This is a genomic window from Lutibacter sp., assembly GCF_030692605.1.
In the GTDB taxonomy this organism is placed as follows: domain Bacteria; phylum Bacteroidota; class Bacteroidia; order Flavobacteriales; family Flavobacteriaceae; genus Lutibacter.
Genome location: NZ_JAUYUD010000072.1, coordinates 1 through 42,904, shown reverse-complemented (window position 1 = coordinate 42,904; position 42,904 = coordinate 1). Strand labels below are relative to the sequence as shown.

Annotated in this window: 30 protein-coding genes; 11 read left to right on the top strand and 19 right to left on the bottom strand. The window is 31.0% G+C overall.

The window, feature by feature from the left end:
* Window positions 1–145: 145 nt before the first annotated feature.
* The 7 genes from Q8S45_RS06715 to Q8S45_RS06685 form a co-directional block, all read right to left on the bottom strand.
* Window positions 146–1,366 carry a carboxypeptidase-like regulatory domain-containing protein gene (locus tag Q8S45_RS06715; protein ID WP_305602680.1) on the bottom strand — a complete coding sequence of 407 codons (1,221 nt, stop codon included), beginning with the start codon at window positions 1,364–1,366 and terminating at the stop codon, window positions 146–148.
* Window positions 1,367–1,626: 260 nt separating this feature from the next.
* Window positions 1,627–3,723: a M3 family metallopeptidase gene (locus Q8S45_RS06710; protein ID WP_371132990.1), complete on the bottom strand. Its 2,097-nt coding sequence runs from the start codon at window positions 3,721–3,723 to the stop codon at window positions 1,627–1,629.
* Between the two features lie 283 nt (window positions 3,724–4,006).
* Window positions 4,007–4,774, bottom strand: coding sequence for a hypothetical protein (locus Q8S45_RS06705; RefSeq protein ID WP_305602678.1), 768 nt, complete (start codon window positions 4,772–4,774; stop codon window positions 4,007–4,009).
* A 340-nt stretch (window positions 4,775–5,114) separates the two neighbouring features.
* Window positions 5,115–7,295, bottom strand: coding sequence for an acylase (locus tag Q8S45_RS06700; RefSeq protein ID WP_305602676.1), 2,181 nt, complete (start codon window positions 7,293–7,295; stop codon window positions 5,115–5,117).
* A 151-nt stretch (window positions 7,296–7,446) separates the two neighbouring features.
* Window positions 7,447–7,842 (bottom strand): hypothetical protein, encoded by a 396-nt coding sequence (locus Q8S45_RS06695; protein WP_305602673.1) that lies wholly within the window; start codon window positions 7,840–7,842, stop codon window positions 7,447–7,449.
* A gap of 268 nt (window positions 7,843–8,110) precedes the next feature.
* A complete protein-coding gene (lysS, locus tag Q8S45_RS06690) occupies window positions 8,111–9,811 on the bottom strand; it encodes a lysine--tRNA ligase (protein ID WP_305602671.1) in 1,701 nt (566 codons plus the stop codon).
* Window positions 9,812–10,094: 283 nt separating this feature from the next.
* Window positions 10,095–10,601, bottom strand: a complete 507-nt coding sequence (locus tag Q8S45_RS06685; RefSeq protein ID WP_305602668.1) for a DUF456 domain-containing protein — start codon at window positions 10,599–10,601, stop codon at window positions 10,095–10,097.
* Window positions 10,602–10,789: 188 nt separating this feature from the next.
* Between Q8S45_RS06685 and Q8S45_RS06680 the strand changes: the two genes are divergently transcribed.
* On the top strand, window positions 10,790–11,224 hold the full coding sequence (locus Q8S45_RS06680; RefSeq protein ID WP_305602666.1) for a hypothetical protein: 435 nt from the start codon (window positions 10,790–10,792) through the stop codon (window positions 11,222–11,224).
* A gap of 50 nt (window positions 11,225–11,274) precedes the next feature.
* Here the strand turns inward: Q8S45_RS06680 and obgE are convergent, their stop codons facing one another.
* The 3 genes from obgE to secDF form a co-directional block, all read right to left on the bottom strand.
* Window positions 11,275–12,267 (bottom strand): GTPase ObgE, encoded by a 993-nt coding sequence (obgE, locus tag Q8S45_RS06675; RefSeq protein ID WP_305602664.1) that lies wholly within the window; start codon window positions 12,265–12,267, stop codon window positions 11,275–11,277.
* Between the two features lie 2 nt (window positions 12,268–12,269).
* Complete coding sequence (locus tag Q8S45_RS06670; RefSeq protein ID WP_305602662.1) at window positions 12,270–13,385, bottom strand: adenylate kinase; 1,116 nt, start codon at window positions 13,383–13,385, stop codon at window positions 12,270–12,272.
* A 132-nt stretch (window positions 13,386–13,517) separates the two neighbouring features.
* Window positions 13,518–16,508: a protein translocase subunit SecDF gene (secDF, locus tag Q8S45_RS06665; protein WP_305602659.1), complete on the bottom strand. Its 2,991-nt coding sequence runs from the start codon at window positions 16,506–16,508 to the stop codon at window positions 13,518–13,520.
* 167 nt (window positions 16,509–16,675) lie between these two features.
* On the opposite strand from secDF, the gene Q8S45_RS06660 reads away from it, so the two are divergent.
* Window positions 16,676–18,352, top strand: coding sequence for a formate--tetrahydrofolate ligase (locus tag Q8S45_RS06660; protein WP_305602658.1), 1,677 nt, complete (start codon window positions 16,676–16,678; stop codon window positions 18,350–18,352).
* Between the two features lie 66 nt (window positions 18,353–18,418).
* On the opposite strand, the gene Q8S45_RS06655 is transcribed toward Q8S45_RS06660, so the two are convergent.
* The 7 genes from Q8S45_RS06655 to gyrB form a co-directional block, all read right to left on the bottom strand.
* On the bottom strand, window positions 18,419–18,892 hold the full coding sequence (locus Q8S45_RS06655; protein ID WP_305602656.1) for a GNAT family N-acetyltransferase: 474 nt from the start codon (window positions 18,890–18,892) through the stop codon (window positions 18,419–18,421).
* Window positions 18,893–18,968: 76 nt separating this feature from the next.
* Window positions 18,969–21,692 (bottom strand): DNA methyltransferase, encoded by a 2,724-nt coding sequence (locus Q8S45_RS06650; RefSeq protein ID WP_305602653.1) that lies wholly within the window; start codon window positions 21,690–21,692, stop codon window positions 18,969–18,971.
* A gap of 59 nt (window positions 21,693–21,751) precedes the next feature.
* Complete coding sequence (locus Q8S45_RS06645) at window positions 21,752–22,087, bottom strand: DUF3024 domain-containing protein (RefSeq protein ID WP_305602650.1); 336 nt, start codon at window positions 22,085–22,087, stop codon at window positions 21,752–21,754.
* 91 nt (window positions 22,088–22,178) lie between these two features.
* Entirely contained in the window at window positions 22,179–23,225 is a 1,047-nt protein-coding gene (locus Q8S45_RS06640; protein WP_305602648.1) for an alkane 1-monooxygenase, read from the bottom strand.
* A gap of 204 nt (window positions 23,226–23,429) precedes the next feature.
* Entirely contained in the window at window positions 23,430–24,350 is a 921-nt protein-coding gene (locus Q8S45_RS06635) for a malate dehydrogenase (RefSeq protein ID WP_305602645.1), read from the bottom strand.
* Between the two features lie 152 nt (window positions 24,351–24,502).
* A complete protein-coding gene (locus Q8S45_RS06630; RefSeq protein ID WP_305602643.1) occupies window positions 24,503–25,531 on the bottom strand; it encodes a DUF6588 family protein in 1,029 nt (342 codons plus the stop codon).
* 99 nt (window positions 25,532–25,630) lie between these two features.
* Window positions 25,631–27,571, bottom strand: a complete 1,941-nt coding sequence (gyrB, locus tag Q8S45_RS06625) for a DNA topoisomerase (ATP-hydrolyzing) subunit B (protein ID WP_305602641.1) — start codon at window positions 27,569–27,571, stop codon at window positions 25,631–25,633.
* Between the two features lie 327 nt (window positions 27,572–27,898).
* On the opposite strand from gyrB, the gene guaA reads away from it, so the two are divergent.
* Both guaA and Q8S45_RS06615 read left to right on the top strand, forming a co-directional pair.
* On the top strand, window positions 27,899–29,431 hold the full coding sequence (gene guaA, locus Q8S45_RS06620; RefSeq protein WP_305602638.1) for a glutamine-hydrolyzing GMP synthase: 1,533 nt from the start codon (window positions 27,899–27,901) through the stop codon (window positions 29,429–29,431).
* A 24-nt stretch (window positions 29,432–29,455) separates the two neighbouring features.
* A complete protein-coding gene (locus Q8S45_RS06615; RefSeq protein WP_305602635.1) occupies window positions 29,456–31,249 on the top strand; it encodes a LysM peptidoglycan-binding domain-containing protein in 1,794 nt (597 codons plus the stop codon).
* Window positions 31,250–31,297: 48 nt separating this feature from the next.
* Here the strand turns inward: Q8S45_RS06615 and Q8S45_RS06610 are convergent, their stop codons facing one another.
* A complete protein-coding gene (locus Q8S45_RS06610; protein ID WP_305602632.1) occupies window positions 31,298–31,813 on the bottom strand; it encodes a DUF2892 domain-containing protein in 516 nt (171 codons plus the stop codon).
* A 48-nt stretch (window positions 31,814–31,861) separates the two neighbouring features.
* Window positions 31,862–34,999, bottom strand: coding sequence for a cytochrome c biogenesis protein CcsA (gene ccsA, locus Q8S45_RS06605; protein ID WP_305602629.1), 3,138 nt, complete (start codon window positions 34,997–34,999; stop codon window positions 31,862–31,864).
* A gap of 358 nt (window positions 35,000–35,357) precedes the next feature.
* Here ccsA and Q8S45_RS06600 point away from each other — a divergent pair, with 358 nt between their 5' ends.
* The 7 genes from Q8S45_RS06600 to Q8S45_RS06570 all read left to right on the top strand — a co-directional run bounded on the left by Q8S45_RS06600 (window position 35,358) and on the right by Q8S45_RS06570 (window position 42,778).
* Window positions 35,358–36,734, top strand: a complete 1,377-nt coding sequence (locus Q8S45_RS06600) for a tryptophanase (RefSeq protein ID WP_305602627.1) — start codon at window positions 35,358–35,360, stop codon at window positions 36,732–36,734.
* A gap of 57 nt (window positions 36,735–36,791) precedes the next feature.
* On the top strand, window positions 36,792–37,238 hold the full coding sequence (locus tag Q8S45_RS06595) for an Rrf2 family transcriptional regulator (RefSeq protein WP_305602625.1): 447 nt from the start codon (window positions 36,792–36,794) through the stop codon (window positions 37,236–37,238).
* 215 nt (window positions 37,239–37,453) lie between these two features.
* Window positions 37,454–37,837: a cytochrome c gene (locus Q8S45_RS06590; RefSeq protein WP_305602622.1), complete on the top strand. Its 384-nt coding sequence runs from the start codon at window positions 37,454–37,456 to the stop codon at window positions 37,835–37,837.
* Between the two features lie 100 nt (window positions 37,838–37,937).
* Window positions 37,938–39,275, top strand: coding sequence for a cbb3-type cytochrome c oxidase subunit I (locus tag Q8S45_RS06585; protein ID WP_305602619.1), 1,338 nt, complete (start codon window positions 37,938–37,940; stop codon window positions 39,273–39,275).
* Between the two features lie 140 nt (window positions 39,276–39,415).
* Window positions 39,416–40,195 (top strand): CbbQ/NirQ/NorQ/GpvN family protein, encoded by a 780-nt coding sequence (locus Q8S45_RS06580; protein WP_305602617.1) that lies wholly within the window; start codon window positions 39,416–39,418, stop codon window positions 40,193–40,195.
* 88 nt (window positions 40,196–40,283) lie between these two features.
* On the top strand, window positions 40,284–42,053 hold the full coding sequence (locus tag Q8S45_RS06575; RefSeq protein WP_305602614.1) for a nitric oxide reductase activation protein NorD: 1,770 nt from the start codon (window positions 40,284–40,286) through the stop codon (window positions 42,051–42,053).
* An 11-nt stretch (window positions 42,054–42,064) separates the two neighbouring features.
* A complete protein-coding gene (locus Q8S45_RS06570) occupies window positions 42,065–42,778 on the top strand; it encodes a DUF542 domain-containing protein (protein ID WP_305602612.1) in 714 nt (237 codons plus the stop codon).
* Window positions 42,779–42,904 lie beyond the last annotated feature (126 nt).

Below are 42,904 nucleotides of genomic sequence, written 5' to 3'. Positions count from 1 at the left end.
ATTTTGTCTCTTTCTTCTTTAAAATGAAGCCTACAAGATTCCTCGCTCCCAAAATTTGCTGTAAAACTGAATAAATTCATCGTTTTTTTTATCAAATATAACGCTTTTTTATTAATTATGGGTAATTACGGACAATCAATTTTAATTAATTCTTTTTTAGTTGTTTTTGAATTTTTTTAATGGCTGTTTCAATAGGTTTCTCAGGTTCAATAATGTTATATGTACCCCAAAAATCAGGGTCGCTAAATCCAGAGGCTTCGTCACTCATAATAATAGAAGATCGCATTCGATCTTTTGGTTTTATTAATTCAGAATTATCTATTATTTCCCAATCTGTAATTGCCATTTCGCTTGTGGTGTAATACACTGTATTGAATAATTTTTTACTCCAATTTATTTTAAAGCCTAATTGAATTCTACTATAACTATAATGCCATTTTCCATTTTTTACTACATAATCTACTTGATAACTGGCCTCAATTGCAGAAACATCGGCATCGTTAGGCTTTTTTACAATAAATAATTTACTTGCTTTTACAACATCGTCTAGGTTAAGATGAAATTTAGCATTTATAAGTGTAAGTGCTTGAGCATCAATATACAGTTCTCCGTAATATTGTGGATCTTCTATTTCTTTTTTTTGTTTAAAATTTACAACATATATTGGTCGGTTATCTATTTTGGTAGGTGATGCAAAACTAAAGTCAAAAACTTCCAACATTTCTTCCGTAAAAAAAGTGTTAGGATTTTTAATTATATCTAAATTTAAGGTGCTAATTGGACCTCCTTTTAATTTAAATGCAATAGTGTCCAATTTATCATAATCGGTGCTTTTACGAGACTTGTACAGCATTAAAGCATCATTTTTAACTGAAGTGTATGGTTGTTTATTAATTTCCAAAACCGCCTCGGAAAGTGATATGTAAGCTCTTCTTTTTTTAATAGTTTCTCTATAGAATGCTGTCATCGAGGTTAATTCATTCAAGTAATTACTACCTTTTCGTTTTAAAACTTCAAGAATTAAAGATTTTGCATCTTTAACCGTAATCTTTATTTCTTCAAGTTCTTCTATGTAGGTTTCTAATTTAATGATAGATTCATTTTTTAAATCTTTAAAAATTAGCACCTTACTGGTATACCCTAAAAAAGAAAATGTGATTAATTCATTTTGATATTTTTTAGGAACTTTTAATGTAAATTCTCCATTAGAATTTGTTACGGTACTAATATTGGTGCCGTTTACAGAAATTGAAGCGAAAACCAGTGGAGTTTTAGTTTTACTATCTACTACCAATCCTTTAACTCTTTGCACTCCAATAGTATCATTTAAAATTACATTTTTAGCATAGCTGTAATTTTGAAACATTATAATTAGAAAAAATAAGAGAACTGTACGATATAATGATTTTTTCGTTGAAAATGACACTTGATTTATCATGGCTTAAAAGTTTAAATTAAACTGCTAATTTTGACTACCGAAGTTAATGATTTTCAGGCAATTTATTTTAATTTTAATAAAATAAATCGAAGTTGTGTTTATTAGAATTAATTAGTTTATTTGGATTGTTTTAATTAAAAAAAGGCTGTATGAACAATAAGTATCCAGACAGCCTATTTTATTTTTTTTTATTTTTTTGGTATTGGAAAACCACGATCTCTCATTAATGCTTCAATATTTGCATCACGTCCTCTAAAATTTCTATATGCTTCTGCAGGGTCTGTAGAATTCCGTGGAGCAAATAAATATTTAATCATTTTAGCAGCCAATTCTTTATCATAAAAACCACCAGGAGCTTCTTCAAATGCTTCTGCAGTATCAGCAGTTAACACATCAGCCCACATATATCCATAATAAGCGGTTGCATATCCTTCACCCGAAAACACATGGCCAAAATGAGGCGTTCTATGTCTCATAACAACTTCTTTAGGCATATTCATTGATGTTAAAGTTTCTCTTTCAAAAGAATCTGCATCTATGTTTGATGGATCTGCCATATGAAATTTCATATCCATTATTGCTGAAGCCAAATATTCTGTAGTAGAAAACCCTTGATTAAAGGTAGCGGCTTGTTTAATTTTTGCAATTAGTTCTTTAGGCATTGGTTTTCCAGTTTTATGATGTACTAAAAACTGATTAATAACCTTGTCTGTAGATAACCAACGTTCTAATACTTGAGATTGAAACTCTGTATAATCTCTAACACCACCATTTAAAGTGGGATATTTTACTTCTGCTGAAAAGAAATGAAGGGCATGTCCAAATTCATGCAAAAAAGTGGTTGCATCGTCCCAAGAAACTAAAACAGGCTCACCTGGAGCAGGTTTAACAAAGTTTGAATTATTAGAAGCCAGTACATTTTTTTTGCCATCAAAAGTTGAATAGCTTCTGTAAGTATTTGCCCAAGCCCCAGATCTCTTACCTTGACGAGAATAAGGGTCTAAATACCATAATCCAATATTCTCTCCTGTGGTTTTGTTGGTAACTTCCCAAACTTTAACATCTTCTTGAAATACAGGGACCGAACCTTCAGGAACTGGTTTAAAATTATAGTTGAATAACTCACCAGCAACAAAAAATAGCGCTTGTGTTAATTTATCTAGTTGAAGGTATTGTTTTACTTCATCAGAATCTAAATCATATTTTTGTTTTCTAACTTTTTCTGCATAATACCTATAGTCCCAAGGTTCAATAGTTATGTTGTGGTTGTTAGCATTGGCAATAGCTTGCATGTCGGTAACTTCTTCTTTAACTCTGGCAATGGCTGCCGGCCAAACTGCATTCATTAATTGCATGGCGTTTTCAGGATTTTTTGCCATTCTATTTTGTAAACGCCAATCGGCATAATTATCGAAACCTAATAGGCCTACCCGTTCTTTTCTTAATTTTAAAATGTTAACAATGTTTTGGTTATTATCAAATTGATCTCCATTATCTCCTCGAGAGTAATAGGTTTTCCAAACTTTTTCTCTTAAAGCTCTTTCGGTTGAATAGGTTAAAAAAGGATCCATTGATGATCGTGTATTTGTAATGGCATACTTTCCTTCTTGCCCCTTGTCAGAAGCTGTTTTTGCAGCAGATTTTATCATAGATTCAGATAAACCACCTAATTGGTCTTTAGTAAGGTATATTACATAGTTTTCTTCATCTGCCAAAATGTTGTTTGAAAAATTAGTATATAAAGTTGAAAGTTCTTTATTTATTTCAGCATAACGTGCTTTTTTTACTTCATCTAATTCGGCGCCGTTCATAGCGAAACCTTCATAAGTTAGTTGAACAACGCGCTGTTGATCAGCTTCTAATGGTGTTTTTAAAGAATTGTCGAAAACTGTTTTTATACGTTGAAATAGTTCTTTGTTTTGAGATATTTTTGAACTAAATTCTGATAATATTGGAGCCATTTCTCCTTGAATTTTTCTAAATTCTGGAGATGACAAATTGCCTCCTAAAATACCATAATAAGTAAAAACTAGAGTAAGCTCTTTTCCAGCTTTTTCCATCGGAACAATTGTGTTTTCAAATGTAGGAGCGCTTAGATTTTTTGTAATTGCTTCAATGTCCAAAAGATTTAGTCTCATTCCTTCTTCTAAGGCAGATTTAACATCTGCAATGTTCATTTTATCAAATGCGGGAACACCACCGTATGGTCCGGTCCATTCTTTCAATAAAATATTGTTGTTTTCCATTGTTTCATTTGTTTGTCCGTAGTTGCTTATCGATATCATAACCATACAAAAAGCAAATATTACTTTTGCTGTAGTTGTTTTTAAATAGTTGTTCATGTTGTTGAAAATTAAATTTGAGCATTAAAGTATGAGTCAAATTTAACTATTTTAACGCAATTATTTTTTAATAAATTCTAGTTTAGAATCATTATAAAATACCAATTTAAAATAGAAGTAAAAAACATAAAAAGAAGGAACTACAAAGATGTAATTCCTTCTTTAAAATGTATTATTTCGAATTTAATTCAGCCAAAAATAATTTACCTACTATTAAAATTAAAAATTATTTATGGCCGCTTAGGGTTGGGTTAAATGTCCAAATTTCATCCCACGAATTTGAAAATGAATCATTCATATTTTCTAAAAATGGTTCCCAAGAATCCTTTCCATTAACTTTTATAAAAACATCTTTAAAATTATTATCTTTGTCTAATTCAGCCCAATTTTTATAAGGACTAACTGTTGCAATATGCCTTCCTAAATCACCTTGACGAAATTCATTGTAATAAACACTCCAAGGATTATCACCATCCATAGCCTTTAAGGTTTTACTCACCTGAGTGAATAGACTATTGACATTGTGTCCTTCATCTTTAACAACCTCAAAATATCTAATATATAGCAATGGATGTGATACTGAGTTGGGGTCTAACATATCTGTATTTGATAACTCTTTGTCTTTTTTCCAATATTCACCATTAGACATTTTTTTAACATATGGCATAATATTATCCCTCCAGTCATCGTCATGGGCTTTACTCGAAGGTCTCCCATCTAGATGTGAATAGGTTAATGGACCCATTTCCCATGCTATTTGTCCAACATTTGGACCTGTTGAAATATTATATACATATGCTTTATAAGGCCCTGCATTATGATAAGTTTGATTGTGCTTTCGCATATTTTCTCCTAGAATTTTAAGTTTGGTATTATCAGGAGTAATTGTTATGCTTTCCCACATAACATAATCTTTGTCTTGTGCTTCTACGCTTAGGAAAGTACCAAATACCATAGCAAGCAATGTCATAATTGAAATCGATTTTTTAATCATAATAAAAAATTTATTTAGTTAATAGTCAGCTATACAATAATTAATTGTACAGCATATTTAAAAGTTAAAAATTTTATGGAGTTAAAAAATATAATAAATAGAAAAGGCCAAAACCTTATTATTTAAGATTTAGTTCAGTTAGTAGGTAATCAAATATAGTAAAATTTATTTTAATATAAATTTTACATAAAAATCTAAGAGTCTCAATATGAATTAAATAATATATCGTACTTCAAATTGAAAAATTTTTAATCTAAAATAAAAAAGGAACTACAAATAAGTAATTCCCTTTTTTCAATGTTATAATTTGATTTTAAAATTTTAAATCACATTCAATATTTTATTTTTTTTTACCTGGATGATAGGTAGATTTAGCCCTTTTTTCTACATCTTTTCTATAATATGCTACTTCTTTGAATTGAACATCGGCATATCGTTGAGATTGATCTGCAAAATGAGGAGAGGTTGGATTGCCACTTTGACCGCCAGCAAGCATTGTTTTTGCCTTCACTGTTTTACCAAATTCAACAACTGCTACAAAACTATTTCCTGAAGTTCCGTAAATTCGTTTTGTATTGTATGATTTTGCGCCAAACGAAGCCAACGCACCCCATTTACTTGAAGCCATATCAATTGGAATACTTGGCAAACTATCATTAAAAGGTTGTTGAATAGCGCCATTAATGCGTTGATAACGGTTAATTTCTCCCCAAGGCGTGTCCCAAGTTCCAAAATCTGCAGTCAATTTATCAATAGTTTGTTTAAATATTTCTAATCGTTCTGTTAAAGGAGATGATGTTCCAAAATATTGTACAAGCTCTAAATTATTTAAACCATTTGGCTTTACACCATTTTGTAAATATTCCATAATGTAAAAATGTGCCATAGACATTGCTACAGATTCTTTTGCTGTAGCAAAATCCCATTTTCTGAGTACATCAATTGGTATTTTTAATGATTTGTCAGCTTTTGAAGTTTTATCATATGCTTCAATTAAACCAGGTATTAATACTTCAAAAGCTGGTAAATATGGATCATAAGCAAGTTCTATTAATTTATCTATAGTTAACTCTTTAGATTTTTCTAATAAACGAACTGTATGAATACCTCGAAAGTTCTCTTCATTTCTTGACATGTATTTTGGATAATCTTCAACCTTTGGGCTAAATTTTCCTGCACTTGTAAAAGGTGTAGAGTTACAATTTTGAATCCATCCATTAGCTGGATTGGTTAATGTAATTAATTCATTTACGGTATGAAGTCCCTTCCAATCGGTAGCTGGATTACTACCATCAAGTGGTTTGGTGAAATCGAAAATTCCATCTCGTTTTGGTATAAAATTGCCATGATAATAAGCAATTGTTCCGTCGGCATCGGCATAAACTGTATTGTTAGAGGAATTGGTTCTAATATTCATCATTGTATTAAACTCGTTATGATTGTTAAGTTTAGTTCGCGTAAATGATTGAATAAGTGCATTTACAGGATCCCACATCATTGCGGTTGCTACCCATTTGCCATCAACTGATTGAGTAATTGGGCCGTGATGAGTTCTATATGCAGTAAATTTCTTGTCTTTTAATTCTCCATTATTTGAATATTTTAGTAAAACTTCAAAGGTTTTTACAGGTCTTTGTTCCATTCCATAAGTATAGGTTAATCCAGTTTTAGATTCGGAAATGGTTTCAATATATTCATCCATAAAATCGATATCTGTTGAGGTGTGCATCCATCCAGTTTTTTCATTAAATCCTTGATAAACAAAAAATTGTCCCCAAGTTACAGCGCCGTACGCATTAAGGCCTTCTTCACTAACTACATGAACTTCACCTCTAAAAAAGAAGGAGGTATGCGGATTAATAAGTAGCATAGCGTTACCAGATTTTGTTAATTTTCCTGAAATGGCAAATCCGTTTGAACCTAGAGGTTCATTATCACTTAAACGAATTAAACCATTATGAATCGCACTAAATTTTTGAGATGAGCTATCTTGGTAAAACTCTTTAATTTTTTGGGTTGAAATGTTTTCAATATCCCCTCCAATAGAACCTTCACTAAAATACATAGGCATCCAAGGTTCGAAATGAGTTATTAGTTTTGGCTTTACTTCGGGATGGGTAAATAGGTAATAGTTAATTCCATCGGCAAAAGCATTACAAAGTTTTTTAAGCCATTCAGGACTTTTTTCATAATTAGCGATTGCTTCTTCCTTGGTCATAAATAATCGAGCTCTAAGATCGCTGTACAAGGCTTCCTCTCCTTCAACTTCTGCTAATCTTCCAATAGCCCAAATATAATTTTGTTCAACCCGGTTGAAATCATCTTCACACTGCGCATAGAGTAATCCAAATACGGCATCGGCATCAGTTTTACCATAAATATGAGGAACACCAAAATCATCACGAATAATTTCAACATTAGTAGCAATTGATTCCCAACGATCTTGATCTTTTTGTTCTTGGGTTTGAGGATTGGAACATGTGGTTATAAATAGGAGTAATGTAACATAGATGAGTTTCATAGATAGCTATGGTTTTATATTTTATTGTAATAAGTTGAGTATTTTAACTGGTTAAATTTAATAAATTAAATTAAATGGTTAGTATACATCTGTAATAACAAAAAAAGGAACTACAATTAAGTAATTCCTTAGTAAAGTCTTTTTACAGAACTTAGTTTTTAAGTTGTTCCTTACTTATTTTCTTAATAATCCACCAATGTGTTCCAAATAGAATGATACAGAAGAATGTTATTAAACTACTTACAACAATGGTGCGATGTGTTTGGTGTTTTGTTAAATTAATTTTGTCGGCTTTTGCATCTTCATACATTTTGTGCAATGTTTGGTCGTTAGGAATATACGCTTGATCTTTTTGTGTTGACTTAAGAATTTCCATTTTGAAATTTTCGAAAGAAGTTAAATTCAATTCATAATTGTTAGCGTATAATGGGTCGCCTCGATCAATTAGCGCTGATACTAAACTTGACAAAGAAATAAGAATGGTAATAACTGAAATTATGCAAATGATGATTGCATAAACTTGAATAGCTTTTTGTTTTTTTTCCATGATTTAAATTTATTAATTAAGTTAATATTAATTAGAAAATCTCTTAAAAATGGAGTTGGTGGGTATAATAAATGAAGTTAAATAAGTAGGTTTAACTCCACTTAAGATGGAAAAACATTTAACTTAATAAAGTTATGTAAAAATAGTTAAAGTCATCTATTGATTATAATATTTTTAAATTAAAATGTATAAAAAAAGGAACTGCATTGCTGCAACTCCCTTAATGATATGATGAGATGCTGAAACAAGTTCAGCATGATGTTTTTATTTAAACTACCTCAACAAACAAACCTGCATCAGTAGCGTTAACTTTCGCCAGATTATGCTTTGTAATACCTTTCAAGGTTTTGTCCCATTTTTTATTACTGAAACCACTTTTTATTTTTAAGTTGTTTAGTAAAATTGGAGTGGTGGCTTTTAACAATTCCAATAAAACTTTTTCGTCATCATTTAATTCAACTGATGGTGCTTTTTTCTCAGGTTTCATTTGAGGAAAAAATAATACTTCTTGAATAGAACTATTATTGGTCATGAACATAACCAAACGATCAATTCCAATCCCAATTCCTGAAGTTGGAGGCATTCCATATTCCAAGGCTCTAATAAAATCTTGATCAATAAACATGGCTTCATCATCACCTTTTTCAGATAGTTTTAATTGATCTTCAAAGCGTTCGCGTTGTTCAATAGGGTCGTTTAATTCAGAATACGCATTGGCTAATTCTTTCCCGTTTACCATTAATTCAAAACGCTCTGTTAAATCAGGATTCGTTCGGTGTTTTTTGGTTAGCGGACTCATTTCTTTTGGATAATCGATAATAAAGGTTGGTTGAATGTAGTGGTGTTCACATTTTGAACCAAATAATTCATCAATTAATTTACCAACACCCATTGTTTCATCAACTTCAACTCCAACTTTTTTACAAACTTCTTTTAATTGGATGTCGTTCATTCCAGCAACATCAAAACCAGTGTGAATTCTAATTGCCTCTAATATTGGCACTCTTGGATATGGTGCTTTAAAACTAACATCATTTTTTCCAATTTTCATTTCGGTGGTTCCATTAGAGTCTAATGCTACTTTTTCTAATAATTCTTCGGTCATATTCATCATCCAATTATAATCTTTGTATGCAACATATAATTCCATCACCGTAAATTCTGGATTATGCGTTCTGTCCATTCCTTCATTTCTAAAGTCTTTGGCAAATTCATAAACAGCATCAAAACCACCAACAATTAATCGTTTTAGATATAATTCATTTGCGATACGCAAGTACAAAGGCATGTCTAACGCATTGTGATGTGTTTTAAAAGGGCGAGCTGCCGCACCACCTGGAATTGGTTGTAAAATTGGTGTTTCAACTTCTAAATAGCCACGTTCATTAAAAAACTCACGGATTGATGTTGTAATTTTGGTTCTTTTTATAAAAGTTTCTTTTACAGTATCGTTTACAATTAAATCTACATAACGTTGACGGTAGCGTAATTCGGCGTCCGAAAAAGCGTCATGAATTTTTCCATCCGCATCTGTTTTAACAACTGGTAATGGACGTAAACTTTTAGATAAAACAGTTAATTCTTTAACTTTAACAGATTCTTCTCCAACATTTGTTTTAAAAACAGTTCCTCTAATTCCAATAATATCGCCCATATCCAATAATTTTTTGAATACAGTATTGTACATTACAGCCTCTTCATCACTACAAATTTCATCTCTGTTAATGTAAATTTGCATTCTGCCACTTGCATCTTTTAATTCAGCAAAAGAAGCTTTTCCCATAATTCTACGGCTCATCATTCTTCCAGCTAAAATAACCTCTTTACCTTCAAATTCTTCAAAATTTGATATAATTTGCTTAATGGAAGTAGTAGTTTTAAATTCTTCTGGAGGATAAGGATTGATACCTAGCTCGCGTAGTTTTTGTAAAGATTCCCTTCTAATAATTTCAAGAGGAGTTAATTGCATGCTGTTGTAATTTAAATTAATGGATTGCAAAGATACAATCAATTCAGAAAAATATATAATAATGAATGAAAAAGTGAAACTTAATTTGTTTATAGAAAAATTATTATATTTGTATGTTGTGTTGAACGATGTTTTTATACATCGCGGTTTTTTAAACCAATGGAAAGCATCCCGAATACCGGGAGGCTTTTTTTATTCCCCCTATTTTTTAAACTGGAAATTCTTTTAAAAGAATTATATTTTCACTCTTTTTTTGTGATGAACAGAAAATAATCTTTTTTAATTAAAAGCTAAAAAATACATTTTTATATTCCCAAAATTTTGAAATAAACAATCCTGTAAATACTAAAGAAGTTAGAAATTTTAAAAAGGTTGATGATAAAAAACCAATAAATGATCCAATTGCGGCTTTTAATGCTTTATTCACATTGTTACTATCATTTATTAATTCCCCAATAAATGCGCCAATAAATGGACCAACTATGAGGCCAATCGGGCCTAATAATATCATCCCAAAAAGCATTCCTATTATTGAACCAGTAATTCCAAAATTACTGCCACCAAATTTTTTTGTGCCAATGGCAGGAATAAAATTATCGATTATAGTTATAAAAATGGTAATTGCAAGGGTGATGCCTAAAAACCAATAATCCATTGGAATTATTTTAGTTAAATATAACAATAACAAACCAAACCAACTTGCTAATGGCCCAGGTAAAACGGGTAAAAATGAACCTACTAACCCCGTTATTATTAATAAAAAACCTATTATTAATAGAATAATATCCATAAATTAAAACTTAATTTTCAACATAGAAAGATAATTCATTTCTCATAATTATTATAGAATAAATAATAATGAAGTAATTATTTTGCTTAAATAAAATAAATTGTTGCTTCCCATAAAATGTTGTATTTTCACCTTATTAATTTTATACAATGTTGAAGCGATTTTTTAGTTTAATAAGCTGTTTTTTGTTGATTACATCCTGCACTTATATTGAAAAATATACTAAAAAAGAAGTGGTGCAAGTTGTTGATACTGTTATAGATTTTAGTAAGGTAGATGCGTTACCTGTTTTTCCAAAATGTAAAGAAATTCCGTCTAGAGAAAAGCAAGGCATTTGTTTTCAAATTGAAATGTCGTCTTATATTTATGCACTATTTCAAGAATATGAATTATTGATTAATCAAGAGATAAACGATACTGTTTTTGTGAAATTAATTGTAGATGTAAATGGGTTCACCAAGTTGTCTAGCATAAAAATGGATTCAACCACCAAACAATTAGTACCTAAGTTCGATAGTATTTTGAGAATTAGTTTGCAAAAACTTCCTAAATTAGAACCGGCAATTAAGCGCGATGTGCCAGTGGCAACTGAATTTACACTTCCAATTATTATTAAAAATTAGAATTTTTTAAAGTAAATTGTGAATGTATTTAATGGTTAGATGCATTCATTTTATTCATTAAGCATTTTCCAGAGCGTATCTTTTAATTCTACCAATCCTTGCTGAGCTACGGATGAAATAAATAAGGTTTCTATTCCTTTAGGCAATTCTTTTTTAAGTTCAGTTTTAAGTTCTTCATCTAACATGTCACTTTTAGAAACCGCTAATAATCTTCGTTTATCTAAAAGTTCTGGATTATGTTGTTTCAGTTCGTTTAGTAAAATTGCGTACTCTTCAATAATATTTTTTGAATCGGCAGGAATCATAAATAATAACGTTGAATTTCGCTCAATATGTCTTAAAAAACGATGACCTAATCCTTTTCCTTCGGCTGCTCCTTCAATTATTCCAGGAATATCAGCCATTACAAAAGTTTGAAAATCGCGGTACTCAACAATTCCTAAATTTGGTTTTAACGTTGTGAAAGCATAATCGGCAATTTTTGGTTTTGCCGAAGTTACCACAGAAAGCAAGGTAGATTTACCTGCATTTGGGAAACCAACTAAACCAACATCGGCGAGCAATTTTAGTTCTAATTGAAACCATCCATCAATGGCATCTATTCCAGGTTGAGAAAAACGTGGTGTTTGATTTGTTGAGGTTTTAAAATGGTGGTTTCCTCTACCACCCATACCGCCTTCAATTAAAATTTGTTCTGGATTTTCTGGGGTAATTTCAAAAAGCACTTCATTAGTATCAGCATTTTTTATAATGGTACCAAAAGGTACTTCTACATACACATCTTCACCATCTTTTCCAGTGCTGCATTGTTTTCCTCCGTCACCACCATGTTCAGCTCTAAAATGTTTTTTAAATTTTAATGAAAATAATGTCCATAATTGTGAGTTTGCTCTAACTATTACATGACCTCCACGTCCACCATCTCCACCATCAGGACCTCCCTTAGCAACGTATTTTTCACGATGCAAGTGAGTAGAACCTTTACCTCCTTTTCCAGAGGAAGCATAAACTTTAATATAATCAACAAAATTTCCTTCAGTCATCTTTATAGTTTTTCAAAAACGTCGCTTAAACGTTTTGTAATTTCTTCAATCTCTCCAACACCATCTATACCAAAATATTTATTTTGAGATTGGTAATAATCTTTTAAAATTTCAGTTTTTGTATAATATTCGTTGAAACGATTTAATATTTTATTTTCATCTTGATCATCGGATCTACCACTAGTTTTACCACGCTCTAGTAGTCGAGCAATTAATAGACTTGTAGGAACTTCAATGGTTATCATTCCGTCAATAGTTTCACCCCTTTCTTCTAGAAATTCATCAAGAGCAATAGCCTGAGCTTTTGTACGTGGAAATCCATCAAAAATAATTCCATTAGTATGAGGAACTTTATTAACAACAGATTTTAACATTTTAATGGTTACGTCATCAGGTACTAAATTTCCTTTGTCAATATATGATTTTGCTAAAATTCCAAGTTTTGTTTCATTTTTTATGTGTTTTCTAAAAACATCGCCAGTTGAAATATGAACAAGATGGTATTTTTCTTTTAACATATCGGCCTGTGTTCCTTTACCAACACCTGGAGGACCAAATAGAAGTATATTTTTAACTGTAGGTTTTGCTGTAAGTTGGTAAATATTTGCAAGATTTCGTCCTAGTCCATCATAATCTAAGCCATATCCAACAATAAATTCATCGGGTATGGATAAACCAATATAATCTATAGGTAATTCTTTTTTAAATACATCTGGTTTAAAGAATAATGTGGCAATTTTAAGTTGTTTTAATTTTTTATCTTTAAAGATATCATAAATTTCTTGAAGCGTGTTTCCGGTATCAATTATATCTTCTAATATAACTACAGTTCGTCCTTCTAGATTTTCATTTAACCCAACCAATTGTTTTATTTTGCCTGTAGAATTAGTACCATTATAGGATGCCAATTTCACAAAAGAAACTTCACAATTAAATTTATATTTACGAACAAAATCGGCCACAAACACAAATGAGCCGTTCAATATACCTATAAATATGGGGGTTTCATTTTTACAATCTTTTGCAACTTGTTTTACCAATTGGGTTACTGCCTCTGCAATTTGATCTTTAGAAATGTACTTTTTAAAAAGTTTGTCGTGTAGTTTAATAATGCTCATTTTTCCTCTTTTTGGCTAATTTAATAATCTAAATATTAAATCAGATTGTATTGTTTAATTTATTTGGTAATTTGAAATACAAAAACCGTTTTGAAATCTCAAAACGGTTTTTAATAGTTAATTTAATTTTATTTATTTGGTCTTTTTGTCAAATTTTTTAACGGTGTCATATAAAATTGGTGATGCAATAAACCAAGATGAGTATGTTCCTACACCAATACCTACAATTAATGCAAACATAAATCCTTTAATAGAATCTCCACCAAATAAGAAAATAGCAACTAACACTAATAAAGTAGTTAACGATGTATTTATAGTTCTACCCATAGTGCTATTTAAACCTGTATTGATGACTTTTGCAAAAGGCCAAGTACTATGTGTTTTTGAGAATTCACGAATTCTATCAAATACAATTACGGTATCATTTATGGAATAACCCAAAACAGTTAAAATTGCCGCAATAAAAGTCTGTCCAATTTCCATATCGAATGGTAAAACCTTATAAAATAATGAGAACACTCCAAACACAACCAAAACATCATGAAATAATGAAACAACAGCACCAAAACTATATTGCCATTTTTTGAATCGTAATAATATATATAAGAAAATTACAAATAAGGAACCTAAAACGGCCCATCCTGCAGCAGTTTTAATATCATCTGCAATAGTTGGTTCAACTTTCATAGAACTCATAATACCAGCAGGTCTATCTCCACCATAACCAGGTTTAAATTCTTCAAAGGTTACACCACTTGGTATGTACGATTTTAACCCTTTAAATAATAATCCCTGAACCTCATCATCAATATGATTTCCTTCTTCTTCAATCTTATATTTAGTTGTAATTTTTAACTGACTAACTTCTCCATAAGTTTTAACTTCTGGCATATCACCAAAAACATCTTTTAAAGAAACTGAAACGTCAGTAGCGTTCATAGCTTTATCAAACTTAACAACGTATGATCTACCACCTACAAAATCTACCCCATAATTTAATTTATTAGTAAATAATGAAACGATACTGATAATAATTATTACAGTTGAAAATACGTATGCTATTTTTCTAAGTTTTAAGAAATCAATTTTAAAATTGTTAAACCAATTTTTAGTAATACTGGTATCAAATGTGAAAAGTTTTCCTTTTCCAGCGTACCAATCAATTAATAACCTTGTAATAAATATTGCTGTAAATAAAGAAGTTATAATACCTATAATAAAAGTATAAGCAAATCCTTTTACAGGTCCAGTTCCAAATACATATAAAATAATACCGGTAAGAAGTGAAGTAACGTTTGCATCTAATATTGCAGAAAATGCACCGTCATAACTAAAACCATAAACAATAGATTGTTTTAATCCTTTGCCTCCTTTTAATTCTTCCTTAATACGTTCGTATATAATTACGTTTGCATCCACGGCCATACCAATGGTTAATATAATACCTGCAATACCTGGCAGAGTAAGTACGGCTCCAAACGAAGTTAGAATTCCAAAAATGAAAAGTAGGTTAACAATTAAAGCAATATCTGCTATACCACCAGCTTTTCCATAATAAAATGCCATCCATATAAACACAATTAATAATGCCAATGCAAAAGATTTTATACTAGCATCTATTGCTTGTTGACCTAACGATGGCCCAACAACTTCAGATTGAATAATGTGAGCCGCCGCAGGTAATTTACCTGCTTTTAAAACGTTTGCAATATCTTGAGCTTCAGCAACGGTCATGCTTCCTCCTGAAATAGAAGTTCTACCATTGGTAATTGATGTATTTACAGAAGGTGCTGTATAAACATAATCATCTAAAACAACGGCAACAAATTTACCTACATTTTCAGTAGTCATTTTTGCCCATAATCTTGTTCCAGAAGCATTCATTGTCATACTAACCTCAGGTTTTCCAGTTTGTCCAAATTCTTGACTTGAATCATCAATTACGTCACCTTCAATTGGAGCAACATCTTCTCTATTAGATTTTATACCATATAGATTAATCATTGCCACTTCTTCCTGTGTTTCAGTTAAAGTTGCACTAAAAGTTTTTGCGTCCCATAAAAATTTGGCAAATTTCATTTCAGCAGATAACTCATGTCTAACTTCAGTCATTCTCAAGTATTCATTTACCTTAGCAGTATCAGAAACTTTAGCAGTTCCAATAATAGAAGACACCATGTTTTCATTTTGTGGTACACTAGGAGTTAAAACTGAAAATAAATTTTTAACTTGTTTTGGAGTTACTGAATCTGAAACTTTACCTAATAAATCATCTATATTATCTGATTTTGCAGTCGTTTCTTTCGATCCAGTTGCTTTTAAATAATTTTCAACAACAGTGTTTGCTGCAAAAAAGAAATTGGCAGTTTCTTGGTTTGAATAAACTTCCCAAAACTGTAATTCAGCAGTGCTTTGTAATAAATTTTTAACACGGTCAATATCCTTAGCTCCAGGTAATTCAATTAAAATACGACCAGAGTTACCAATACGTTGAATGTTAGGTTGTGTAACACCAAATTTATCAATACGACTTCTTAATACTTCAAAAGCAGTACTAATTGAACCAGAAATTTCTTCTTCAATAATTGGCTTTACTTGTGCATTTGTTAATTGAAAATTAATTTTTTCACGTAAAGCCTTATTTCCAAAAATACTTGGGTCGCTTAATTTTATTTTTCCTTTACTTAGTTTTTCAAATTCTTCGAAAAATAAATTCAAATAAGTATCATCACTACTTTTAGAACGTTCAGTAGCTTTTGCTAATGCTTCATTAAAAGTAGGGTTTTTAGAGTCGTTTGCTAATTTTATCAAAATATCTCTAACAGAAACTTGTAAAATAGCATTGATTCCTCCTTTAAGGTCTAATCCTAAGTTTAGTTCCTTACTTTTAATTTCAGAATAATTAAAACTAGTGAAACCTAAATCTATAACAGGTTTGTTAGCAATAGAGTCTAAATATGCTCTTTCTAATTGTGCAATTTCTCTACCGTCATTTGACCTCGCTTCGGCATATATTTTTGCTTTTTCCTCTACACCAGACGTAAACCAAGTGAATGATAATTGATATAAACTCACTAATCCAAACAGGATGGCAAAAAGTTTTATAAGTCCTTTATTTTGCATGTTAAATTAATTTAAAATTTATTTTTTAATAAACGTGCAAATATATAATTTCAAATAGGAACTAACAATTCTTTTTGCCTTTTTATCTTAACAATGAAGGTCTTATTTAATTGTGTTAAAAAATAAAGGCTATTTTCTTATATTTACCCCTTAAAATCTAAATTATAATGAATTTTTTAACTGATATTGAAATTGCTCAAGGAAAAGAATTAAAACATATAAAACTTATTGCAGCAAAGTTGGGAATTGATGAGGATGATCTTGAAATGTATGGCAAATACAAAGCAAAACTTCCATTAAGTTTAATAGATGAAGAAAAAATAAAAAACAATAATTTAATTTTAGTTACCGCCATGACTCCAACACCTGCAGGTGAAGGAAAAACAACCGTTTCTATTGGCTTAACTGAAGGTTTAAATAAAATTGGGAAACAAGCTATGGTTGTTTTACGTGAACCATCTTTAGGCCCTGTTTTTGGAATTAAAGGTGGTGCAGCGGGTGGTGGTTATTCTCAGGTTGTGCCAATGGAAGATATAAATCTTCATTTTACAGGTGATTTTAACGCCGTTGAAAAAGCAAATAATTTATTGGCAGCCCTAATTGATAATAATTTACAAAGTCAATGCTGTAATTTAAATTTAGATTCAAGAACCATTCTTTGGAAACGAGTTATCGATATGAATGATCGCTCGCTTCGTAAAATTACCATAGGTTTGGGCGGAACTGCAAACGGTATTCCACGTGAAGACGGGTTTAATATAACTCCAGCATCAGAAGTTATGGCAATACTTTGTATGGCAACCGATTTTGAAGATTTGAAAAACAGACTGGGCGATATTTTAATTGGATTTACATTTGATAAAAAACCTGTTTTTGCTCGCGATTTAAAGGCAGAAAATGCAATGGCAATTTTACTGAAAGATGCTATTCTGCCTAATTTAGTACAAACTTTAGAAGAAAATCCAGCAATTATTCATGGAGGTCCTTTTGCTAATATTGCTCAAGGTACCAATACCATAATTGCAACTAAAATGGGATTGTCTTTGTCAAATTATGTGGTTACTGAAGCTGGTTTTGGAGCCGATTTAGGCGCTGAGAAGTTTTTAAATATAAAATGTGTTGCTGCAAAATTAAATCCTAAAGCAGTTGTTTTAGTGGCAACAATTAAAGCATTACGCCATCATGGCGGCGCTAAAACTGACGAGATTAACACGCCAAATAGCGCTTTTGTTGAAGCTGGTTTTTGCAATTTGGAAAAACACATTGAAAACATTAGAAAATTTAATATAGAACCTGTTGTTGCTATCAACACTTTTACATCTGATACGTATGAAGAAATTAATTTTGTGATTCAAAAGTGTAAATCAATTGGTGTAAAGGCAGTTGTATCTAACAATTGGGCAAAAGGAGGTGACGGCACCAAACAATTGGCAAAAGCTGTGGTTGCTGTGGTTGAGTCAAATGCATCGCACTTTAAACCATTGTATGATTGGAATATGCCTGTGAAAGATAAAATTGAAATTATTGCCAAAAAAATTTATGGTGCTGATAGTGTAGATTTTGACAAACAAGCCAAGTTAAATTTAAAACGAATTGAACGGTTAGGTTTCAACGATTTTGCTATTTGTATGGCAAAAACACAAAAATCATTTTCAGACAATGAATTTTTAATCGGGCGCCCTAAAAACTTTGTAGTAACAGTACGTGAAATTGAAATATCAGCTGGTGCTAAATTTATAATCCCAATTTTGGGGCAGATGATGCGTATGCCTGGATTGCCGGCGGCACCTGCTTCTGAAGGAATGACAATTGATAATAATGGTGTAATTTTTGGTTTGTCGTAATTGTTTTGAAATAAATTTTAGAAGATTGATTTTAAAAAGGTTTGCTCAAATAAGGGCAAACCTTTTTTATTTAAAATGTAATTTCATTCCTTCGTGGGAAGTTTTAAAACCCAAATCTTCATAAAATTTAATGGCGTTGGCTCTTTTTTTATCGCTGGTTAATTGTAATAAATGTGCATTTCGCTCTTTTGCTCTTTCAATTACCCAAGCAAATATTTTTTTTCCAATTCCTTGTCCTGTTAAGTCTTGCCGTACAAATACATTCTCAATTTGTGCCCTTAATTTGCCTTGATAACTCAAATACGGAATAAAAGTAAGTTGAAAAGTACCTATAATTTCGAGATCGTTTTCGTTTTCTAGCACCATTAATTCCTGATTTGGGTCTGAATTAATAATTTCAAAAGCCGTGTAATAACTTTCAGGCAAAGGATTCTGGTACTTTTCCCTTAAGTTGCCCAAATTGTCATTTGCTAACATTTTTACGATACATGGAACATCATTTTTTGTTGCTCTTCGGAAAGTCATACTTTTTTCACTCATAAGTAATAAATGCGTTAAAAGGGTTTATGCAATTTGTGTTTTTAGCATTTAATTTCAACTATTGGTTTGCGTAATTTTACTTTTTTTTAGTTAACAACGGTGCTGTGTAGGTATTGTATAACTCAAATAAAAACTCAATTCGGGCATTTTCTGTAGTAAACGCTTGTGGGCGGTAACATAAATCTACTGCTTTGTCTAATGCTTGGTGTGCTTTTACCAATTTTGGTGGCATTGTTAATGGATCGTATAAATCTGCCAAACTGCTCTCTTTAAATTCTGCTCTTACATCCAACACTTTTTGTGCTTTTTCTGTTACTTGTTGTTGGTTTTTCTCGCTTAATTCTAATGGCCAAGGATAATTGTTGTAAACCATTTCATTTGAATATCGATAATCGCTTTTTATTCTTCCACAAATATATTTTACCCAAACCATATGCATTTCAGAATGAAGCACACCAAACTCAAACAATGTTGCGTTTGCAATTACACTGGTAGAATTATTTGCAATATAACCTTCATCAAAAAACCCCATTGGTATGTATTTTCTGTTTTCTGAAGAATGTAAAGGAATTAAAACATAATTAGATTTTGGTTGTCTAATTTCGCCAAACAATGTTGGGAATGCAGCTAATTTTTGAGTTGCGGCTCTGCTACTATTTAATCGAAGTGTTTTTACATTTTCAACTCTTTTTTGTACTTCACTTAAAGCTCTTAATTCATTTGGTTTAATAGTTGTTAACCATAAACACCAACGGTTTTTTCCATTTAAAAATTCGTGAGCACTTACCAACGGTTTAAAAAAGTTTACTGCATCTGGCTCTAACACTAAAAAAGCATCTTTTTCTTCATCAGAAAATAAAAAATTACCTCCATCATTTGGCATACTTCCAAATGAAATAGTAGAAACATTGCAAATTGGTTGTCTTCTTTTAGCAATAATCAAATCATTTGCTTCAACCAAATAAGGGTTAATGTTTTTTACAGTTTTTACATGAGGTTCTCCTTTAATGTCATCATATTCAAACAGCATTTTATTTTTTGTGTCAAAATTTGCAAAACCTATAATTACACAATGTACAGCAGCTTTTCCTCGCGCCTCATTTGTCCAACTAAATGTGTTATGCGCAAAATGTATTTTAATTTTAAATGTGTTTAATAATTCATTCCATAAAATCCCAGTTTGTTCACCTTGTGTTATAGAATTGGTTGAAACAAAAGCAACTTTAATAGGCGATTTCGTAATATAGTTAGCCGCTTTATAATACCACGCTGCAACATAATCTAAAACTCCTGCACCTTTAACCTTGCCAAAAACCAAGTTCATATCTTCTTTTTGCTCCTTTGTTTGCAAAGATTTTCCGTAAAAAGGGGGATTTCCAATAATATACGAAAGTTCGTTTTTTGGCACTACGTTTTCCCAAGGAATTCGTAAGGAGTTGCCATGTACAATTTTAGCTGCTTTTTTTAATGGTAAGCGCACAAAATAGTGCCCAAATTCTTCTGAGATGCGCATATTCATTTGGTGGTCTATTAGCCACATCGCAACTTCGGCAATTTTAGTGGCAAACTCATCGTACTCAATGCCATAAAACTGGTCTACATCTAACCATAAAATACTTGAAACATCTAAAACTTGTTCGCCAAACTTAAACTGTTCTCTTAAAATATCCAGTTCTAACAAGCGCAATTCTCGGTAGGTAATAATTAAAAAATTTCCGCTACCACACGCTGGGTCTAAAAATTTTAAGGTAGATAATTTGTGATGAAATTCTTTTAGTTTGTTTGAGTTGGATTTTACTTTGTCGAACTCTGCTCGTAGTTCATCTAAAAACAAAGGTTTTATTAATTTAAAAATATTTTTTTCGGAAGTATAATGCGCGCCTAAGTTTCTACGTTCTTCAGGATTCATCACACTTTGAAACAACGAACCAAATATAGCAGGCGAAATTTTACCCCAATTTAATTTTGAAGCTTCTAATAAAATGCTACGCATTTTGGTGTTAAAAGCAGCAATTGGCAATTGTTCTTCAAATAATTTACCATTTACATACGGAAACTGACTTAAATGTTCGTCTAAATTTCTAAGTCGTTGCTCTTTTGGTGTATTTAAAATTTGAAAAAATTGTGCCAATAAAGCACCTAAATCGCTACCATCTTCATTGGTTTTTTGGTCTATATATTCTTTAAAAGTGTCTTTTTCAAAAATGCTGGTATCATCGGCAAATAAAATAAAAAGAAGTCGCACCAAATACACTTCTAAATAATGTCCTGTATAACCAAATTCTTCTAAATGGTCGTGCAGTTTTCCCATTAATTCGGCTGCTTGTATGTTTACAGGATCTTCTTCTTGAAATGTTCTTTTTTGATAACCAGCAATAAAGCCAAATTGCTTTACATTTTTATAAAAGTCTTTAATATGAAATTCAATTTCAAGGTTTTCATCTAAATCGTATAATTTAAAACGCTCAAAATCAGATACTAAAATGTATTTTGGCAATTCGTATTCTTTAATTCCGTGAAAATAATCGGTAGCTTGTGTAAAAGCAGTATCTAGGTTTTTTCCTTTCGATTTATGTTCAACCAACAAGGTTCCTTTCCAAAAAAGATCTATAAACCCTTGCTGATTGTTTAGTTTTTTTACAGGTTCTTCAAAGGTAGCAACACGCCTTCTGGAAATTCCAAAAACATCAAAAAAATCGTTCCAAAAACTATCTTTTTCTGCGCGTTCTTTCTTTTCGTTAGCCCATTCATTGGTAAATTTTAATGCGCGGTCTTTAATTTCGTTCCAGCTTAATGCCATTTCATCTTTTTATTAGCAATTTTAGTATTAGCAAATTTACAAGTTCTAAATTTAAGATTTTAACCCCAAAAACAACCAGATTTGTCTTTTTTTATCAGCTCTATAAACTCATACAGTTTACCAACTATTGGCTTTGGCGTATATGGTAACCATTTATTGTTGCCCGAAAGCCAATAAATTTTCCAAACATCATTAGACTTTACAAACTTAGCTCTTGCAATTGGAAAATGTTGCGACACTTTTTTATCATCCCATTTTGGTCTAATTTCAAAAATTTCAACAACGTTATTTTTATACAAATACCAGATATCAACTTGATCCCTTACTTCTTCTGGCGGGCGAATACTTTCTATATATTCTTTTAATTGTATGTCTATAAAGTCTATTGTTTTCATCAAATTGTTAGCTAATACTAATGTGTTTAATACTATTGTTTTGTAAAAATACTACATTTTTAGTTCAAAATAATTACAAAGTAAACCAAGGTTAAGGAGTTAAATCACGTTGAAATTGCTCCAACTGTTTGTGTACTATTTTAAACCATAATGGAGGTATCAATGCTAACAACATCATTCCAGGGTAACCCGTAATCATTTGTGGACTGTTGGGCGTTGAGTCAAGAAGTTGATAATGTTTACTTGCTTTAAAATGGTGGTCTGAATGCCTAGATAATTCAAATAATATAGTTCTTCCAACAAGATGATTAGAATTCCAAGAATGTTGTGGTAACACACGCTCGTACTTTCCGTTTACATTTATTTTTCTAAGCAAACCATAATGTTCTATATAATTAACGGTTTCTAACATAATAATTCCAAAAATAGCTGCACCTATAAAAGCAATCATGGTGCTAAAATTAAAATAATAATAAATTCCAGCTATTAGTAACAGTTGCGCAATGGTGTAATTTAGCATTCGGTTGTTGAAAGAAAAAAAATGGTTGCTTTTATTTTTTAAACGTTTTGTTTCAATTTCCCAAGCTTGCATGTAACTTCCAATTTGAGAACGAAACCAGAATAAAAATAACCATTCGCCTTTTCTAGCAGTTGCTGGGTCTTTTGGTGTTGCAACATTATAATGATGTCCGCTATTATGATAGGGTAAAAAATGAGTTTCTAATGAAGTTAATAATAAAATTTCACCTAAAAATTGTTGAAATCTATTTTTTCTATGTCCTAATTCATGACCCACGTTAATTCCGAAAATACCGCAAAGCACACCAAATGATAAAATTCTTCCTATAAATTCAAAATTTGAAACAGACTGTTGTATGGTGAATAAAAAAAAGATTAAAAAACCTACCTGAACCAAAACAACTGCATATAAAACGAAATCAAAAAAAGAATCATTTTTTAATTTTAGTTGTTCTTCTTTAGTGAAATTTTTAGTGCTGGGTTTGAATACTAATTCTAATATAGGGATGAAGCTAAAGGAAAATAATAAAGGTAAATAAGTCCAAATACCATAATTTGTAAACGAAACATAAACAGTTCCAGCAAGTATGAAGACACTTAAATATTTTAATTTGGACATAAATGCATATTAAGAAGTTAAATATACATTAAAAAATGAAAAAGAGACTGTCTAAAAAGTATCTTTTCACGTTCATTGCGAGGAACGAAGCAATCTATAATATCTATTCTGGTATTCAGAAAAAGATTACTTCACTATGTTCGTAATGACGGTTTTCAATTCTTTTTAAACAGCCTCTTTTCTATGTGAAATTTTAAATTTGAATTATAATAAATCATTTACAACTCTAACACCTTCAGCACTTTCCATAAATTTAGCTTTTTCATCAGCTGATAATTCAATTTCTACAATTTTTTCTATTCCGTTTTTACCAATAATACAAGGAACGCCAATTGAAATGTCGCTTAATCCATATTCACCTTCTAATAGGGCCGAACATGGGAACATTTTTTTAGTATCACAAGCAATTGCCTGAACCATTGAAGAAACCGCAGCTCCTGGCGCATACCAAGCGCTAGTACCTAATAATTTAGTTAAGGTTGCACCGCCAACTTTAGTTTCTTCAGCAACTTGTTCAATACGTTCTTTTGATAATAATTGAGCTACAGGAACACTATTTCTAGCAGCTAAACGTGTTAAAGGCAACATACCAGTGTCACTATGCCCAGCTATAACCATACCCTCAACGTCAGATTGAGGACAACCCAATGCTTCCGCTAATCTATATTTGAAACGTGCACTATCTAAAGCGCCACCCATTCCTATAATACGGTGTCTAGGTAATCCAGATGATTTATGCGCTAAATAAGCCATTGTATCCATTGGATTGCTTACAACAATAATAATAACGTTAGGAGAATGTTGAACCAAACTTGCTACAACAGATTTTACAATTCCAGCATTAATTCCAATTAATTCTTCACGTGTCATTCCTGGTTTTCTAGGAATTCCACTTGTAATTACAGCAACATTGCTTCCTGCTGTTTTTGAGTAATCATTTGTTACACCAGTAATTTGGGTGTCAAAACCCATTAAAGAAGCTGTTTGCATAAGATCCATTGCTTTTCCTTCTGCAAATCCTTCCTTAATATCAATTAATACTACTTCTGATGTAAAATCCTTAATTGCTATGTACTCCGCGCAACTTGCACCTACAGCACCAGCGCCTACAATTGTTACTTTCATTTTTAAATATTTTTTAAATGTTTTGTTTTGTTAAAAATTTCTGAAACTCAAAAATACAATAATAATTAGAGATACTAGGTAACTTTTGTACAAAAAAAAGGGGCTCCCGAAGGATCCCTTTTTTTTAATTTTATAACTATATTTTATGACTATTACCTAAAACTAAAGGCGAAGCCTCCGCTAATGGTATTGTATTCTTGAACCGTGTAATCTGCAAAAATTTTAAAGAAACCTAAACTCAATCTGGCACCAACAGTAGCTCTTATTCCACTTGCTTCAAAATCTAAATTTACAGGATCCGTTACAGTTTTAACTTTTTTATCATTTGGAGACGGTAAACCAGTATTATATTCTAAATCATAGGTTCCTTTCATTTTAAATTCTGAAGTTCCAGCGGCATATCCAATACCACCATAAAAATTAATAATAGGGAAATTCAATGATGCAATAGCCTGAACGGTATATGACGATAAATTAAATGTAGCTTCTTGATTAGAACCAGAAATTGAACTGTCATTCTGAATATTGTAATTCACATCCATCGATGTATATGCGCCAAGCAATGAAATGTGCAGTGGTGTTTTTTCAAAAACACCAAACCAATTGGTTATTTCTTTTTTAAGTCCCAGACCTAATAAATTACCCTTAACATCATTAGAACCAACTTCTGGAACCAAACGAATCATTACATCAAATTGTTTTGGTAATCCAAGACTAAACTGAACAGACGGCGTAGGAACTGCATTTAAAGGTAGATCTTCTTTTACTCCTGCCGGCATTGTAAAATTAGCCGTTACTTGTTGACCTTCCACAACCGCTTTGATTTCAATGGGTGCTTCTAAGCTATTCGAACCAGCCACCGTTGCGCCAATTACAGATGTTGAAGTTGTTGAAGAAGATAAGCCAAGGTCAGCAAATTTAAAAAATTCGTCTTTAGAAGGCACTATTGACGCGTTTAATCCTATTGAAATATCGAATCCAAATTTTTTATGTGCTTTTGCGGTATGGTACCAGCCACTATTCATGCCATAAATTAACCCTTTCATTGCTGGATTCATATAGGCTTCTGTTAGTTTGTTTGCATCCTGAACACCAGCTAATAAAATAGCTTCAAGTCCATCTTGAGCTTTCAAATTAAAGTTAAAGGCTAACACGATGAGCATTAATACAATTTTTTTCATAAATTTAGTTTTTAGCAAATCAAATATAGTAAATATTAAACAAAAAAAAGACTGAAAAAATCAATCTTTTTTTTGTTATTTTGAGTTGAATTTTAGCGGTTAAGCGTCAATTTTTGCATATACAGCATTTTTCTCAATAAAAGCTCTACGTGGTGGAACTTCATCTCCCATAAGCATTGAAAAAACTCTATCGGCTTCTGTTAAATTATCAATAACAATTTGGCGCATAGTTCTAAATTCTGGATTCATTGTAGTATCCCAAAGTTGTTCTGCATTCATTTCTCCTAAACCTTTGTAACGTTGAATACTAACGCCACCACCCATATTAAGAGCAATCATATCACGTTGGTTATCATTCCAAGCATATTCCCGTTTCTGACCTTTTTTAACCAGATACAAAGGTGGTGTTGCAATATAGATATGTCCGTTTTCAATCAATTCTTTCATATATCTGAAAAAGAATGTCAATATTAAAGTTGCAATATGACTACCATCTACATCGGCATCACACATAATAACAACTTTATTATAACGAAGTTTAGATAAATTTAATGCTCTTGGATCTTCTTCAGTTCCAATAGAAACACCCAAAGCTGTGAACATATTTTTTATCTCTTCATTTTCAAAAACTTTATGTTGCATTGCTTTTTCAACATTCAAAATTTTACCTCTTAATGGTAATATTGCCTGAAATGCTCTATCTCTTCCTTGTTTAGCGGTACCACCTGCGGAATCTCCCTCAACTAAAAATATTTCACATTTATCTGGATCCGTTTCTGAACAATCGCTTAATTTTCCAGGTAAACCACCCATAGTCATCACCGATTTACGCTGCACCATTTCTCTGGCTTTTCGTGCTGCGTGACGAGCAGTTGCTGCTAAAATAACTTTTTGAACAATTGTTCTAGCATCACTTGGGTTTTCTTCTAAATAATTAGTTAGCATTTCTGAAACAGCCTGACTAACAGCAGCCGTAACTTCACGGTTTCCTAATTTTGTTTTTGTTTGCCCTTCAAACTGAGGTTCAGCAACCTTAACAGAAATAATTGCAGTTAATCCTTCACGAAAATCATCTCCTGAAATTTCAAATTTCAAATTTTTAAGCATTCCAGAGTCGTCAGCATACTTTTTTAAAGTGGCTGTTAATCCACGTCTAAAACCGGCTAAATGAGTTCCTCCTTCATGTGTATTAATATTGTTAACGTATGAATGTAAATTTTCAGAATAAGAAGTGTTGTAAACCATAGCAACTTCTACTGGAATCCCATTTTTTTCACCCTCCATTGAAATGATTTTGGCGGTAAGTTGCTCACGGGTTGCATCTAAGTAACGTATAAATTCAGGTAATCCTTCATCGCTATAGAACGTTTCAACAGGAAAATTTCCTTCCTCATCTGGAGTTCTATTATCAAGTAAAGTAATTGTAATTTCTTTATTTAAATAGGAAAGTTCACGCAATCTAGTTGCAAGTGTGTCATAACTAAATTCAATGGTTTGTGTAAATATAGAAGTGTCTGGTAAAAAAGTAACTAATGTACCTTTACTATCAGTCTCTCCAATTATTTTTGCAGGATACAACGCTTTTCCTTTTGAATATTCTTGTTCCCAAATTTTACCATCCAAAAAAACGGTGGCTCGTAAATGTTCTGATAGGGCATTTACAACTGAGACACCTACACCGTGTAAACCTCCCGAAACTTTATATGAATCTTTATCAAATTTACCACCCGCACCAATTTTAGTCATTACAACTTCCAATGCTGAAACTCCTTCTTTTTTGTGCATTCCAACTGGAATACCACGTCCATTATCTGTTACAGAAACCGAGTTGTTTTCATTGATAACAACGTCAATTCTATCACAATGGCCTGCCATTGCTTCATCTATAGAGTTATCTACAACCTCATAAACTAAATGATGTAGTCCTCTGACACCAATATCTCCAATATACATAGATGGACGCATACGCACATGCTCCATACCTTCAAGTGCCTGAATACTATCTGCAGAATAACTGTTTTTCTTTATTTCTTCGCTCATAATTAAAAATATTTTTAATAACTACAAATATAAAAAATAGACAAGTCATTTTAAGGACCAATAATCAATGTAATCAAAAGTTATCAACAATAAATTTTTTTATAAAAAGTTCTTTAAATCGCTTTAAAACACGTTTAAATTGGAAATGAGAACCATTGATTAAAATTATTTTTTTAAGTATACCTAAAATTCACCATACATCTTTAAAATGACTCGTAATGTTTAATTATTTTTATTTATAAGAGTAGTTTTTAACTAAAATAAGGCGATTTATAAAAAATTAAAAATACTTTTTATGGTTTATGCTTTTTAATATTATTTTTGCGGATGCAACATAAGGTACTTATTTTAGATTTCGGGTCGCAATACACTCAGTTAATTGCGCGAAGGGTTAGAGAACTCAATATATATTGTGAGATTTTCCCTTTCAATAGTAAAAATTTTAACGTGTCAAATTTTGGAACAGTTATTTTATCTGGAAGTCCATTCTCGGTTAGAAATGGAGACGCTCCAAGTCCTGATTTAACATTAATAAAAGGAAAAATACCTTTATTGGGCGTTTGTTTTGGCGCACAATATTTAGCACATAATTATGGCGGAAAAGTGGCTTCTTCAAATACAAGAGAATATGGAAGGGCAAATTTGTCATTTGTTAAAAAGGATGAATTATTTTTTGAAGGTGTTGAACTCGGAAGCCAAGTTTGGATGAGCCATAGCGATACCATTGTTGATTTACCTCAAGAGTTTGAATTAATTGGAAGTACTCACGACGTTAAAAATGCTGCCTTTAAAATTAAAAATGAAGTAACTTATGGAATTCAGTTTCATCCAGAAGTGTATCATACCTCAGATGGGTTGAAGATATTGGAAAACTTTTTAGTAAAAATTGCAAAAATCGAGCAAACTTGGACTCCAGATTCTTTTGTTGATTCAACAGTTAAAAAATTAAAAAAGAAATTAGGTGACGATAAGGTTGTTTTGGGACTTTCTGGAGGTGTAGATTCAACTGTTGCTGCCACATTATTAAGTAAAGCTATAGGTAAAAATTTATATTGCATTTTTGTAAATAATGGATTATTACGAAAAAATGAGTTTGAAAGTGTTTTGGAACAATATTATGGAATGGGCTTAAATGTTAAAGGTGTTGATGCTTCGGCACGTTTTTTGAAAGCTTTGGAAGGAAAAACAGATCCAGAAGAAAAAAGAAAAGCGATTGGAAAAACGTTTATCGATGTTTTTGATGATGAAGCACATTTATTAGAAGGTGTAAAATGGCTTGGACAAGGCACTATTTACCCTGATGTAATTGAGTCGGTTTCTGTGTCTGGAGGACCTTCAGCTACTATAAAATCACATCATAATGTTGGTGGATTACCGGATTTTATGAAGTTGAAAATAGTAGAACCTTTAAAAATGTTATTTAAAGATGAAGTTCGTAGAGTGGGGGCTTCATTAGGAATTGATGCAGAGCTTTTAGGAAGACATCCATTCCCAGGTCCTGGATTAGGAATTAGAATTTTAGGAGATATTACTGAAGAAAAGGTAAGAATGTTACAAGAAGTAGATGCTATTTTTATAAACGGATTAAAAGAAGCAGGTTTGTATGATAAAGTTTGGCAAGCAGGAGCAATGTTATTACCAGTTAATTCAGTAGGAGTGATGGGTGACGAAAGAACGTATGAAAAAGCAGTTGTTTTACGTGCCGTAGAATCTACTGATGGGATGACTGCCGATTGGGTAAATTTGCCGTATGAATTTTTACAAAAGATATCTAATACTATAATAAATAATGTAAAAGGCGTTAATAGAGTAGTATATGACATTAGTTCAAAACCACCTGCAACTATTGAATGGGAGTAAATAAATATTGAATAATTTCAATTTATGAAAAAAATAAACACCTTATTAATTTGTTTGTTAATGTTATGTTCTATAGCATTAGCACAACAAAAAAAATACATTTCTTATATTGTTAAGCAAGGCGAAACTATTAAAAGCATTGCAAAAGAGAATGATTTGTCTACACGAGATTTGCTAAATTTAAACCCCGATGTGAGCAGAAATCCTAGTGTTGGGACTACTATTATTATTCCAAATAAAAATTTTGGAAAGTTTGAGGCAAAGGACAATGAAACTACTTCTACACATAAAATTTCGACTCCATTAAATACATTTAAATATATTGTTGTTAAGGATGATACTGTTTATAATTTAACCAAACGATTTGGAATTACCGAATTAGATTTATTAGAAAACAATGCCGTTTTTATCGAAGGGGTTAAAGAAGGCAAACAGTTAAAAGATCTATTACAGTTGGGAATGGAATTAAATATTCTTAAACCAAATACAAATGTAATTATTAATTATATAGTTGTAAAAGATGATACGGTATATAATTTAACAAAAAGGTTTGGGGTTACAGCAGAGGATTTAAAAGCTTTAAATCCTTCGTTGGAAGAAGGTTTAAAATTGGGAATGGAGCTTAAAATTAAATCTTCAAAGCCGTTAGATTCGGTTGTAGTATCAAGTGGTTTTCCGAAACGTATAATAAATGGCGATAATAATGTAAATGTAAAAGGTCAATTTATAGAAAAAATAAATTTCAATAAAACAATTGATTTGGTACTCTTGTTGCCTTATAATATTAGTACATTGAACGATTCAATTAAAAGAGTTCAGTTTAATAATCAGAATTCATTATTATCCATTGCAACAGATTTTCATTTAGGAGCTGAAATTGCGATTGATTCATTAAAACAAAAAGGGCTACGAATTAATGTGAAGTATTTAGATTCAGAAAATTCAACTAGAAAATTACAACAGCAAATGGCTAATCATAATTTGAATGAAGCAGATGTTATTATTGGTCCCTTATTTTTTGAAAATGCACATTGGTTATCTAAAAATGTTAGAGTACCTATTATTGCTCCGTTTTTCTCTAAAAAACAAGATTTGCTTTCGGATGATAACTTAGTAAAATCAGCACCTGATCTGGATATTTTAGAGGTAAAATTATTGGCTTTTTTGAAAAGAAGTTATAAAGGAGAAACTATAATTGTTATTAATGATGGTAAAGAAGAATCTCAAAGAGATTTATGGAAAATTGTAGGAAAGTTAAAAGAATTTAATTCAAATGGATTGGTTTCAGTAATTAAACCAGAAAACGGATATATTAATGCAAATAGAATAACCGAAAAATTAAGTCATAATAAAGATAATTGGGTATTTTTAATATCTGAAGACAATATAACAACGGCTTCAACTTTAAATGCCTTAAAAGGTGTTTGGGATAAATTAACTGTGAATTTAATTACCCTAAATAAAGGAAGTAATTTCGATAATGTAGACAATAATTTATTGGGTAAATTAAACTTCACCTATCCTTCGGCTGATTATTTATATACAGATGATAAGAATACAAAAGTATTTTTTGAAAAATACATTACAAAAAATCATGTAATGCCTTCCAAATATGCTATTAGAGGGTTCGATATTACCTATGATGCTATTGTTCGGGCTGCGAGCGCTCCAACAGTAAAAGAAGGTTTGTTAGCAGGGAAATCGGTTAGAATTTCTTCGGTTTTTAAGTACGATAAAAAAGAATCTGGAAGTTTTGAAAACTCGGCTGTTTTTATTATTCAGTATAATAAGGAGCTTGTACCAATGGTTGTAAACTAAAAAAAGCAACTTTCAAGTTGCGTTTTTTATATATTACAAAAAAAATATTTAGATTTTTTTCATTTGTTGTTTTAACATTTTTATTTGCTCAGCCAACATGTTTTGAGTGTCTAATTTTTTAGCTTCATTCATTAAAAGTGTAGCTTCCCTTTTTCTTCTTTTGGTCATTGCTATTCCAGCAAGTTGTAACTTAGCCATGGCTTCGTCATGTTTCATATTCAACCCTAAACTTAATGCCTTTTTAAAGAATTTTTCTGCTTGTGTTATATTGGTTTGAGAAACCAGAATACCATGCAAAAAATTGAAATAACCTTCTTGTTTTTTTATTAAGGCACTACTTGGATTTTTTATATATGATAGCCATTTGGTTGCTCCAGCAAAATTTTGTTTTCTTAATTGAAGAAAAGCCAACAACAAAAATTCATTTTTAAAATAGAACAAAACAAAAATACCTGATAAAAAAATTAATGAAATACCGTTCATTATTTCTTTATCCATAAATTGAAAAACAGACCACACAACAATTGCCGCAGCAATTACCAATTTTATATATTTATTAAACATTGTTTATTTTTTTATGAATGCAAAGTTACATTTTTGCATTCATAAATTTTATTTTTGATAATATTTTTTGAATTTAATAAAAGCAAACACCGATAATACGGCTACAAAACCAATTGCATAAAATATAAATGTAGGTGTAATTACCTTATCTCCACTTGCATAAGAGTGTAAGCCTGAAAGGTAAAAATTAACACCAAAGTATGTCATTAAAATGGATGCAAATGCCGCTATCGAGAATAAATTAAATGTAAATCTGCTTCTTAATCCTGGCACTAAACGCATATGAAGTACAAATGCATAAATCATAATACTAATTAATGCCCAAGTTTCTTTTGGATCCCAACCCCAATAACGACCCCAACTTTCATTAGCCCATTGGCCACCTAAAAAATTTCCAATAACAAGTAAAACTAAACCAACAGTTATAGCCATTTCGTTAATTATTGTTAATTCTTTAATAAGGCTTGATACTTTTGCTTTGTTAGATTTAGTGGTTAATGCCATTAAGAATAAGGAAATTAAACCTAAAATCATTGCAAGGGCAAAAGGTCCATAACTTGCCACAATAATGGAAACGTGAATCATTAACCAGTACGAATTTAATACAGGAACTAAACTTGCAATTTCTGGATCCATCCAGTTCCAATGTGCCACCATTAAAATAAATGAAGTTAAAAATGCAGTTGCGGCAATAGTCATAGAAGACTTTCTTCCAAAAATTAAACCGAATAACATGGTAGCCCATCCAACATAAATCATAGACTCATAAGCGTTACTCCAAGGAGCGTGGCCACTAACAATCCAACGAGCAATTAAACCTCCTGTGTGCAATAAGAATAAAACAATAATTATTGCAATGCTTCCTTTTATCAGGTAGTTGATTAACTTATTGTCTTTAAAAATTTGAATAATAACAAATAGAAACATCAGTGTTCCTATGTACATGTAGTAACTAAATAGTTTTCTAAATACATCGTATTTATTGTAGGCAATTTCTAAATCAATTTTATGATCTTTTGGATAAACAGCACTACCATATTTTTTTTGAAAATTTACGATACCTCCTAAAATTTCATTAGAATCGTCATAATTTTTAGATGTTTTAGAATCATACAAGGTTTGTAAATAAATTGGCAATATTTGTTTTACAAATAGAGAATCTTCACCTTTAAAATGAGCATTTTCTATATTATTATGAGAAACCCATTTATTATTTATATCATTTGGAATAGGAAAAATTCTTAAAATATCACCAACTATTGCAGAATACAACAAGTTCACTCTTCTATCAACATTAATAATATCTTTTTCATACTTACTTTTAATGTTGCTTTTTTGAGCCTCTTGCTGAATTTCAGCTAATTTGTAAATTCCTTCATCGCTAAAGAAATTTGATAAAGCTGCATATTTAGCATCTTGAGAAATGCCAATAATATCTCTTAATTTACTATTTCCTTTTTCAATATAAATGATAGGAATTTGAAACCATATTCTTGGATTTTGTTGAATAGATAAAAACACTTGAGTAGCATTCATATCTTCAAAAGAATCATTTTTACTAACTTTTCTTAGTAATTCAGATGCATAAGTATGAATTGGCTTCATCCTTCCTCCATCATCTTGAATTATTAATTTAGCAAATTTTTCAGTATGAATTTCATCAATTTTATTGGCGATTAGTACCGAGTCTATTTCTGCTTTTGTAATTGCATGACTGTGGTCTTGAGCAAAGCTCAATGAAGAAATAAATAATAATGCTATAACAGTTACACCTTTTTTTATAGATTTATTTTTTCGTAATGATTTTCTCAAAAAGTCGAAACGCGTATTTTTCATAAAAAGAATTAAAATAAGACCTGCATACAACATAAAGTAACCGATATAAGTTATTAAAGTTCCCCAGTAATCGTGATTTACAGACAAGTGTGTTTCTTCATATTCATCTGTAATGTTATAACTAGATTGAAAGAATTTGTAACCTTTATAGTTTAAAATATTATTCATAAAAATTCTAAAATCAAATGTTTCATCGGGAGCAATAACGGTTACTTCACTTGCATAGGACATAGCGCTTTCAGATCCTGGATATTTATCTAAAATAAAATCGTTTAATTTAATGCTAAAAGGTAATTGCATTTGCATAGCACCATAACTCATTCTAAAATTAAGGTTTCCAACTGTAAATTCAGTAGGAGCTTGCATTGCAAATTTTTCGCCATATAATTTTATTTCTTTAGTTTGGTCACCAACAACTACATCAAAAACTAATTGAGATAAAGACGATTCGTCTTTATTTCCTGAAATGGTTTTATAGCTTCCTTTTACAGGTCCTTGAGGCACTACAAACTGAATGCCAGCAATTGAATGTACCGCTAACAAAGAAAAATCTTGAACAGAATCTTTTGCAATAATTCCTTCAAAATTATCAGCCATTCTGTAAAAGTTTCCTTCAATTTGAGATTTAATGGTTATTTTACCATTAGATGTCTTAAAGTCTATTGCATTGATATTTGGAGAATCAAACCCAACCAAAACCCCATGTACGTCATCTGAACTTCCTTTTTGAATATAGTGATTGTGTCTTCCACCACCACTTGATTCTACAATAAGTAAAAAATCCTTACTGTCTGGAGACGCTGGAGTTACCGAATCTAGTTCGAAAATTTCTTGAACATTTGGTATATAACTTTTTAATTTTACAGATACGTCAGTTCCTTTAAAATCTGTTTTATATTGGTAATTATTAGACCCAAGAGCGCTTAATAAAATTTCTTTATGAAAAGGTGTTTTTTGTTCTTTTCCATCGTTTACAACAATACTGATAAAGCTTTTTTCTGTTAAAAAAGTGTCGCTAACAGCACCTTCTTGAATTGGCATAATACCTTCGAAACTAATGTAACGTGTAATCCCGGCTCCAATTATTATGAATAAAAAGGCTAAATGAAATGCTAGAACAACAAGCTTTTCCTTTCTATATAATTTATATTTAAAAATATTTCCAAAAAAATTAATAGCAAAAACCACCATAATTGCTTCAAACCACCATGCATTATAAACCAAAACTTTTGCGGTTTCAGTTCCATAATCATTTTCAATAAAAGTTGCAACACCCATTGAAGTTGCAAAAACTAAAAATAAGACAGCCGTTACTCTTGTTGAATAAATAAGCGAAAAAAATTTGTTCATCTAAAATAAGTTTAAAATTAAAATGAAATGCAAAAATAGGTATAATTGACTTAATTATCACACCTAAAAATAATGATTCAATTTTGTTGAATTTATTGACAAAGATAAAAGTAACTTTTATTACACACTATGATTATTGTCATAATAAAATGATAAAATAGAGGGTGTTTTTAATGTTTATTTTAAAAAAAATGTATTTTTGTAGTCAAATAGCTAAGAATTGAATAATCTAAATAGGTTTAAAGAATATTTTAAGATTTCACTTTATATAAAGCGACCTGAATGCTTTATTAAGTAGATTATCTATCAATTTCAAAAAGATTTTACACAATTTATTTAACGTACTAAATATTATTTTATGGAATTACCATACGCTGAACCATATAAAATTAAAATGGTTGAATCAATTAATAGATCCACCAAAGAGGATCGTTTAAAATGGATAAAAAAAGCAAATTATAACTTATTTAATTTAGCATCAAACAAAGTTTATATTGATTTATTAACGGATTCTGGAACTGGTGCAATGAGTGACCAACAATGGGCAGAAATGATGATTGGTGATGAAAGTTATGCTGGGTCATCATCATTTTTAAAACTTAGAAAAACAGTTAAAAAAATTACAGGATTTAAATATTTTCTTCCAACCCATCAAGGTCGAGCAGCAGAGAATGTTCTTTTTTCTGCATTAATTAAAGAAGGTGATGTAGTGCCAGGAAATTCACATTTTGATACAACCAAAGGGCATATTGAATTTAGAAAAGCAACTGCTGTTGATTGTACCATTGATGAGGCTTTTGACACTTCGGTTATACATCCATTTAAAGGAAATATTGATCTTGAAAAACTTGAAAATGTTTTTAAAAAATATCCGAAAGAAAAAATTCCTTTGGTTATTTTAACCATTACTTGCAATAGTGCTGGGGGACAACCTGTTTCTGTCCAAAACACTAAAGAGGTTTCTCAATTGTGTAAAAACTACGGAATTCCATTGTACTTTGATGCAGCTCGTTTTTCTGAAAACGCCTATTTTATTAAGAAGAGAGAGGTAGGATATGCACATAAAACCATTAAGGAAATTGTTAAAGAGGTTTTTTCGTATGGTGATGGAATGACTATGAGTGCTAAAAAGGATGGATTAGTAAATATGGGTGGTTTTATAGCACTTAACAATGAAGATGTTTTTAAGCATGCGACTGTATTTAATATAATGTATGAAGGTTTTATTACCTATGGAGGGATGAATGGAAGAGACATGGGAGCTTTAGCAGTGGGGTTAAACGAGTCTACAGAATTTGATTATTTGGAAAGTAGGGTTGAGCAAGTTGCCTATTTAGGTCAAAAATTGGTTGATTATGGAGTTCCTGTACAACAACCTTTTGGAGGGCATGCCATCTATTTAGACGCAAATAAATTCGTACCGACTATACCAAGGGAAGAATATAGAGCTCAGGCTTTAGCTTTGGAATTGTATGTTGTAGGAGGAATAAGAGGGGTCGAAATTGGTACTGTTTTAGCTGATAGAGATCCATTTACTAGAAAAAATAGATTTCCTGAATTAGAATTAGTTAGATTGGCAATTCCAAGAAGAACATACACAAATAACCATATGGATTATATTGCAGCAACCTTAAAAAATATTTTTGATACTAGGGAAGATGCTAAATCGGGCTATAAAATTGTGGATGAAGCTCCAATAATGAGGCATTTTACTGTTAAATTTGAAAAAATATAATACTTATTGGTCTTTTTTTGATATTTTTGTATAAATAATTTAATTTATGTATAAATAATGTTATCACGTGCCAGTAAATATGCAATTTTAGCAACACTGTATTTAGCAACTAATTCTAGTAAGGACAAAAAATTAAGTGTAAAAGATATAGCATCAACATTGGAGGTTCCAAGCCCATTTTTGGCAAAATTATTTCAACAGTTGGTTCGGGGTAAAATTATTTCTTCAACAAAAGGTCCAACGGGCGGTTTTTTTTTAACAAAAAAGAATGGCGATAAAACTGTTTGTGATATTATTGAAAATATTGATGGATTAAATAGATTGAATGAATGTTTTTTAGGTTTGTCAGAATGTGATGGGTTAAATCCTTGCCCAGTTCATTTTATTGTTGAACCGTTTAAAAATAGCATTTTAGGTAAATTTAGAGACAAAAGTATTCTTGAATTCGCTAAAGAAGTTGATGAAAAAAAGCAGGTATTAACATTAAAATCCCTTGAATCTTAACAATTAATCATTTTTTTTTCTTCACAATGATATTTATCAGTAAAATATTATTTGAGTATTATTATCTTTGCATATAATAAAAGATAAAAAGGTCTTTTATTATTAATGAAATTAATTAACCAATAAATTTTCAAAATATGTTATCTAAAAAACAAGCACGAGCTTTCTTTCTGGGTGGGACATTAGTAACCTTTCTTATTTTTATAGGGCTCACAGTGTATTCTTTATCAGAAGGAGTAGATCAAACAAATCACAAAGATCTTACAGAATCTGCCATCCGAGGGAAGGCTATTTGGGAGTCTAACAATTGTATGGGATGTCATACAATATTGGGAGAAGGTGCCTATTACGCGCCAGAATTAACAAAAGTTGTTGATCGATTAAACATTAAATATGATGGCAATGGTGAAGATGTCATCAAAAGTATTTTAATGTCAGAAGGCCCTTGGCAGCCAAATGGAAGAAAAATGGTAGCATATAATATGTCGGAGCAAGAAGCAGCTGATGTTGTTGAATTTTTTAAATGGATTGGAAAGATTGATTTAAATGGATTTGATAGAGTTGTTTCACCATTAGCAAAAGATAAACAAAACAAATAAAAAATAACATTATGAAATAGCTAAAAACAAATTTTCATTAAGACAAAAATGATTGTAAGCTATTGATAATGACCAATAAAAACAAATAAAAAATAACATTATGAAATATAAATCACAAAAAGTAGCTTATTGGTTTTTTGCACTTTCAATGCTGCTATTAGTTTTACAAATTGTTTATGGATTTGTAATGGGTTTTGCCCGAATAGGTTTCGACAATTTACATGAATTTATACCTTTTAACACTGCAAGAGCGGTTCATACAAACTTATTAGTAGTATGGTTGTTGTCTGGTTTTATGGGTGCAGCTTACTATATAATACCAGAAGAAGCACAAAAAGAATTAGTAAGTGTTAAATTGGCATATGTTCAATTAATTAGTTTGGCACTTGTTGGTGTTGCAGCAATTGTTGGATTTCATTTTAATATTTGGGAAGGTCGTAAATTTTTAGAAATTCCACGTCCTTTAGATTATTTAGTTGTTGCTAACGTATTATTATTTCTAGGATTAATTTTAGTAACTCTTTTTAAAGGAAAGCGCCAAACAACTACGGCTTTAGTACTTTCCATGGGACTTTTGTTTGCGGCATTATTATACTTGCCAGGAATGTTGCAATTCGACAGTCAAGTTACAGATTCATTTTTCCGTTGGTGGGTTGTTCATTTATGGGTTGAAGGTGTTTGGGAATTAATTATGGGTGGTATTTTATCGTTCTTATTAATTAAATTAACTGGAGTTGATAGAGAAGTTATTGAAAAATGGTTATATGTAATTGTTGGTTTAACCTTCTTATCAGGAGTTTTAGGAACGGGTCATCACTATTATTACATTGGAGTAAATAAAATTTGGATTATAGTTGGAGGAATCTTCTCAGCTTTAGAGCCTTTAGCATTTTTAGCAATGGCATTATTTGCAGTAAATATGTACAGAAAAGGGGAGAAAAAACACCCAAACAAATTGGCACTTTATTGGACTTTAGGAGCTGCAATTGTATCATTTGTAGGTGCAGGTTTATTAGGATTTGCTCATACATTACCGCAAACAAATATTTATACCCACGGAACTTTAGTAACTGCAATGCACGGACATTTAGCATTTTGGGGAGCATACGGAATGATTGTTTTGGCAATTATAAGTTATAGTTTACCAAACATGACAGGTAGAAAAATGTATGATAGTTCAATAGGTCGAGCAGCTTTTTGGTTGTCAAATGTTGGAATGGTTGGTATGACTGTTGCATTTGGAGTAGCAGGTGTTGCCCAAGTTTATCTAGAGCGTAAATTTAAAATGGATTTTATGGCAGTTCAAAATGAAATTAGTATCCATTTTGTGGTTCTAGTATTATGTGCTTTGGTTTTTACAACAGGAATTGCACTTTATATTGTCGATTTTTATAAACACGGTAAACCAACAGATGAAGCATTAGGAATTAATGATTAAATTTTTTTAATTTTTTAAAATATAATTAAAGTAGTTTTTTAAAAATAGGCCAGAGTTAAGATTGTTAGTCAGCAATATACTGTTCACTCAAAATCAATGACTCTGGTTTTTCTATTTTGTAATCTAAATATTGAAATCACATGAAAAACCCATTACCTTATTATCATCAAATTGGTAAAGAAGTTGAAGTATTTGAACATGCCTATAAAAATAAAATTCCATTTTTATTAAAAGGACCTACTGGTACGGGAAAATCTAGATTTATTGAGTTTATGGCGCATAAATTAGATAAAAAGTTAATTACTATTAGTTGTCATGAAGAAACATCTTCGACTGATTTGATAGGTAGGTTTATCATTAAAGGAGCTGAAACTATTTGGATGGATGGACCATTAACCGTTGCTCTTAAAACAGGTGCTATTATTTATTTAGATGAAATTGCTGAAGCTAGACCCGACGTAATTGTGGCAATTCATTCGCTTACAGATCACCGGCGAGAATTGTTTATTGATAAGTTAGGAGAAACTGTAAAAGCACATGCCGATTTTATGTTGGTTGCTTCATTTAATCCAGGGTACCAAAAGGGATTTAAAGAATTAAAACCCTCAACTCGACAACGTTTTATTGCAACCTCTTTTGCTTATCCAGAAGCTAAAATTGAAACTGAAATTTTAGTAAATGAAACTGGAATTGAAGACGGTATTGCTAAAAAATTAGTAAACATCGCAACAAAAATTAGAAACTTAACTGAGCTCGGATTAACAGAAACAGTTTCAACCCGATTATTAGTAGATGCAGCAAAATTAATTCATAGTGGTTTAGCAAAACGATTATCTGTTGAAGTTGCAATTGTAGAACCATTAACAGATGATTTAGAGATTGTTGAAGCCTTAAAAGATTTGTGTAACCTAATGATTTAAAAAAGTATTCAGTTAACAGTTCCAGTTAGCAGGTAATTCTGCTTTATTAAAGACTGAAAACTGTGACTGAAAACTGAAAACTGAAACAATGTTCGAACCAGATGAATATCTATTTACTAAACTAGCTTACTACTTTAAACGAAGACGATTAAAGAAGGAAGAAGCTTTGGAGTATGCTGTAAGTTTGGAGGACTTGAAACCTCGTTTAACCATTTTAGCACGTGCAATTACCGGTGAGTCTATCGAAATATATGAAGCTGAGCGAGAAGGTGGTTTCAAAAACAATAATTTCTTTTTACCTGTAAAATTCACTGATTTTCCTTCGTCCGATGAAAATATAGCGTACTATTTATTCCGAGTATTGTATTTGTCAGTTCAAAAAAATTTGAATTTGAATTGGAACGACAACCAAGAACATGAATTACTAGAATCGCAACAAAAAGCAGAAGAAACCTCAAAAGAAATATTGGATTCGTTATTTGAACAGTTTCCAATTACAGAAAAATATTATACCAATTTTAAAACTTTTTACTCTTCAAAAGTGAAAGACGAATCATTGGCTGATTTTTCATTTATTTATGGAAAATGGATGCGAAATAACCCAGAGGAAGATTTAGAAAATAGCCTGAATAATTTTACTGATAAAGTAAAAAAAGCTGACGAAGAAAAACCAAAAACCATTTTAAAATCAAAAGCTGTAGAAGAAATAATTTCGGTTCAGATTGATGTAAAACAACAAGAAGATGCAGTGTTACAACATCAATTTGAAAAAGTAGAAACTGCTGAAGAATTTGGAGGAAATTTTAGAGATTTTGATGGTGATGATGAATTAGATGACCATTCAAATGCGTTGGAAGAAATTAACATGAAATATACGGTTCGTGTTGATGATACAGCACATTCTGTATATCAAGCCGATTTTATTGAAAATACTACAGTTTCTGAAAGTGCAGAAATTGATAGTAAAGGATTTTATCTTAAATACGATGAATGGGATTATACAAAACGCCTATATAAACAAGATTTTTGTAAAGTTTATCCGAAATCCTTATTAAAAACTGATGTTGCATATTTTAAAAAAACCTTGAAGGAAAATGCTTCAACATTAATGGGCTTGCGTAAAATGTTGACTACTGTAAATAATAAGTACCAACAACAAAGAAGGCAACCACAGGGGGAGGAGTTCGATATTGATGCGATAACCGATTTATTTGTTGATGTACATTCCGGGCATACACCTTCTGAAAATATATACATTTCAAAAAGGAAAAAAGAAAAGGATTTGTCTATTTTATTGTTGTTAGATATTAGTTTATCTACTGATGGTTACGCTGCTGGAAACAGAGTAATTGATGTTGAAAAGCAAGTCTCTATTTTGTTTGGTGAAATTTTAAATGAATTTAATATTGATTTTTCTATCGATTGTTTTTATTCAAAAACCAGAAATCATTCTTCGTATATCACCATTAAAGATTTTGACGAAGATTGGAATAAAGCTAAATTTAAAGTAGGTGCCATTGAACCGAACGGTTATACTAGAATTGGCGCTGCTTTACGCCATTCTGGAGCTATGTTAAACAAGCGAAACACTAAAAATAAATGGGTTATTTTATTATCCGATGGAAAACCAAATGACTACGATAAATATGAGGGAAAATACGGTGTAAATGATGTTAAACAAGCTCTTAGAGAGCTAAATGAACGTCAAATAAATTCATATGCCTTAGCAATTGAGGCACAAGCAAAATACTATTTACCTCAAATGTTTGGACAAAACCATTATCAAATATTAACAACACCAGTTGAATTATTAAAATCGATGGTTCAATTGTATGAAAAAATTAAACACCAATCATAAAATTTAAAATTATGAATATTACCAAAGAGAATACAATTGCAGAAATTGTATCAAATAAGTTAGGGTCAGATCACGTATTTAGCAAGTATAAAATTGATTTCTGTTGTGGTGGGAATATGACCTTAGAAGCTGCATGCAAAGAAAATAAAGTTGATTTTGAAATGCTAATGCAAGAAATTGAAACTATTAATATAAAAATAGGAGGAGAATACAATTTAAAAGATATGGATATTAGTTCTTTGATTGAAAAAGTTAAAGAAGAATATCATAATTATTTGGATGAAAATGTTTCTCAAATTACACCAATTTCGGCTAAAGTTGCCGAAGTACATGGATTGGAAAATCCGGAAGTTATCGAAATTAATGTATTAATAAAAGGAATTGAAATTGTTGTACTTGAAATGCTTAAAAATTCGAATAACACATTATTTCCTACTATTGAAAAAATATTGACTTTAGATAATATTTCAGCTGACATTTCAGAGAATCAAATAGAAATTGTGAAAAGGACCGTAAAAAAGAGTGAAATTGCTCACCAATTGGTGAGCGATACTTTTAAAGAAATTTCAAATTTATCGTCCCATTATTTAGTTCCAGAGGGCGCTTGCAATTCCTATCGATTTTTATATCAAAAATTGCATGAATTAGATCATCAACTTCAAAAATACATACATTTTAATACCCACGTATTTCTTCCAAAAATTTTAAAAACCTGTACTCAATAACTTAACGCAACAAATCTAAATTTATAGATTTGTTATATGATACGTAAAAAGAATAGTCGGCTTACTCACAAAGAAAGAGTGCAAATTGAGACACTTTTAAACGAAAATAAGTCAAAAGCTTACATC

Bases quoted from the DNA above. Each gene is read 5' to 3' on its own strand.
- secDF (WP_305602659.1), bottom strand. From the start codon at position 16,508: ATGCAAAATAAAGGACTTATAAAACTTTTTGCCATCCTGTTTGGATTA.
- Q8S45_RS06660 (WP_305602658.1), top strand. From the start codon at position 16,676: ATGAATTTTTTAACTGATATTGAAATTGCTCAAGGAAAAGAATTAAAA.
- Q8S45_RS06585 (WP_305602619.1), top strand. From the start codon at position 37,938: ATGAAATATAAATCACAAAAAGTAGCTTATTGGTTTTTTGCACTTTCA.
- Q8S45_RS06635 (WP_305602645.1), bottom strand. From the start codon at position 24,350: ATGAAAGTAACAATTGTAGGCGCTGGTGCTGTAGGTGCAAGTTGCGCG.
- Q8S45_RS06600 (WP_305602627.1), top strand. From the start codon at position 35,358: ATGGAATTACCATACGCTGAACCATATAAAATTAAAATGGTTGAATCA.
- Q8S45_RS06595 (WP_305602625.1), top strand. From the start codon at position 36,792: ATGTTATCACGTGCCAGTAAATATGCAATTTTAGCAACACTGTATTTA.
- Q8S45_RS06610 (WP_305602632.1), bottom strand. From the start codon at position 31,813: ATGTTTAATAAATATATAAAATTGGTAATTGCTGCGGCAATTGTTGTG.
- Q8S45_RS06710 (WP_371132990.1), bottom strand. From the start codon at position 3,723: ATGATATCGATAAGCAACTACGGACAAACAAATGAAACAATGGAAAAC.
- Q8S45_RS06645 (WP_305602650.1), bottom strand. From the start codon at position 22,087: ATGAAAACAATAGACTTTATAGACATACAATTAAAAGAATATATAGAA.
- Q8S45_RS06615 (WP_305602635.1), top strand. From the start codon at position 29,456: ATGAAAAAAATAAACACCTTATTAATTTGTTTGTTAATGTTATGTTCT.
- Q8S45_RS06580 (WP_305602617.1), top strand. From the start codon at position 39,416: ATGAAAAACCCATTACCTTATTATCATCAAATTGGTAAAGAAGTTGAA.
- obgE (WP_305602664.1), bottom strand. From the start codon at position 12,267: ATGACTGAAGGAAATTTTGTTGATTATATTAAAGTTTATGCTTCCTCT.
- Q8S45_RS06695 (WP_305602673.1), bottom strand. From the start codon at position 7,842: ATGGAAAAAAAACAAAAAGCTATTCAAGTTTATGCAATCATCATTTGC.
- Q8S45_RS06685 (WP_305602668.1), bottom strand. From the start codon at position 10,601: ATGGATATTATTCTATTAATAATAGGTTTTTTATTAATAATAACGGGG.
- Q8S45_RS06705 (WP_305602678.1), bottom strand. From the start codon at position 4,774: ATGATTAAAAAATCGATTTCAATTATGACATTGCTTGCTATGGTATTT.
- Q8S45_RS06670 (WP_305602662.1), bottom strand. From the start codon at position 13,385: ATGAGCATTATTAAACTACACGACAAACTTTTTAAAAAGTACATTTCT.
- Q8S45_RS06630 (WP_305602643.1), bottom strand. From the start codon at position 25,531: ATGAAAAAAATTGTATTAATGCTCATCGTGTTAGCCTTTAACTTTAAT.
- Q8S45_RS06575 (WP_305602614.1), top strand. From the start codon at position 40,284: ATGTTCGAACCAGATGAATATCTATTTACTAAACTAGCTTACTACTTT.
- ccsA (WP_305602629.1), bottom strand. From the start codon at position 34,999: ATGAACAAATTTTTTTCGCTTATTTATTCAACAAGAGTAACGGCTGTC.
- lysS (WP_305602671.1), bottom strand. From the start codon at position 9,811: ATGCAATTAACTCCTCTTGAAATTATTAGAAGGGAATCTTTACAAAAA.
- Q8S45_RS06640 (WP_305602648.1), bottom strand. From the start codon at position 23,225: ATGTCCAAATTAAAATATTTAAGTGTCTTCATACTTGCTGGAACTGTT.
- Q8S45_RS06650 (WP_305602653.1), bottom strand. From the start codon at position 21,692: ATGGCATTAAGCTGGAACGAAATTAAAGACCGCGCATTAAAATTTACC.
- guaA (WP_305602638.1), top strand. From the start codon at position 27,899: ATGCAACATAAGGTACTTATTTTAGATTTCGGGTCGCAATACACTCAG.
- Q8S45_RS06700 (WP_305602676.1), bottom strand. From the start codon at position 7,295: ATGAAACTCATCTATGTTACATTACTCCTATTTATAACCACATGTTCC.
- gyrB (WP_305602641.1), bottom strand. From the start codon at position 27,571: ATGAGCGAAGAAATAAAGAAAAACAGTTATTCTGCAGATAGTATTCAG.
- Q8S45_RS06715 (WP_305602680.1), bottom strand. From the start codon at position 1,366: ATGTTTCAAAATTACAGCTATGCTAAAAATGTAATTTTAAATGATACT.
- Q8S45_RS06655 (WP_305602656.1), bottom strand. From the start codon at position 18,892: ATGAGTGAAAAAAGTATGACTTTCCGAAGAGCAACAAAAAATGATGTT.
- Q8S45_RS06570 (WP_305602612.1), top strand. From the start codon at position 42,065: ATGAATATTACCAAAGAGAATACAATTGCAGAAATTGTATCAAATAAG.